50 protein-coding genes (2 of these 50 cut by a window edge) are annotated in these 57,671 nt (G+C 32.6%); 17 read left to right on the top strand and 33 right to left on the bottom strand.

Annotation, left to right across the window (positions count from 1 at the left end):
- The 4 genes from BM246_RS00440 to BM246_RS00430 all read right to left on the bottom strand — a co-directional run.
- Positions 1 to 166: the start of a DUF2452 domain-containing protein gene (locus BM246_RS00440; protein WP_042498573.1), read on the bottom strand. 236 nt of this gene lie to the left of the window's left edge; the window shows 166 of its 402 coding nt (coding positions 1-166); the start codon lies at positions 164 to 166; its stop codon lies beyond the left edge, outside the window.
- A gap of 3 nt (positions 167 to 169) precedes the next feature.
- Positions 170 to 334 carry a Lacal_2735 family protein gene (locus BM246_RS19805; RefSeq protein WP_042498574.1) on the bottom strand — a complete coding sequence of 55 codons (165 nt, stop codon included), beginning with the start codon at positions 332 to 334 and terminating at the stop codon, positions 170 to 172.
- Between the two features lie 216 nt (positions 335 to 550).
- Positions 551 to 1,609, bottom strand: coding sequence for a PAS domain-containing sensor histidine kinase (locus tag BM246_RS00435; RefSeq protein WP_074935351.1), 1,059 nt, complete (start codon positions 1,607 to 1,609; stop codon positions 551 to 553).
- A gap of 284 nt (positions 1,610 to 1,893) precedes the next feature.
- Entirely contained in the window at positions 1,894 to 5,991 is a 4,098-nt protein-coding gene (locus tag BM246_RS00430; protein ID WP_074935350.1) for a hybrid sensor histidine kinase/response regulator transcription factor, read from the bottom strand.
- Positions 5,992 to 6,277: 286 nt separating this feature from the next.
- On the opposite strand from BM246_RS00430, the gene BM246_RS00425 reads away from it, so the two are divergent.
- From BM246_RS00425 to BM246_RS00400, 6 genes are all read left to right on the top strand, one after another.
- On the top strand, positions 6,278 to 7,750 hold the full coding sequence (locus tag BM246_RS00425; RefSeq protein WP_042505466.1) for an arylsulfatase: 1,473 nt from the start codon (positions 6,278 to 6,280) through the stop codon (positions 7,748 to 7,750).
- 28 nt (positions 7,751 to 7,778) lie between these two features.
- Positions 7,779 to 10,379 (top strand): fibronectin type III domain-containing protein, encoded by a 2,601-nt coding sequence (locus tag BM246_RS00420; RefSeq protein WP_074935349.1) that lies wholly within the window; start codon positions 7,779 to 7,781, stop codon positions 10,377 to 10,379.
- A gap of 25 nt (positions 10,380 to 10,404) precedes the next feature.
- Complete coding sequence (locus BM246_RS00415; protein WP_074935348.1) at positions 10,405 to 13,554, top strand: beta-galactosidase, LacZ type; 3,150 nt, start codon at positions 10,405 to 10,407, stop codon at positions 13,552 to 13,554.
- Positions 13,555 to 13,612: 58 nt separating this feature from the next.
- Entirely contained in the window at positions 13,613 to 16,699 is a 3,087-nt protein-coding gene (locus BM246_RS00410) for a glycoside hydrolase family 2 TIM barrel-domain containing protein (protein WP_083415649.1), read from the top strand.
- Positions 16,700 to 17,088: 389 nt separating this feature from the next.
- A complete protein-coding gene (locus BM246_RS00405; protein ID WP_074935347.1) occupies positions 17,089 to 18,699 on the top strand; it encodes a sulfatase in 1,611 nt (536 codons plus the stop codon).
- A 295-nt stretch (positions 18,700 to 18,994) separates the two neighbouring features.
- Positions 18,995 to 20,518, top strand: a complete 1,524-nt coding sequence (locus BM246_RS00400) for a GH3 family acyl-acid amido synthetase (RefSeq protein WP_074935346.1) — start codon at positions 18,995 to 18,997, stop codon at positions 20,516 to 20,518.
- Positions 20,519 to 20,522: 4 nt separating this feature from the next.
- Here the strand turns inward: BM246_RS00400 and BM246_RS00395 are convergent, their stop codons facing one another.
- Together BM246_RS00395 and cls are read right to left on the bottom strand one after the other, a co-directional pair.
- The gene (locus BM246_RS00395) at positions 20,523 to 21,125 is read right to left on the bottom strand and encodes a hypothetical protein (RefSeq protein ID WP_042498825.1); all 603 of its coding nucleotides are present in this window, start codon (positions 21,123 to 21,125) and stop codon (positions 20,523 to 20,525) included.
- Between the two features lie 22 nt (positions 21,126 to 21,147).
- Positions 21,148 to 22,569, bottom strand: a complete 1,422-nt coding sequence (gene cls / locus BM246_RS00390) for a cardiolipin synthase (protein WP_074935345.1) — start codon at positions 22,567 to 22,569, stop codon at positions 21,148 to 21,150.
- Positions 22,570 to 22,711: 142 nt separating this feature from the next.
- Here cls and BM246_RS00385 point away from each other — a divergent pair, with 142 nt between their 5' ends.
- From BM246_RS00385 to BM246_RS00370, 4 genes are all read left to right on the top strand, one after another.
- Positions 22,712 to 23,152 (top strand): arsenate reductase family protein, encoded by a 441-nt coding sequence (locus BM246_RS00385; RefSeq protein WP_074935344.1) that lies wholly within the window; start codon positions 22,712 to 22,714, stop codon positions 23,150 to 23,152.
- A complete protein-coding gene (locus tag BM246_RS00380; protein WP_074935343.1) occupies positions 23,145 to 24,611 on the top strand; it encodes a DUF748 domain-containing protein in 1,467 nt (488 codons plus the stop codon). The genes BM246_RS00385 and BM246_RS00380 overlap by 8 nt, the downstream gene beginning before the upstream one ends.
- Positions 24,612 to 24,621: 10 nt before the next feature.
- On the top strand, positions 24,622 to 25,728 hold the full coding sequence (locus BM246_RS00375; RefSeq protein ID WP_042505451.1) for a DUF748 domain-containing protein: 1,107 nt from the start codon (positions 24,622 to 24,624) through the stop codon (positions 25,726 to 25,728).
- A 134-nt stretch (positions 25,729 to 25,862) separates the two neighbouring features.
- Positions 25,863 to 26,354: a Dps family protein gene (locus BM246_RS00370; protein ID WP_042498602.1), complete on the top strand. Its 492-nt coding sequence runs from the start codon at positions 25,863 to 25,865 to the stop codon at positions 26,352 to 26,354.
- Between the two features lie 60 nt (positions 26,355 to 26,414).
- On the opposite strand, the gene BM246_RS00365 is transcribed toward BM246_RS00370, so the two are convergent.
- The 3 genes from BM246_RS00365 to BM246_RS00355 form a co-directional block, all read right to left on the bottom strand.
- On the bottom strand, positions 26,415 to 26,876 hold the full coding sequence (locus BM246_RS00365; RefSeq protein ID WP_074935342.1) for a hypothetical protein: 462 nt from the start codon (positions 26,874 to 26,876) through the stop codon (positions 26,415 to 26,417).
- A gap of 21 nt (positions 26,877 to 26,897) precedes the next feature.
- On the bottom strand, positions 26,898 to 27,122 hold the full coding sequence (locus BM246_RS00360; protein WP_042505446.1) for a hypothetical protein: 225 nt from the start codon (positions 27,120 to 27,122) through the stop codon (positions 26,898 to 26,900).
- A 200-nt stretch (positions 27,123 to 27,322) separates the two neighbouring features.
- A complete protein-coding gene (locus BM246_RS00355; protein WP_139221812.1) occupies positions 27,323 to 28,120 on the bottom strand; it encodes a hypothetical protein in 798 nt (265 codons plus the stop codon).
- A gap of 308 nt (positions 28,121 to 28,428) precedes the next feature.
- On the opposite strand from BM246_RS00355, the gene BM246_RS00350 reads away from it, so the two are divergent.
- Entirely contained in the window at positions 28,429 to 29,028 is a 600-nt protein-coding gene (locus BM246_RS00350) for an MCP four helix bundle domain-containing protein (protein WP_074935340.1), read from the top strand.
- Positions 29,029 to 29,227: 199 nt separating this feature from the next.
- Here BM246_RS00350 and BM246_RS00345 read toward each other — a convergent pair whose 3' ends face one another.
- The 7 genes from BM246_RS00345 to BM246_RS19865 form a co-directional block, all read right to left on the bottom strand.
- Entirely contained in the window at positions 29,228 to 29,740 is a 513-nt protein-coding gene (locus BM246_RS00345) for a hypothetical protein (protein WP_074935339.1), read from the bottom strand.
- A gap of 92 nt (positions 29,741 to 29,832) precedes the next feature.
- Positions 29,833 to 30,315 (bottom strand): DUF4240 domain-containing protein, encoded by a 483-nt coding sequence (locus tag BM246_RS00340; RefSeq protein WP_074935338.1) that lies wholly within the window; start codon positions 30,313 to 30,315, stop codon positions 29,833 to 29,835.
- A 149-nt stretch (positions 30,316 to 30,464) separates the two neighbouring features.
- Positions 30,465 to 31,334 carry a carboxypeptidase-like regulatory domain-containing protein gene (locus tag BM246_RS00335; protein ID WP_074935337.1) on the bottom strand — a complete coding sequence of 290 codons (870 nt, stop codon included), beginning with the start codon at positions 31,332 to 31,334 and terminating at the stop codon, positions 30,465 to 30,467.
- A gap of 236 nt (positions 31,335 to 31,570) precedes the next feature.
- Complete coding sequence (locus tag BM246_RS00330; protein WP_074935336.1) at positions 31,571 to 32,119, bottom strand: hypothetical protein; 549 nt, start codon at positions 32,117 to 32,119, stop codon at positions 31,571 to 31,573.
- A gap of 216 nt (positions 32,120 to 32,335) precedes the next feature.
- The gene (locus tag BM246_RS00325) at positions 32,336 to 33,367 is read right to left on the bottom strand and encodes a helix-turn-helix domain-containing protein (protein WP_074935335.1); all 1,032 of its coding nucleotides are present in this window, start codon (positions 33,365 to 33,367) and stop codon (positions 32,336 to 32,338) included.
- A 26-nt stretch (positions 33,368 to 33,393) separates the two neighbouring features.
- Positions 33,394 to 33,540, bottom strand: coding sequence for a DUF5670 family protein (locus BM246_RS20230; RefSeq protein WP_227805986.1), 147 nt, complete (start codon positions 33,538 to 33,540; stop codon positions 33,394 to 33,396).
- 25 nt (positions 33,541 to 33,565) lie between these two features.
- A complete protein-coding gene (locus BM246_RS19865; RefSeq protein WP_159140036.1) occupies positions 33,566 to 33,709 on the bottom strand; it encodes a hypothetical protein in 144 nt (47 codons plus the stop codon).
- 228 nt (positions 33,710 to 33,937) lie between these two features.
- On the opposite strand from BM246_RS19865, the gene BM246_RS00320 reads away from it, so the two are divergent.
- Positions 33,938 to 34,732: a TerC family protein gene (locus BM246_RS00320; protein WP_042503372.1), complete on the top strand. Its 795-nt coding sequence runs from the start codon at positions 33,938 to 33,940 to the stop codon at positions 34,730 to 34,732.
- Between the two features lie 66 nt (positions 34,733 to 34,798).
- Here BM246_RS00320 and BM246_RS00315 read toward each other — a convergent pair whose 3' ends face one another.
- The 10 genes from BM246_RS00315 to BM246_RS00270 form a co-directional block, all read right to left on the bottom strand.
- Positions 34,799 to 37,366, bottom strand: a complete 2,568-nt coding sequence (locus tag BM246_RS00315; protein ID WP_074935334.1) for an ATP-binding protein — start codon at positions 37,364 to 37,366, stop codon at positions 34,799 to 34,801.
- Positions 37,367 to 37,535: 169 nt separating this feature from the next.
- Positions 37,536 to 37,982, bottom strand: a complete 447-nt coding sequence (locus tag BM246_RS00310) for a response regulator (RefSeq protein WP_074935333.1) — start codon at positions 37,980 to 37,982, stop codon at positions 37,536 to 37,538.
- Positions 37,983 to 37,997: 15 nt separating this feature from the next.
- A complete protein-coding gene (locus tag BM246_RS00305) occupies positions 37,998 to 38,549 on the bottom strand; it encodes a helix-turn-helix domain-containing protein (RefSeq protein WP_074935332.1) in 552 nt (183 codons plus the stop codon).
- 300 nt (positions 38,550 to 38,849) lie between these two features.
- The gene (locus BM246_RS00300; protein ID WP_042503379.1) at positions 38,850 to 39,185 is read right to left on the bottom strand and encodes a hypothetical protein; all 336 of its coding nucleotides are present in this window, start codon (positions 39,183 to 39,185) and stop codon (positions 38,850 to 38,852) included.
- 91 nt (positions 39,186 to 39,276) lie between these two features.
- On the bottom strand, positions 39,277 to 39,468 hold the full coding sequence (locus tag BM246_RS00295; RefSeq protein ID WP_042498647.1) for a hypothetical protein: 192 nt from the start codon (positions 39,466 to 39,468) through the stop codon (positions 39,277 to 39,279).
- Between the two features lie 76 nt (positions 39,469 to 39,544).
- Positions 39,545 to 39,706 (bottom strand): DUF1328 domain-containing protein, encoded by a 162-nt coding sequence (locus BM246_RS00290; protein WP_074935331.1) that lies wholly within the window; start codon positions 39,704 to 39,706, stop codon positions 39,545 to 39,547.
- 245 nt (positions 39,707 to 39,951) lie between these two features.
- The gene (locus tag BM246_RS00285) at positions 39,952 to 40,401 is read right to left on the bottom strand and encodes a ferritin-like domain-containing protein (RefSeq protein WP_074935330.1); all 450 of its coding nucleotides are present in this window, start codon (positions 40,399 to 40,401) and stop codon (positions 39,952 to 39,954) included.
- Positions 40,402 to 40,726: 325 nt separating this feature from the next.
- Positions 40,727 to 40,933, bottom strand: a complete 207-nt coding sequence (locus BM246_RS00280; protein ID WP_042498656.1) for a DUF6327 family protein — start codon at positions 40,931 to 40,933, stop codon at positions 40,727 to 40,729.
- Complete coding sequence (locus BM246_RS00275; protein WP_042503383.1) at positions 40,933 to 41,280, bottom strand: hypothetical protein; 348 nt, start codon at positions 41,278 to 41,280, stop codon at positions 40,933 to 40,935. The genes BM246_RS00280 and BM246_RS00275 overlap by 1 nt, the downstream gene beginning before the upstream one ends.
- A gap of 26 nt (positions 41,281 to 41,306) precedes the next feature.
- Positions 41,307 to 41,636, bottom strand: coding sequence for a YtxH domain-containing protein (locus BM246_RS00270; RefSeq protein WP_042498659.1), 330 nt, complete (start codon positions 41,634 to 41,636; stop codon positions 41,307 to 41,309).
- A gap of 200 nt (positions 41,637 to 41,836) precedes the next feature.
- Between BM246_RS00270 and BM246_RS00265 the strand changes: the two genes are divergently transcribed.
- Complete coding sequence (locus tag BM246_RS00265; protein WP_175489751.1) at positions 41,837 to 43,192, top strand: NAD-dependent succinate-semialdehyde dehydrogenase; 1,356 nt, start codon at positions 41,837 to 41,839, stop codon at positions 43,190 to 43,192.
- A gap of 160 nt (positions 43,193 to 43,352) precedes the next feature.
- On the opposite strand, the gene BM246_RS00260 is transcribed toward BM246_RS00265, so the two are convergent.
- The 7 genes from BM246_RS00260 to BM246_RS00230 all read right to left on the bottom strand — a co-directional run bounded on the left by BM246_RS00260 (position 43,353) and on the right by BM246_RS00230 (position 49,191).
- On the bottom strand, positions 43,353 to 44,747 hold the full coding sequence (locus BM246_RS00260) for an NAD-dependent succinate-semialdehyde dehydrogenase (RefSeq protein ID WP_074935328.1): 1,395 nt from the start codon (positions 44,745 to 44,747) through the stop codon (positions 43,353 to 43,355).
- 48 nt (positions 44,748 to 44,795) lie between these two features.
- Positions 44,796 to 45,104 carry a hypothetical protein gene (locus BM246_RS00255; RefSeq protein ID WP_074935327.1) on the bottom strand — a complete coding sequence of 103 codons (309 nt, stop codon included), beginning with the start codon at positions 45,102 to 45,104 and terminating at the stop codon, positions 44,796 to 44,798.
- A 118-nt stretch (positions 45,105 to 45,222) separates the two neighbouring features.
- Positions 45,223 to 45,522, bottom strand: coding sequence for a ribosome hibernation-promoting factor, HPF/YfiA family (gene hpf / locus BM246_RS00250; RefSeq protein WP_042498669.1), 300 nt, complete (start codon positions 45,520 to 45,522; stop codon positions 45,223 to 45,225).
- A 50-nt stretch (positions 45,523 to 45,572) separates the two neighbouring features.
- Positions 45,573 to 46,214: an NADPH-dependent F420 reductase gene (locus BM246_RS00245; RefSeq protein ID WP_074935326.1), complete on the bottom strand. Its 642-nt coding sequence runs from the start codon at positions 46,212 to 46,214 to the stop codon at positions 45,573 to 45,575.
- A gap of 183 nt (positions 46,215 to 46,397) precedes the next feature.
- Positions 46,398 to 47,408, bottom strand: a complete 1,011-nt coding sequence (locus BM246_RS00240) for an AI-2E family transporter (protein WP_074935325.1) — start codon at positions 47,406 to 47,408, stop codon at positions 46,398 to 46,400.
- Positions 47,409 to 47,517: 109 nt separating this feature from the next.
- Positions 47,518 to 48,423, bottom strand: coding sequence for a YihY/virulence factor BrkB family protein (locus tag BM246_RS00235; RefSeq protein WP_074935324.1), 906 nt, complete (start codon positions 48,421 to 48,423; stop codon positions 47,518 to 47,520).
- Between the two features lie 138 nt (positions 48,424 to 48,561).
- Positions 48,562 to 49,191: an SDR family oxidoreductase gene (locus tag BM246_RS00230; RefSeq protein WP_074935323.1), complete on the bottom strand. Its 630-nt coding sequence runs from the start codon at positions 49,189 to 49,191 to the stop codon at positions 48,562 to 48,564.
- A gap of 258 nt (positions 49,192 to 49,449) precedes the next feature.
- Between BM246_RS00230 and BM246_RS19860 the strand changes: the two genes are divergently transcribed.
- The 4 genes from BM246_RS19860 to BM246_RS00215 form a co-directional block, all read left to right on the top strand.
- On the top strand, positions 49,450 to 49,602 hold the full coding sequence (locus BM246_RS19860) for a hypothetical protein (protein ID WP_159020555.1): 153 nt from the start codon (positions 49,450 to 49,452) through the stop codon (positions 49,600 to 49,602).
- Positions 49,603 to 49,879: 277 nt separating this feature from the next.
- Positions 49,880 to 52,513 (top strand): carbohydrate-binding protein, encoded by a 2,634-nt coding sequence (locus BM246_RS00225; RefSeq protein WP_083415647.1) that lies wholly within the window; start codon positions 49,880 to 49,882, stop codon positions 52,511 to 52,513.
- Between the two features lie 145 nt (positions 52,514 to 52,658).
- Positions 52,659 to 56,807: a hybrid sensor histidine kinase/response regulator transcription factor gene (locus tag BM246_RS00220; RefSeq protein WP_074935321.1), complete on the top strand. Its 4,149-nt coding sequence runs from the start codon at positions 52,659 to 52,661 to the stop codon at positions 56,805 to 56,807.
- A gap of 289 nt (positions 56,808 to 57,096) precedes the next feature.
- A protein-coding gene (locus BM246_RS00215; protein WP_074935320.1) for a glycoside hydrolase family 88 protein crosses the window boundary here: on the top strand, positions 57,097 to 57,671 show its 5' portion. 625 nt of this gene lie beyond the right edge of the window; the window shows 575 of its 1,200 coding nt (coding positions 1-575); it begins with the start codon at positions 57,097 to 57,099; its stop codon lies beyond the right edge, outside the window.

The raw sequence follows: 57,671 nt of genomic DNA, 5'->3' as shown, positions 1-57,671 counted from the left end.
CAACCTTATGATTGATTTTTGTGATGCTTCTGTTTTTCCAAGCAATACTATCGGTTGGAGTAATTACAGGTGCACCAACAGAAGTAGCATACGGCTTAATAGAAGCATCATACCTTTTGGTTTCTGTATTGTAAACGACCTGATCTGGCTTTTTTTCTTCACTCATGTATTAATTCAACTTTTCTAGTTTTTTCATGACTTCTTCTGCTTCAAAAACTTTTTGATCACTCATTCTTCTATTTGATGTAGATAAGGCATGTGCTTCATTCATCAGTTTTTCATATTGTTTTTGTAACATTTCTTTCTCTGATTTTGTTTTAAATAGTCCAAACATTTGGTGTGCTTTTTTATGATTTATAAAAATTAACTGCTTTAAATATTTTATAAAGATACAATAATGTTTAATGTTTTCTTTAAAAAGTTAAACAAAATAATTCTAGAGTCAATAAGTGGATCTCGAAATTCTGAATATTTCAAGGGCTTTTTCTATGTAGTAGATTGAGATTTTATAATGATAATAGCGTAGTCAAAATGATGTGTATAGGAAGAACTAGCTATTAAAACTGATGGTGAATGTTGTGCCATGATTGATCTTGCTATCTACATGAATGCTTCCGCCAAGTGAGGTTACATGGTTGTAAACTAAGTATAAACCCACACCTTTGCTATCTTCATTTCCGTGAAAACGTTGATTTAATTTAAATATTAGATGTCCTACTTTTTCCATATCAAACCCGAGACCATTATCAGAATATTTAAAAGTGGGTTTACCGTATAAGTTATTAGATGTTATCGAAATGATAAGCGGAACTTCTGGTCGTGCGTATTTAATAGAGTTTGTAATAAAATTAAGAAAAATACTTTCCATATATGCCGGATTAAAAGGAACGTTTTCTAAAACCGAAAAATCTATTTCGAATTGCGCTCCAGACTTTTGGATTAGCGTACTTATGGAATGACTGACTTTGTTGAAAATGGCATTAAAGTTAACAAGGTCTAGGGTTTCGTTTGAGATATTTTTTTGTTTAAACGCTTCTACGTAAGTGTTTAGAGAATCGTTTAGACCTTCTGCAGAGACCTTTATGTAGTTTAACATTTTTAAGGTTTCGGGATCTTCAACTTTACTTAAATCAATTAAATCTACTAAAGAGATTAAATTATTTACGGGAGATCTCAGGTCGTGAGACGTTGTGTAATTAAGTTGCTTAAGTTTTTCGTTTACTTCACTAAGCTTACTTAAGTGCGATATGCGTTCGTTCTCTAGTTCTTTTTTGTGTGTAATATCTTTTGCAATGGCATAAACTAGCTTATCTTTTTCAACAGGAATTGCTGTCCAATGCAGCCAGATAATTGCGCCAGATTTGGTTACATATCTATTTTCAAAATTTATTAACGGTTTGTTTTGTTTTAAATTAGACCTGTAAGAGGCTGTACGCTTTTTGTCTTCATCATAAATAAAATCTGAAATTAATTTTGAACGTAATTCTATTTCAGAAAATCCTAAAAGTTCTACAAAAGCAGGATTGATTTTAACAAAATAGCCTTCAAAATTTGCAATACAGAGACAGTCCATCGATAGTTCAAAGAAAGGGTCTAAATAATGATCCATTGGTTTCGCTATGCTAAATTTAAAAAATTAGAGAGTCCGTTAAGAAGCAACGAAGTTAAAGCTAGTTACCTATAAAATCAATTAAAAGGGGGGGATTTGTTTCAATAATGAGATAATGTAAAAATTAGTCTGATTAAAATATAATTTTTCTGAAAAACGGCTAAAAAATAGAGAAATATGTTAATTGAATGTATCTGAAAATTAACAAAATAGGTGCAAAAAAAATCTCAGTTATATGGTATAACCGAGATTTAAAAACTTCTTATAATTTATAAAAGATAATTTTATTCGGTATTCTGTTTAATATACTCTGTAGGACTCATGCCGTATTCTTTATTAAAGCATTTACTAAAGTATTTCTGGTTGTTAAATCCCGTCATGTAAGCAACTTCAGAGATATACATTTTATCTTGTTTTAGTAACTGAGCAGCTCGTTTTAGTTTTATGGTTTTAATGAAATTTACAGGAGTATCATTCAGTATTTGCTGTACTTTTCGATATAAGTTTGCTCTGCTCATTCCAATTTCAGAAGCTAAAAATTCTACGCTTAATAAATTATTGTTCATATTATCTTCAATAATTTTGATAAGCTTTTTAATGAATTTTTCGTCGTTAGAGTCTACGTGTTTATCAACAGGCGCTGTGGTTATAAGTTTGCTATATTTTTCCTTCAGATTATGTCTCGTTTTAAATGTGTTTTTTACTTTCCATTTAAGAAATTCTAAACTAAAAGGCTTTTCTATATAGTCGTTTGCTCCAAGACTTAAGCATTCAATTTTAGACTCGTCAGAATTTTTAGCAGTAAGCATAAAAATAGGCGTATTGTTAAATTCAGCATTCTTTTTTATCTGTTTTAACATAGAAAGACCATCTTGAATAGGCATTAAAATATCGCTTATAATAAGGTCTGGTTTTTCTGCCATAGCTTGTGCGTAACCTTCTTGGCCATTTGGAGCTTCAATAATATCAAAATCATCGCTTAACTCTTCTTTTACCATTTGCCTTAAATCATCATTATCTTCAACAACAAGCACCTTAGATTTTTTAGTTTTTTGTTCTATGTTTTTTTTATTATTAAACTCGGTAGAAACTTCTTCAATGACTTGGAATTCCGAGTTTTTTATGAAATTTCGTTTTAGAGGCATACTAGTTTGCATGCGCTCTTTTTTGCTGTATTTATCTTTTGAAATAGGAATACAAAAAGTGAACTCTGTGTAAACATTCTCTTCGCTTTCTACCTTAATTGTACCATGATGACGCTCGATAAGTTTATGCACGAGTTCCATGCCAATTCCGGTTCCTGGTATTTGATTACGTTGTGATTTTGTTGCTTGGTAATAGCGATCGAAGATAAATTCTAAATCTTTTTTAGGAATTCCTAAACCGTTATCTCGAACGCTACATCTTATATATTTACCATTGAATGGGTGAGGCTCACTCTCGTTTTTATTTGGTTTTATAACATCTAGATTTACTGTTATTTTTCCGTTTTTAGCGGTGTATTTAAAGGCATTGGAAACAAGATTAAATAGAATTTTCTCCAATAAATCTACATCGTACCAACCGGATGTTTTCTTTGTATTAGACGTAAAATCATAATCGATTTCATAAATTTTAGCAAAGTCGTTAAAGGCGTTTTTTATGGTATTAATATCTTTAACAATATCATTTTTAGAGACCTTGAGTTTAAATTTTCCTTCGTCAAACTTTCTAATATCCATAATCTGGTTTATTAGGCGGTGCATTCTAAGAGTATTGTTGTAAATACGCTGACTCGTTAAAGGACTTAATGTGAATTTTTTCTCTTTAACCACTTTTTCAATAGTACCTAATATTAAGGATAGAGGTGTGCGTAACTCATGAGAGATATCGGTAAAAAATATCATTTTCATTCTGTTAAGTTCATTGTCTTTTTCTCTAGAAATGGTTTCTTTTACAAGGTTTTTCTTTAGTAAATACCAACGTCTAATTAAAATAGAACCTATGTAAATAATTAATATACCTAAAAGAACATAGGCTATAATAGCCCAAATACTTTTCCATATTGGTGGATTGATAATAAAGGAAACCTCGGCAGGTGTATCATTCCAGGCGCCATCACTGTTGGTACTTTTAACCATAAAGGTGTAAGTGCCAGGCGAGAGATCGTTATAATTTGCATTTCGGTTAGAAGCACTTGTATAAACCCAATAGTTGTTGAGTCCTTTTAATTTATAGGCGTATTGGTTTTTATTAGGTGTGGTTAAGTCTAACGAAGAAAAATTTACAGCAATGTTATTTTGATTGTACGGTAATTCTATTGGTGCACCAGAGTATGTGTAAAATTCATTGATGTTTTTAAAGCTATTCATAGCTTTGTTTTCTTGTGTTTTACCAAGAATAGCGAAACTTGTAATTACCGTAGTTGGCAATATAGTTTGCGGTGTTAATTTTGTTGTAAAAACACTATAAAAACCGTCGGTACATCCAAAATATATAATCTTCTTTTGAGTATTAACCGTACTGGAGTTAAAAAGGAATTGGTTTTCGTTAATACCATCTTCCACACCAAAAGGTATAAAACGTTGTGTTTTAATATTAAACTTTGTGATGCCATTTCTGGTACTCATCCAAATATTACCATTGTAATCCTCTTCAATAGCCGAAACTATTTTTGGTCTATAGGCGTTATTCTCTTTAAAATTATTGAACTTGTCAAGAGATGCTTCATACATATTTAATCCACCACCACGTGTTCCTACCCAAATATTATTTAAATTATCTTCATGTAAACTTAAAATAGCATTGGATGTTAAACCATTTTCTAGGGTAGGCAAATAGTGCTTTATAGTTTCATTTAACAGATCTACACAGTATAAACCTTCTCCACGTGTACCAATCCATAATTTATTGTTTTTCGCGAGTAAGAGGGTAGAGGTATGGTGATTTTCTAGTTTTTTAATTACATTTTGTTTAAATTCAGAAATGGCCTTATTGCTATTAATAATGTCAATACCACCGTTCCATAATGCTACCCAAAGTTCATTTTTATTTATAGGTACAATATCTTTAATAAGTTCTTTGTAAGATTTAATTTTAATTAAATCTAGTTTAGTATCGTTAGAGTTATAATTGTTGGTTTTATAAATGGATCTATTATCAGCAATTAAAAACTCGGTGTTTTCGTAATTTCTTGTAATGGTTTGTATAAACTTGATGTCGTTTTCAATTTTAACATAGGCTTTGGTTTTTTGATTAAAATGAAAAAGACCTTCTCGTGTACCTACTAAAATATTGGCTAAGTTCAAACTCCTTAAACTCGTAGTAATGCTATTGCTTTGTGAGAGTTTGTTGTATTCAAATAAAGAAGTTCTGCCTAAATATTTATTAATTCCTTTAAATGAACCAATCCAAAGATTGCCATAATCATCAAATATGGTAGATGAAATATGATTGTTTAATAAGTTAACCTCTTTGCTAGTGTTTGAAAAATAATTAAAATGATAAGTATTATCTATTCTATTCGCTTTAATTAACCCTTCTGATGATCCAATCCAAATGGCATTATTTTTAGCATCTATAGAGACTGTCGTTAAAAAACAAGTGGAAGATAATTCTATATTAATATTAGGGTATTGTTCTAGAATCTCTATGTTATAGTCTGCTTTATTGGTGCCTAGAATATACATGCTGGTTGCACTTACTACCATTATTTTATTATCTGCCAAAAACTTCATATCAACAATTTTTTCATTGAAGTTCGTAGCTGTAATTAAATTGTTTTCGTTGATATAAAATAGGCCATTATCGTTAGCAATCCAATGTCTATCAAAATTATCGATTAGTACAGTAGATATGGTTTTGGCAGAAGTTTTGTATATGTTATCGCTAGGGGTGTTAGTAAAAACTTCGGGTAAGTTAATTTCAGAGATATCTTCCTTAGATTGAAATTTAAGTAAGCCTTCCGTTTGGATGTTTACCCAAATATCACCTGTTTTACTACTTGTTTTTACAAACGAGCTAATATTCTTCAAAAAACCTTTAAACTGGTTTTTTTTTCTATTATAATGAATAAGATAACTTTCGCTTCCTATCCATAGGTTCTTATGGGCGTCTTCAATAATAGAATTGATATTATTATTAGGAATAGAATTGGCATCAAAAACATCATATTGATATTCTTCCAAATCGTGTCCATCATATCTATAAAGGCCAGAATTACTTCCTATCCATAAATAACCGTAGCTATCTTTAAAAAGCACGTTTACCTTCTTGTTAAAAAGTACACCGTGTATATCTAATTCATGAAAGTTTAAAGAATTAGATTGAGAGAAAGAAATGTTTAAAGTGAAAAATGTAATAATTAAACATATGTAGGTAATGGTGGTTTTAAAAATGCTCATAAAAATCAAAGGAGTAATTATGTTGTATATAAAATATTCTTGACAGCATCACAATTTACATAAGTTTTATCATTTTTTACCCTTAATTAGCTTGAGCTAGGCCTAATAATGTAAAATAATAGGGGTGATAATGTTGCATCTCCTTTAGTTTAACCATGTATTGCAGGTATCGCAACATTTGTAGGGGGATTTTAATAAAACGAAGCTTTAATTTACAAGTATATTTGAATGTATTAAAATGTTCAAAGGAAATAGATCCTAAAACTTAGAAAAGAAATTGATAAAAATGAAAAAAGGTATTCAAATTTTACTGTCGGCTATTTTAGTTGCAAGTGCGTTTTCGTGTGGAAAAGCGAAAACCAAAGAAAATGTAATTTCTGCGGAAGTTGTAAAAGAGAATAAAAAGCCGAATATCATATATATATTGGCTGACGATCTTGGCTATGGTGATTTAAGTAGTTTTGGTCAACAAAAATTTAATACACCGCATATAGATAAATTAGCAGCAGAAGGTATGTTGTTCACTCAGCATTATGCAGGTAATACAGTTTGTGCACCATCACGTTCAGCTTTATTAACGGGTATGCATACAGGGCACACTCCAGTTCGTGGTAATAAAGAAGTTATGCCAGAAGGCCAATATCCAATTCCAGACAATACGTATACTATGGCAGAAGCGCTTCAAAAAGGGGGGTATGTTACAGGTGCTTTTGGTAAATGGGGTTTAGGTTATCCAGGATCAGAAGGTGATCCAAACAAACAAGGTTTCGATGTTTTTTATGGTTACAATTGTCAACGTTTAGGGCATAATTATTATCCTTATCATTTATGGTCTAATCAAGATTCTATTGTTTTAACAGGTAATGCAGGACATAAAAAAGAACAATATGCTCCAGAATTAATTCAAGAAAAAGCCATCGAATTTTTAGAAACTTATAAGGATAGTACATTCTTTATGTATGTGCCAACTATTATTCCTCATGCCGAATTAGTAGCTCCAGAAGCTGTTTTAGCTAAATATAGAGGTAAATACGCTCCAGAGAAAGTGTTTGAAGGTACAGATGATGGGCCAGAATATAGATTAGGCTTTTATGAATCTCAAACAGAATCTCACGCTGCTTTTGTTGCCATGATTGAAATTATGGATAATCAAGTTGGTGAAATTATGGATAAAGTAAAAGAGTTAGGTCTTGAGGACAATACTATTGTTGTTTTTACTTCGGATAATGGACCTCATACTGAAGGTGGAGCCGATCCAAAATATTTTAATAGTAACGGACCTTTTAAAGGTGTTAAAAGAGATTTATATGAAGGTGGAATTCGTGTTCCAATGATGATTAAATGGCCAGGAAAAATTAAGCCAGGTAGTAAAAGTGATTTAATTTCTGCATTTTGGGACGTACTTCCAACGTTTTCTGAAGTAGCAGATGTTCCAGTTCCATCAAATTTAGATGGTATTTCATTTTTGCCAACATTATTAGATAATGCTTCGGAACAAAAACAACACGATTATTTATATTGGGAATTTCATGAAAGAGGAGGTCGCCAAGCGATTAGAAAAGGGAAGTGGAAAGCAGTAAAATATAAAGTACTTAAAAACCCGAATGCACCTATAGAATTATACGATTTATCTGTAGATGAAGGTGAGCAAAATAACGTTGCTAGCGAGCATCCAGAGGTTGTAAAAGATATGGAGCGTATTTTAAAAGAAGCAAGAACACCATCGGATGTGTTTACCTTCGATCAGGTTTCATTTTAAAAATTTAATAAGCGATTAATCTTAATTTATGGCTTTTAAAAAAGTGAAAATCATACAATTGGTTTTAGCGGTTTGCCTTGTGCAAACCGCTTCAATATATGCGCAAAATCCGGAATCTATAAATATAGATACCACAACTGGTCATGCTATTAAAAATGGTGCAAGTGGCTTCAATGTGCGTATAGCCGATAAAGTTTGGAGTTATACACATCCCGATTTTGTAGCTTCAGTAAAAGAGCTAAAACCAGGTTGGTTACGTTATTTTTCTGGCACAATGGGCGATGCTTTTAGTAGTGCAACAGGACAGTATGATTTGGATTATATTGCCATGTTCGATCACCAAAAACCTTATTTAAAAGGACATCGCTTTACGGAAGTTAAAGGTCCACATCGCGTTACCGATTTATATCATTTATTAAGTGAAATCAACGGAAAACTAGTGATTACGGTGAATGCTTTTTCTGAAACTCCAGAAATGGTGATGGAATTGGCACGCTTTTGTAAAAACAATAATATTAAAGTTGAAACTTGGCAATTTTGTAACGAACCCTATTTTTACGTGCCAAATAGAAATAGATATTGGTGGAATGATGGTTATGATTATGCGGCAAAAATGCAGCCTTATGCCGAGGCTATTCAAGAAGTGCTGCCAGATGCTAAATTAGCCTTGAATTATACTTGGGATGGTGTATGGACTTTTATGAAAGAGATTAATAAATTTCAAAAAACCAATGGTGCTTACTGGAATACGTTTTCAAAGCATTCTTACGCACCACATACCGGAAAAAAAGAAACGTTAGAGCAAGCTTATAAACGGGCAAACACCAAATTAATAGAAGCGACAAGTCCGTCGGCAATGTCGGAAATAGAAGATTATACTTGGAAAGGTGCACCCATGATTATCACCGAATTTGGTGTATGGAATAGTCCGTTAAATGGTATTTATTCGGGTATTTATAACGTGGAATATATTATGCGTCAGTTGCAACACACCAACACCACTTATGTTGCAGCGCACGAGGTTAGTAACAAGTTTTTGCCTGCGGTAAATAAAAATAATTTGTTAGAAGACGCTTTTAAAAATAATCAGCAAATAGATACCGATACCATTAATACAGGTATTCATCGTGATATAGAAGGTAAAACTTTAAAAATATATCATGAGGCTACTAATAACTCTAATTTCTTATATAAAACCGATATCTCTAAAATGGTACAAGTTCCGGGATTAAAAGGCATAGAAGCAAATGGTATGTTTGTGCAAACCTACAAAGGGAATAATGGCTTTAATTATTTAGTGATTACGAATAGAAGTGAAGAATCTAATCAGTTTCAAGTTAATATTAACGGCACACCATTAAAAGAAACTTTATTAACGAACTATATTTCTGCCGATGTTTTGAAAACGAGAAACCCAGATATTCAGGAAACTACATATAAAAACGGACTTATAACTGTAAAACCATTTAGTATTTCGGTTAGTAAATGGAAAACGAATTCCAGTGCACTTACGCAACCAACTATTTATAAAGCAAGTATTGAGAAAAATGGAATCCAGTTAAATTGGGGAGAAGTTGGTTTAGCTACAGCGTATAAAGTTTATTATGGTACAGATGCTTTAAATTTAAATAAGTCGATTACTGTAAAAAACAAAACAGCCATTTTGGTTGAAGCAGTAGAGAAAGGAAAACCGTATTATTTTAAGCTACAAGCATTAAATAAAGCTATCGAAAGTCCAATCTCAGATGTGGTTTCAGTAACATTCAATAAACCGGAACAACCTGAAATTTTTAAAGTTTCAAGACGGGATTATAGTGTTACCCTTTTTTGGAAAAGTGTTGCAAACGCCAAAGGTTATTTAATACACTATGTTGATGAAAACGGAAAAGACATAGAGATTGATACCGATAATGTTTTCGGTTACCGTATTGAAGGTTTAAAGGACCAAACAGATTATCAATTCACAGTTACAGCATACAACGGTTTAGGTAGAGGCGAAGCTTCCGATAAGGAAAACGTTACTGTATCTTCTAGAATACCGTTTAGTCCGCGCAATGTTTCAGCTGTAAAAATATCATCAAATATCATTGAGGTGAAATGGCATAGACAAGATCAAGTCTTGGAAGGCACAAGCTATAATGTGTATCGTGGTGAGAAGTTGCATGAGTTTACTAAAATTTCGACGGCTGTAAAAGACACCGTTTTTCTGGATAACAATATCGTAAATGATAAGCAATATTATTACACCGTAAAAGGGTTAACCGATGCTGGTGAAAGTAATTTTTATCCAAATATAGCCACGGCATTTTCAGCAGAAAACAATGATAAAATTACTATTCAAGTTGTTGAAACTAAAGAAGACGGTTATCTTGTAAAGGTGAAACTTAATAAACTTCAACTAAAGGAAAATGACGCTTTTGGTATCATTATCAATAATGTATCTTATTTAAATGTAGAAGATATTAAAATTGAAGGTACACGAGGACCTGAAGAAACCAAGCAATTTCAGGCCTTTATTCCTTTGTCAAAAGTGAAACAAAATTCAAATTATACCATAAAAGCATTCATTACTAAACAAGGTAAAACGTTAGAAAGTGCTCTGGTAAATCAACATATTGCAACAAAATAAAGAGAACCACTAACTTAATTATAAAATGAAAAAGTATTTAATCCTCATCATCGCTGTTATTTCATTAGTATCCTGTGATAAAACAGAAACAAGACCGGTTTATATGGCTGAAAAATGGGAAAATCCAGAATGGGAGAATCCAGAAATATTTCAAATTAATAGAGAAGAGCCAACGGCATCATTCTATAAATATACTAATGAAAATGAAGCATTAGGGAATGAATCTTGGGAGAATTCTCCGTTATATCAATCTTTAAACGGTGTTTGGAAATTTTATTACGCAGATAGTGTTCAAGCACGTCCAACCGAATTTTACAAAGAAAATTTCGATGTTAAGCAATGGGATACGCTTACTGTACCATCTAATTGGGAATTAAAAGGTCATGGTGTGCCAATTTATACAAACAGAACGTATATGTTTCCTCCAAATCCTCCATTTATTCCTCATAATTTAAACAGTAATGGTAGTTATAAAAGAGATTTTGAAGTTTCAGAAAATTGGGATGGTAAAGATGTTTATTTACATTTTGCAGGTGTTAGCGGTGCGATGTATGTATGGTTAAACGGTGAAATGGTAGGTTATAATGAAGGCAGTAAAACACCGGTAGAGTTTAAAATAACCGATTTAGTGAAGTCAAGAAAAAATAGCTTAGCTGTACAAGTTTTACGTTGGTCGGATGCTAGTTATATGGAAGATCAAGATTTTTGGAGATTAAGTGGTATCGAGCGCGATGTGTATTTATATGCTAATAATAAAGTAACGTTACGAGATTTTAGAGTAACATCAGGTTTAGAAAATAATTTTCAAGATGGTGTGTTTAAAGTAGATTTAAAAGTTGATAATAATACTTCTAAAGCAGCAGAGCAGGTTGTTAAAATTCAATTATTAGATGGAGATAAAGAAATTTATACCGATTCTAAATCGGTAGCTTTAAAAGTAGGAAGAAATGAGTTGAGTTTTGGTAAAATAATTCCGAATGTAAAAACATGGAACGCAGAGTCTCCAAACTTATACACGCTTTTGCTAACTGTTAATGGAGAGTCTACTGCCATTAAAGTTGGTTTTAGAAACATTGAAATTAAAAACAACCAGTTTCTTGTAAATGGTATGCCTATTTTATTAAAAGGTGCAAATTTACACGACCATAGCGAAACTGAAGGTCACGTAATTTCTGAAGCTTTAACCATGAAGGATTTAGAAGTTATGAAGCAAAATAACTTAAACGCTATTCGTTGTAGTCACTACCCGAAAAACCCACATTTTTATAGATTATGTGATAAATATGGTTTTTATGTTATTGATGAAGCAAATATTGAAACGCACGGTATGGGGACAACCAACCAAGGTTTAAATAATAATAAAAAAGATCAGTCTGTTCACCCTGCATATTTACCAGAATGGAAAGCCATGCATATGGATAGAACGGTACGCATGTTTGAGCGTGATAAAAACTACCCATCTATTGTAACTTGGTCTTTAGGAAATGAAGCCGGAAATGGTGAAAACTTTTTTGCAACTTACAAATGGTTAAAAGAGCAAGATAGTACAAGACCAACGCAGTATGAAGGAGCTACACAATATTCTAATACAGATATTCAAGCGCCAATGTATTGGACAATTGATCGTATGGTTAAATATGCTGAAAATAACCCAACGCGCCCTTTAATTCAATGTGAATACGCACATGCTATGGGGAATAGTGTTGGTAATTTACAAGATTATTGGAATGTTATTGAAAAATACGACATCATGCAAGGTGGTTTTATTTGGGATTGGGTAGACCAAGGTATTCTTACTGAAAATGAAGACGGCGAAGCATTTTGGGCTTACGGTGGCGATTTAGGTGCAGGACATTTACATAATGATAAAAATTTCTGTTTAAACGGTATTGTTAACCCAGATAGAACGGCGCATCCTGCTTTATTTGAAGTTAAAAAAGTGTATCAATATATTAAGTTTAAAGCTATAAATGCTAAAAAAGGAACGTTTGGAATTAAAAACATTTACGATTTCACAAATTTAAATACTTTAGATTTTTCTTATACTTTATTGAAAAATGGTGTTGAAATCGCAGATGGAAAATTACCTGTTTTAGATGTAGCGCCATACACGGCTAAAACTGTAAATATAGATTTACCAAAGTTTGATGATGCTAATGCAGAATATCATGTTAACATTTATGCAAAAACAAAAACAGCGACAGATTTAGTACCAAGCGGACATACGGTGGCTTACGAGCAATTCGAAGTTCAAAAAGGTCAATTTAATTTTGGAATAAATAAATCTTTTGATGAATTAATTGTTGGAGAAGATGCTGAAAAAATATTAATTTCTAGTAAAGATATTAAGGTTGCTTTCAACAAAGCTACAGGTGTTTTAAATGAATTAGATTACGGTAATGGTAACGTTATTTTAAAAGGTATTCAAGCCAACTTCTGGCGCCCAACAACCGATAACGATTATGGTTTTAAAATGCCTAAAAAAATGGGCGTTTGGAAAGAAGCTACCAAAAATCAAGGTTTTGTAGATATTAAGCAAGAAACAGATGCTTCTGGTAACTGCGTAGTAACGGCAAATTATAAATTAGCCGCTGTTAATGGCGCTTTACAAATGGTTTACACGATAAATTCGGAAGGAACTATTTTAGTCAACACGACTATGTCTAGTATCAATGGAGAGTTACCTGTATTGCCTAGATTTGGTAATAATTTGGTTATTAATAACGAGTTTAGTAACGTTGCTTGGTTTGGTAGAGGACCTCACGAAAATTATCAAGATAGAAATACATCGGCATTGGTTGGTTTATATAAAGCATCGGTAAGCGATTTATATTTCCCATACATTCGTCCACAAGAAAACGGTTATAAAACGGATACACGATGGATCACGTTTACAAACAAATCTGGTAACGGAATTAAAGTAACTGCGGAAGATTTAGTGTCATTTAGTGCCCACCACCAGTACAACGACGATTTTGATGCTGGAGAAGATAAAAGACAACGCCATACTACCGATATCGAAAAACGAGATTTAGTAAGCATCAATATCGATTACAAACAAATGGGTGTTGGCGGCGATACAAGTTGGGGTAGAATGCCACACAAGGAATATCAAATAGAAGCTGATAACTTAACTTATAGTTATACCATTGAAGCGGTAAAAGCCGAAAAATAGAGTTGATAGGCCTTATGGTTTTTCATTAGACGTAAAGGATAAAAATGTTAGAAATAATATGCTAAAACAAATTAAAAATATTAAAATATCGCTTGTTCTTTTCAGTTTGCTATACTTATGTCTAGTTGGTTGTAAAGAGGAAAGTAGTACGATAGAAACACGATTACGAACTAGTTTTGATGCCGATTGGAAATTTATCCAAGAGAATATTAAAGGTGCCGAAGTTGTCGGTTTTAATGATGCAAATTGGCAAACCGTAAATGTACCTCACGATTGGAGTATTGAAGGTGAATACGATGAAAGTAACCCTATGGGAGCGCAATGTGGCTACTTACCGGCAGGTTTTGGTTGGTATAGAAAAACCATTGATGTACCAAGTTCATGGAAAGGTAAACAAGTTGAAATTGCTTTCGATGGTGTGTTTATGAATAGCACGGTTTGGGCCAATGGTGTAAAATTAGGCAACCGACCTTATGGTTGGGTGTCTTTCGCTTACGATATTAGTGAAATTGCCGAAAATGCTAATAAAATTACCTTTGCAGTGCATGTGGATAACGACAAACAACCATCAGCGCGTTGGTATACCGGTAGCGGAATTTATGCTCACACTTGGATTGATGTAAAAAATAAAACAAACATTGCTCGCGATGGTATTTTTGTAACAACCAAAAGCAATCAGGTTTTTGTTGAAACGGAATTTTCTCCAGAAAACGAGCAGGTTAAAAATGCAGTTTTAGTAACATCAATACTTGATAAAAGTGGAGTAGTCGTTTCATCTTCTGATGAAAAAATTGAGAATCTTAGTGCTACAGCTAAAACAGAATTGGCTATTTCAAAGCCAAATCTTTGGTCTACCGAAACGCCTTATTTATACACTCTAAAAAGTGAATTATTGGTGAATGATAAATTAGTTGACGTTGTGGAAACTAAATTTGGTGTTCGTGATATTGAATGGATTGCCGAAACGGGTATGTGGATTAATGGTGAAAATGTCAAACTTCAAGGCGTTTGTAATCATCAAGATGCCGGGGCTTTAGGGGCTGCGGTGCCCGATAAAATTTTACGATTTAGAATTCAGCAATTAAAAGATATGGGGGTAAACGCCATTAGAACATCTCACAATCCACAAACGCCTATATTTTATGAGCTTTGTGATGAAATTGGGATGTTAGTCATGGACGAAATTTTCGATGGATGGATGAAAAAAGCCAAAAACGATTATGGTGCTCATTTTTTTGATCAGTGGTGGAAGAAAGATTTAACCGATTGGATTAAGCGTGATAGAAACCATCCATCCATAGTAATTTATAGTGTTGGTAACGAAACCCGTGGGGCTATTGCTAAAGATTTAGTAGCACAATGTAACCTCCTAGATCCAACAAGACCTGTAACATCTGGACATTCAGGTTCTGATTTTATGAATGTTTTAGGTGTAAACGGAAGTAGTGAAAAGCAAGGGTATTTAGAAAATTTAACTGAAAAGCAAAAAGGAAAAGTTTTTATAGGAACAGAAAACACGCATACTTGGCAAGTTCGCGGTTTTTACCGAACAAAAACATGGTTTAGAGATGGATATCCTAATAAAAATCAAAGACCATACGAACTTCCTGATTTAACAGAAGAAGAAGTCTTTACTCACGATTGGGTAGATGAATTAGATAGAAAAAATAGAAAACAAATATTTAATTCTAGTTATGATAATGCTACAGTGCGTGTGTCTTCTAGATTAAACATCGAACAACTTCGCGATATTCCGGCCTACGCAGGATCGTTCCGTTGGACGGGTTACGATTATATTGGCGAAGCTGGTTATGTACATGGTGGCTGGCCGTTTAAGGCGTTTATGGGTGGAGCAATTGATTTAGCTAACTTTGAAAAAGACTTATTTTACTTATATCAAAGTCAATGGACAAATGAGCCAATGGTACATGTTTTACCACACTGGACACATCCAAAAGTGGTTTTAAATACCGAAATTCCGGTTTGGGCATACTCTAATTGTGACGAAGTGGAATTGTTTTTCAATAACACATCATTAGGAAAATTAAAACCTGGCACAGCTTGGGATGAAATGCAATGCCAATGGATGGTAAAATGGCAACCAGGAACTTTAAAAGCTGTAGGTTATAAAGCAGGAAAAGTAGTTTCAGAAGAAATTGTACAAACCGCGGCACAACCTTCAAAAATACAATTATCTATAGATGGTGAACCACTTGGTAATAGCAGTCAGGATATTGTACAAGTACGTGTTTCTACAACCGATAGTTTAGGTGTTTTTTATCCTTACGGGGAAAACAGAACGTACTTTAACGTTTTGGGCGCTGGTAAAATTAAAGCGCTAGATAACGGTAGTCCGGTAGATGTAGAGCAACATGTTGGTCCTAATCACAGAACAGCATTTTACGGTTTAACACGTGCTTATATTGAGTCTACAGACCAAAATGGAGCTATTAATTTGTTAGCGAGTTGTATTTTAGGTGAGAAAAAACAAATCACTTCTAACTTGGTAAGTATTGATACAGAAATTATTAATTTAAGAGGTGATAAAGTAGACCCTAAAATTGACGTGTTTTATACTGTAAATGGCAATGTGCCAACTATAAGTTCTAGTAAATATCAAAACAGTTTTAAAATTGAAAAAGAAACTACCGTTAAAGCATTAATTGTTGTTGATGGTGTTGAAACTCAAATTTTAGAAGAACGTTTTGGTGAAAATGAAGGTTTTACTTGGAACAAAAACACAGGAGATGGAGAACAAATAGGAGAGCAAGCTGAGGAAGCCACGCTTAATAATGCTAAGATAATTACTATTGGAGCAAACTTTAAAGGCAAAGGTTTTGTTAGTATGAATAAGGCCCAAGGCGCTTCTGTATCTTGGTATCAAGAGAATGATGGCGGTGCAGGTCCTGCCGATTTGTATATGCGTTATAGTATAAAATTAAAGGAAGCTGCTGGGACTTTTATAAAAGTTACTGTAAACGGAAAAGTGGTTAACGATAAATTGTTTTTACCAAATTCTAGCAACATGGGTAAAGCATGGAGTAAAGCTAAATTACCTATTAAAATAGACCGTGGTGCTAATACGATTAAGATAGAAACAGTAGAAGATAAAGGATTGTTTATTGATGAAATTATTATTAGATAATTTTCTAATTTAAGTTATCGAGTATATTTTTCCTTTTAGGAAAATTTAAAATAGATATAAAACTAAAAAAAGCTCTATTAGCATAGTAAATCATGCTTATAGAGCTTTTTTGATTCATTTTGAACCCATATTTGAGAATTTTAAAATATTAAAACGCCTTATTTTTGATATGATGCAAGGGGAATTCACCTCTAAGGAGATTAAACCTTCTTGTTTGTTTTGTTTTAGTTTAAGTATAATTGCTGCCTTTAATTTTTGTTTGTTGAAGGCAGTTTTTTAATGGTTGTAGATTGTTTATATTTAGAGCTAGAACAGTAATTAAATTAAAATAAAAAAATAGCTTTTGGGAGCTATTTCATTGAGATAAATAAAAACAGTTATAAAAGTTTATGAAATTAAAAAAAGCATCGAAATATTTGGTACTCGCTTTAACTTTAGGGAGTACGGTTTTTACGTCTTGTAAATCTGAAAAAGCAGAAGTTGAACCTAAGAAGCCCAATGTGCTATTTGTATTGGTAGACGATTTAGGCTATCAAGATTTAAGCGTTATGGGAAGTGATTATTACGAAACGCCGAACATTGATAAAATTGCAAAATCAGGAACTATTTTTACAAATGGTTATGCCACATGTACGGTGTGTAGTCCGTCACGAGCAAGTTTGCTTACCGGACAATTTACAGCGAGACATGGTATCACGCAATACGAAGGTGCTCAATCTGGACAGGGTTGGAAAGCCAAAAACCGATATACAAAATTATTACCACCAGATTTTAAACAACATTTAGATCTCGATGCGCTTACGTTGCCAGAAGCCTTTAAAGCTGGAGGGTACAGCACATTTTTTGCTGGTAAATGGCATTTAGGAAGTAAAGAGCAACACTCTTTGCCAACCGATCATGGTTTTGATGTTAACCAAGGAGGAAACAAATCTGGAGGACCAAATGGCGGTTATTTTTCGCCGTTTAAAAACCCTAACTTAACAAACTTACCTGAAGAAAAAGGGATGACGTTATCTATGAAGCTTGCCAAAGAAACTTCAAAGTTTATAGAAAAAAATAAAGACACTACTTTTTTAGCTTATTTATCGTTTTACGCAGTTCATGCGCCTATTCAAACTTCTGAAGAAAAATGGAAAAAATATAGAGATAAGGCGGAGAAAATGGGAATTGATGAAAATGGATTTAAAATGGAACGTGTTTTACCAGCTCGAAAACATCAAGATAATCCCGTTTATGCAGGTTTGATTGAGCAGGTTGATGAGGCGCTTGGAACTGTAATGCAAACGCTTAGAGATTTAGATTTAGACAAAAACACTATTATAGTATTCACATCGGATAATGGAGGTGTGACTTCTGGTGACAATTTTTCTACAGCACAGCTAGATATTCGTGGTGGTAAAGGTTATCAATGGGAAGGTGGCGTGCGCATTCCGTATTTTGTATATGTTCCATGGATGGATCAAAAAGGTAGCAATATCGATGTACCAGTTTCTGGAACCGATTTATTTCCAACACTTTTAGATTTAGCAGGTTTACCATTAGAACCACAAGCGCATATGGATGGCGTGAGTTTAAAACCACTTTTAGAGGGTAAAACTATAGATGAAAGACCTTTGTTTTGGCATTATCCACATTATGGAAATCAAGGCGGAGAACCAAGTTCTATAATCCGAAAAGGAAATTGGAAACTTATTTATTACTGGGAAGATTTACACAGTGAATTGTACAATTTGGATAGTGATTTAATGGAACGCGATGACGTTGCAGATAGTAATAAAGAATTAACAGCATCATTAAAAACGGAGCTTTTAGAATGGTTAGAAAGCATGAATACGCAGTATGCCGAAGAGGATCCGTTATGGGATGAAGCAGCTAGAAAAAAACGTTTGGAAAACCATAGAACGCAGTTGTTACCTAGGTTAGAAAAACAACGTAAAAAGATGCTGTCTCCTGATTATAAACCAAATAAAGATTGGTGGGGAAGTCAAGTTGAGAAGTAGAATGCTTTAGTTCGAAAAGGAATAAAACAGATGTTTAACTTTTCCGCGAAAGCGATATTTAGATTAGAGTATATTTTAGATTAAGTAGTTTTAAAACCGATGAATCTCAGGGGCTCATCGGTTTTTTTGTGCTATTTTTTTCTGCTTTGGATTAATAATTATTTTGATACAGCTAAACTATTCTATGGTTTTGGCGGATTTTTGATAGATGAGTTCGTGGCGCGTTTCATATTAAATTCAAACGCAATTTACGTACGCTTAAAAACAGCTATTAACCGATAAAACCACTGTAAATATGGCCATAATAGGAAATATAATTAAAGGAATAATTCATGCATCAGAAATCATTTCTTCAGAATTTGATGCTGCAGAAGAACAACGCGAGGTTCTAAAAGATTTACTAGAAACAGCAAAAAATACAGAGTTTGGTAAAGCTTATCAATTTGAAGAGATTCTAAAATCGGATACTATGGAACGTGATTTTAGAGCTAAAGTGCCATTTCACGATTACAATCAAATTACAGAACAATGGTGGGAAAAGGTGCAAGCTGGTGAAAAGGATATTACTTGGCCAGATAGCCCAGATTATTTTGCTCTAAGTTCGGGAACTACAGGGAAAACAAATAAACGTATTCCGGTTACAGATGCCATGGTTAAAGCTATTAGAAATGCAGGAATTCAACAAGTTCTCGCCTTAAGAAATTTTGATTTACCGGCCGATTTTTATGAAAAAGAAATTATGATGTTGGGAAGTTCTACAGATCTTGAAGAACATAATGATGCGCTAGAAGGTGAAATTAGTGGTATTAGCGCCAGTAATATCCCGTTTTGGTTTCAAAATTATTATAAGCCAGGAAAAGAAATTGCTCAAATTGACGATTGGGATAAACGTGTACAACGTATTGCGGAAAACGCTGCTAATTGGGATATTGGTGCACTAAGCGGTATTCCATCTTGGATGGAGTTAATGCTGAAAAAAGTGATAGATTATCACGGTTTAAATAATATACATGAGATTTGGCCAAACTTACAAGTGTATACTTCTGGAGGTGTAGCTTTTGGTCCATATAAAAGGAGTTTTAATGCCCTTTTAGGAAAGCCGATTACGGTTATTGATACTTATTTGGCTTCGGAAGGTTTTATGGCGTTCCAAGAACGACCAGATACGGATGCTATGAAGTTAGTAACCAATAATGGCGTTTATTTTGAATTTGTACCTTTTAAGCCAGAGTACATTCAGGCCGATGGTTCGTTGGTGCAAGATGCACCGTCGTTATCTATTTCTGAGGTAGAACTTAATCAAGATTATGTTTTGGTAATTAGTACGGTTGCAGGATCGTGGCGTTATTTAATAGGTGATACTATTGAGTTTACAGATATTAAACGTGCCGAAATTAAAATTACGGGACGAACAAAATTCTTTTTAAATACTGTTGGTTCTCAGTTATCGGTTAATAAATTGAATGATGCTGTGCAACACCTAGAAAAGGAATTTGATATTGAAATACCTGAATATACCTTATGTGCCAATAGAATTAACGATGATTTTTACCACTGCTGGTATTTGGGTACAGAGTCTAACATAGAGACTGATAAATTGGTAAATGCTTTAGATGAATTTTTGAAGAATGCCAATAAAAATTATAAAGTGGCACGTTCTAAAGCTTTAGAAGGTGTAAAGGTTAACACAGTATCACCTTCTGTTTTTCACGATTGGAGTGGAAGTAACAAAAAGAAAGGCGGACAAGTAAAAATGGAGCGTGTTATGGGGCAAGATAAATTTGCCGAATGGGAAGATTTTGTAGCCTCCAAGCTGTAAGAAATTAGTTTTCTACAGCTTCTCGTTCTTTCACTAACAGTAAAATTTCATCTGGAGCTAAATAGTATTTTCTAATACGGGCTTTATATGTTTCTTCGATTTCAGCATTATTTAGAATAAAATGCTTTGTTTTTAGAATATATTCTGCCATTCCAGATGAAACCGCGTAAGAGTCTGCTGTGCGTTCTGCTTTTCTAATATGGTTATCGGAAAGTAAATATCTAATACCAAACCAAATAAGGTTAAGGCTGCTGCGGTTTTGGTAATCGCAAATATGGCCTAATTCATGGCCAAGCCATCCAATTAAAATATCGCTATCTACATCGGTAGTTTTAAATTCTTTCCCCGATATTTTAAACTTTCTACTCAATAACACCAAATACTTTCTTTTTTTACGATTTTTTAAAAGACTGCAAAATACAGGTTGCGCCAGCATGGTCGATTTTTTGATGTCGTTTTTAAAGCGAAACTCTATTTCGGTATCTTTTAATTGCGGATAGTAAGCTAGCGCAATTGTGGCTTCTTTTTTTATAATTTCGGGTATAATGTGTTGTGCTTTTGTGTATTCTACACTCATAAATATTAGTATATAAATTAAAAATTTCATTCGTTTTATTTCGATGTTTACTTTAGAGTAGCGGGCTAAAAAACTTCGCCATACCTTCTAGTAAACGTTTCCAGACCGGTCTGTTTTTAAAAGACTCGTAATCTAATGGTATGTAATTATTGCAAATAGTATCAAACTCTGTTTGTATGCTCTTGGTTAACTCAACATCATAAAGTAAAGCGTTAGTTTCAAAATTATGTTCGAAGCTTCGGTAGTCAAAATTACCCGAACCTATAGATGCAATTTCACCATCAATTAAAATCATTTTACTATGTGAGAAATCGGGTCTCAGGTATATGTTAACACCAACAGCAAGAAGCTCTTCAAAATTTGAAAACATACTTAATTTTGCCATTTTAGAATCGGATATTTTTGGAACAAGTATACTAACTTCAATACCACTCAATGCTGCAATTTTTAAAGCTTGTAGCACAGCAGTACTTGGTATAAAGTAAGGGTTGGCAATGCAAATGCATTTTTCGGCCAACATAATCATACTTATATATTGCTGCATAATGGCTGGCTGTTTAGAATCTGGTCCGGCAGCTACAATTTGTATAGTATGGTTTCCTTTTTGTTCAATTTTAGGAATATATTTTTCTTTTAGAAGTAACTCTTCATCACTAGCAAAATAATAATCTTTTATAAAAACCCTATGTAAACTCTTCACTACAGGACCTTCTAGCTTAATATGAATATCGTTCCAGATGCCAAGATCGGAAATAGGTTTTATATATTGATCGGTTACATTTACACCACCTGTAAAACCAATTTTTCCGTCAACAATAATCATTTTTCTATGATTTCTGTAATTCAATGTAAATAGAAGACTTCCAAAACGAATTGGCATCATAGGGAAAGCTTTCACCCCAAGATCACGAAAACGTTTAATGGTGTTTCCACGAAAAGAAGAACTCCCGAAAGAATCGTATATTAATCTCACCTCGACACCTTTTGCAATTTTCTCCTTAAATATGTTGTAAAAACGTTCTGAAAGTTCACCTTCAGAAAAAATATAATATTGCAAATGGATAAAATGTTCTGCTTGTTCTAAAGTTTCAAATATACTTTCGAAGGTTTCTTTACCGCCGTTTAGTACTGTTGCTTTATTACCGGCATATGCTTTAAGTAGTGTGCCGTTTTCTATAAGTTTAGAGAGTTTTTTGTTTTTTGCTGAATGGAAATCAACACTATTTTCTAGTTCATGAATGTCCTTATATTTTTCATCAAAAAGCTTTCGCTTTTCTGTTTGCTTCAACCTGAAAAATTTAAACTTTCTTCTATTAACGCCAAATAGATAATAAAGTAGTGGACCCGCAAATGGTAATAATACCACAGCCAATAACCAACTTAATGATTTTGTTGGTCGGCTGCCATGCAGTATAATACTGATGATGCTCCAAAGGGTTACAATCCCGTAAAAAGTCCATAATAGTGTGTTCATTACCTTGTTTTATTTTGTATTCACAAGATAGTTAATGTACCGTTGATAGTTGGATAGCGCGTGCTTTTGAGTTACAAAAGAATTTGATTACGCTAATTAAAAAAGTGGAATCAGGGTATCTTTCGACTTAAATTAAAACATTATGGGCGTGATATCAACAGACAACAGAAAAATTACAATTTATTATCATTCAGAGCACTCTATAGGTAAGCAAACGTATGCTTATGTAAAGTCTTCTGAGAAAAAACTACATGCAGTAGATATATCTAAAACAAATGTTACCGGAACGCAATGGGCGGAATTGGCCAGTAATTTGGGCAAAAATATATCGGATTTAATAAATAAGGATCATCCCGATTTTATTGAAGCTTATGGTAAAGATTCAGCAATTATGGAACAGCACGATTGGTTGAAAATATTAGAGAATGAACCACAATTATTAAAATATCCTATTGTGATAGATGGTGAAAACTATTTGCAAATTAAAAGTGCAGCCGAATTTAAACAATATATTGATCCGGATAGTGCAGGCTTAAACAAAGAACCTTTAGACCAACAATTTACTGAAGAAGACCATGCCTAAAACAGAATATAAAACAAAAACAATACATAAAAAATGGCCCCAAGTATTGCTTGGGGTCGCTATTATATTGTTGCTATGTTTATTAGGTTTACAGGTTTATGGAAAATACGCTTTAACAGAAGCCATAAGTGATAAAACGCCTAAAAACGTGAAGTTAACTTATGATGATTTGGATATCAATATCCTTTTAGGGTCGGTTGAATTTCATAATTTGAACTTAAAGACTTTAAATGAAATAACTGAAAAGATAGAGATTTTAGCAACTGCAGAATTTTTAAAAATTACCGATGTTGCATATTGGCCACTTTATAAAGATAAGCGATTTGAAGCCGATAATATTGAAGTGAAAAACGCAAAAATCACAACGTATAAAGAAGATACAGATGATGTACATTTTTCCGTAGATGAGTTATCCTTTAATATATCTGATGTGAAAACAGACAAGGAAATGCTTCAGAATAAAATCCCTTTTAATTATGAAACCTTAGATGCCGAGTTGCAAGAACTGTATTTAGATTTAAGTCGTTTTGAAGCATTGAAGGTGGCAAGTCTTTCATTTAAAGAAAATAATTTAAAGTTTGAAGATTTATCAATCGCTTCAAAATATGATAAAGAAGCACTTTCTAAACGATTAACTGTGGAGCGTGATTATGTCGATTTTAAAGTTCCTCAAGGAAATTTTGAAGCTTTAGAATTGGGAACAGCTAAAGATAGTTTTGCAGTTTCTGTAGAGCGTTTCAATTTAAATAATTCCGAATTACATCTTTATAGAAATAAACTAATAGCAGACGATTTTACAGTAAAAACACTTTATGGTACACGGCTTGAAAGCCTTCCTATAAAACTAAATATTGAATCTTTTTTTATTAAAAATGCTAATGTATTTTATTCTGAAAAAGTAGATTTAGATATCGACCCGGTATCTATTTCTTTTGAAGATCTCGATGCAGAAATGAACAATGTTTCTAACACTAATACTGAAAAAACTGACATTAAAGTGCAAGCAAAACTTATGGGTAAAGCACCAATATTGTTTAATTGGGATTTTAATACTAAAGATGCCGCCGATTCTTTTAATGCATCGGCTGTTTTAACCGATTTGGAAGCTGAAACAATTAATCCGTTTTTAGAATCTCAAGCTAATGTAAGAGCCTTAGGTCGCATTCATGAAATGTATTTTACCATACATGGTAACAATTTTAAATCTACGGGAGACATGAAAATGAAGTATGAAGATTTTAAATTCTCTATCTTAGATGAAGACCAATTGGGTATTAATAAAACACTTAGTGCCTTAGTTAATATTTTAACCAATGATGGCTCTAAAACTGATGCCAACGGCTATAGATATGGAGATATTGCTGTGGAACGCGATAGAACAAAGTCATTTTTCAACTATTTATGGTTAAACACTAAAGATGGGCTTAAAAATACAGTAGTTGGCAACGGAAAAAAATAAAACATAACACATGGAAAAGAAGAAAAACAGAGGCTTGAGGAAAAAACGATATACCATACCAGTGATTATTATTGGTGTTTTAATCTTGTTTAGAATATTATTACCTTTTATGGTTAAAAAGTATGTAAACAACGTACTTGCTGATATTCCTGGGTATTATGGTCAGGTTTCAGATATTGATATTTCACTTTTTCGTGGTGCTTATGTAATTCATAATTTATATTTAAATAAGATAGATGCAGGCTCTGAAGTGCCATTTATTAAGTTAGCCGAAACAGATATTTCTATAGAATGGCGCTCTTTACTTAAGGGTAGAGTAGTGAGTGAAATTATAATGACGAGTCCTCAGTTTATTTATGTTTTTGAAGATCAACAAAAAGATGAAGCCGCCGATCCAGATATTGACGATTGGACCAAAGCCTTAACAGATTTGGTGCCTATTGATATTAATAATCTTAAAATTATAGATGGTAAAGCAGCCTTTGTGCAACTTACTGCCGACCCAAATATCGATTTAAATTTAAACCAAATTCAGTTAAACGCCACCAACCTTAGAAATGTAGAACGTACTGAGCGCGAATTGCCTTCGGAAATTAATGCTACTGCCATGTCTATTGGGGAAGGTCGTTTTACCTTAAACGGAAAAATGGATTTAGTAAAGCAAATTCCAGATATGGATGTATCGTTTTCTTTGGAAGATGCTTCTGTAACGGCTTTAAACGATTTTACTAATTATTACGCAGGTATCGATTTTGCTGAGGGTAGTTTTAATGTGTTTAGCGAAATAGCCATTGCCGATGGTTTTTTAACTGGTTATGTAAAACCATTACTGAAAGATTCTAAATTAATAAGTGCCGAACAAGACAGTTTTTTAAACACGCTTTGGGAAGGTTTTGTAGGCTTTTTTAAGTTTGTTCTTAAAAATAAAGGCAATAATACCTTAGCAACAAAGGTGCCCTTGTCTGGCGATTTAAACCAAGTGAAGACCAAAGTATGGCCAAGTATTTATAACGTCTTTAAAAACGGATGGATAGAAGCTTTTAAAGGTGTTGTAGATAATGATATTAATTTTGAAGATGCCGAAAAAGCAAGCAAAAAGGAAGATAACAAAAAGTAAGTTGAGACTTAAGCCGAAAAATTTACTGTTCTAAAGGCTTAATTTTTTAGCGCTAATTATTAAATGTTTAGCGTTAATTGAAACTGCTGGTTACTAGTATCTTTATACTATAAACATAAAAAAAATAAAAGAAAATGGAAACAACAACAGCAGCCATAGGCATTAAGAAAGATAATAGAAAAGCAGTAGTAGAAATGTTAAAGCAACTACTTGCCGATGAATATGTAATGTATACTAAATACAGAAACGCGCACTGGAATGTTGAAGGAATTGATTTTCATAGTAAGCATGTGTTCTTTGAAGAAGAATATGGAAAACTAGAAAATACCATTGACGAAGTTGCAGAACGTATCCGTATGTTAGGCTTTTATTCGCCAGGAAGTATGCAACAGTTTATAGAACTTTCTGAATTGAAAGAAAACGGACCAGACACTAATGATAGTGCTAGTTTTATGAAGGTTTTATTAGAAGATCACGAAACAGTGATAAAATTTATAAGAGAAAATATTGGCGACAACGCCGAAGCACATAACGATGAAGGTACAGCCGATTTTATTACCGGTATTATGCAAATGCATGAGCAAATGGCTTGGATGTTACGTTCGTCTTTAAAAACGTTTAAATAGAAAATAAAAATTGCTAGAAAAAAAAACGGTAAGAGGAAACTCTTACCGTTTTTTTGTTTTCTAATTTTGATCTAGATAAGTTTTAAAATTTATTATTAACCGTTTATACTCATGCTGAATCACCTTTGTGAGGATTAAAAAGGCTACAGGGAAAATAAAATAAGCTGGTATAAAAATGCCTATTTGCAACCATAAATCTATTATTAGCATAAGTATGGGGAGGCAAAGTAAAAATAATAACCAATATCTACTTTTAGTCTCTAAAGATATTTTTGTTTTTAAACTAGATAATTTGGTTAAATTCCCTTTGGCTATGATGTCACTTTTGGTGTTATGATAATGTGTATCGAAAGTTAAGCTAGAGCCGAACGAGAACTTTAAACTGATAATGAAACGCGTCTCAGATTCCCATCTAAAATGAAAGGTTTCTATATCTTCATTGAGTTTCTCTTTTAAATCATCAATACTCAAATTTAAGATAATCTCTTCTTTGTGAGATTTTAATAGGGATGAGATATTCAATGTTTAAGAGATTTTCATGTATTAAAATGTTAAGACACTTGCCGATTTTAACACGAAAATTAAGGCAACCGTAAGTCCTCCACTAAAGTATAGAGCACCTTGCCAATAGAAAGTCCGTGTTTCCCATTGTTTCCACATGTTATTACCGTATTCCTTTTCGGCATAAGCACGAGTTAATCTCCAATACAGAAAAGTAATTACTACAAAAAGGCTTATTGCTAAAAGTATTATCGAAGTCTTTTCCATGGTTTAATTTTTAGTTTATAAATAGATTTTACCCGTACTTGAGTGAATAACTAATTTAATTAATTTAAATGAGATAAGCATATTAAGCCTCAGGTTTTTTATAAGTTAGGTCACAAGGTAAGCCTGTATTTAAATTTCTTTTAAAACTTCGCATAAATCACAATGCTTGGCTTTAACCATTCTGTTTCAATAACTTCTTTTTATTCAATAGCATCTAAAAAAGGCTTCATCTCTAATAATTCAATATCATCACGTTTACGTAATTCCTTTAAAAACCAACCTTTATGTCCGGCGCCATATGTAATTAGTATGCGTTTTCCTTGATAGCGGTGTTTTTCTAAAGCCTTTTCAATATTCCAATAATGTGCGATATTAATATTTTCCCAGCCACCAAGGCCAAGCTCATCATTAAACAATTTATTATACGTTTGCAGGCTTATATCTTGAATGCTATCATATTCATTTGTATGGATAAAGTATGGATTATTTACTTTACCACTAGCCAAATATAATGAATCTGAAAGTTTATTTCCTTTTACATATTCAGCCCAATCATCAGCTCTCGAAGTGTCTTGGCGAATGGCTCTTAATTTGGCCCCACGTTCGGCTGCCATATATTTTGTCCATCCAGCTGTTGGTATAATTTCAAACTTCATTTTCTTTGATAACGGAAAAATAACATCAACATATTCAGGGAAACGCATGGTACGAGGTTCCGAAATACTATCGTCTCTTTTAAACCCGTCCATGGCGGTTTTAAATGCCTTTGGAGGAATCTCGGTTAATATATAATCTGGATTTATTTCTGTTATTAACTTTTGGAGATAATCTATATTGTAAACACTATCGGTAAGGTGCCCACCGTGTATTGTGCCTAAAACTAAAACTTCATTTTTTGTTTTTTTATCAGAAGAAGCTTTTTCCTCAGGTTTATTACAACTTGTTACAGAGAAAAGTAAGATGAATAAAATGGAAAAATTGATTGTTACTTGTTGCATTAGATTTTTAGTTTTAATCATTTGTAAATGTATATAATTTGAGAATATCTACTATTATGACATTAGGTAGTCAATTTAATTTTTATTTCTTACAGTTTGTTTGTGTCCATAGTGGAAGTTTTTTTTGTAAGATGAGGATAAGCACAATAAGCGGGATCTAAGCACCAAAGTTTACAGACAAATTATAGACAGAAAATTTTAACGAAAATTTAGGAAATACACTCTTCCTGAGAGCGTATTGTGAGTCGTGATTCACACCCTTTTTTGTATATTTACAGTTAATGTTTAATCTCGAAAAGCTATAGAATATGGGGTTTTATAATAAATTAAAGTGGATACTTGGAATATTAATGGTTTTTGTTTTAATCATTGCAACTAACTTAATCGATAAGAACAATTTTGTTCGTGTTCGCGATTCTGTGGTTACAATTTACGAAGACAGATTAGTGGCGAATGATTTAATTTTTGAAATGCTAAAATCTGTTCAAGAAAAGGAATTAGCTGTAGCCATATCTGATTCTACTTTTTTTGATAATATAAACTCAAAAGTTAACCATAATATTGAAGCTTTAGTTTCTAGATTTGAGGAAACAAAATTAACCTCGCAAGAGGAGAATGTATTTACAGATTTAAAGCAGAATGTTAAGTTGTTGGTAGATGCTGAAACAAAGTTTTTACACTCTGGTTATGCTGATAATGCTCAAATTATTAAACATATTGAAAGCTTAAAAATCAACCTTAGTGATTTATCTAAAATACAGCTTACAGAAGGAAACAGGCAAATGTCTATAAGTAAACGTGCGCTTGATTCGGTAGAATTATTTACCCAAATTGAGATTTTTATATTGGTGTTCTTGGCTATTGTAATTCAGATTATCGTTATGTATAATCCTAAAACGAAGTCTTAAATACTGGTTTGTAAGCTATTGATAGAAGTTGTTGTAGCGGCTAGAATACAGTTTTTTATATCTTCAATTTTAGATAAAATTTCGGCTTTCTCAATCAGTTTATCGTCATAAAAAGTAATCCGTGATCATATTTATCTATATCGACGGTTAATCGATTTCCTTAATGTTTTTTCAAGAATAACTTGATGAGTTTTCATTTTTAATAAACTTTACAAATTCTCTCAAACATGGTGTCAAATTCATTAGAATTAAGCTTTTTTAAATTCATATGGTTGGTGTTTAAAAAATCTTTTAAATATTCCAATATGTCTTCTTGCAATAAATCTGTGGCCTCCGTTTTATATTGTTCAACTTTTTTCACTTTCGAACCTCCGAAAAATTGAACGAATTTTGAAGTCGGTACTATGTTAGATTCTTTAAATTCAACGACTAATTTTATATCATCGGGTTTTACACTTGGAGTAGGGTAAAGGTGCGGATAAATATGAAGGATATATTCTTTTTTGTACTTTTCATATTCTATTGAAAAATTCCAAGTGTTATCATTCATGATATCCGAATCATTCTGGTTTTCAGGTGTTGCTTTTTTGAGTAATTCAAACCAATTGATACTTTTATAGAGCTCTATGACTTCCTTAGTAGAAGAAACTGTAGTTTCTACACCCTTTTTTCCTGACAAAGAGTTTTCAAAAGCTATTTTATATTTTTCCATTTAGTTAATGCTTTAAATTCTAAAATTTTATTATTGGCTAGGTTCTGTTAATATCCGTAGAACTTTCAGTTTATTGAAAACGCTATTATATGCTATTCAATCCAACCTTCAGAATTTGAACAAGATTCCATAGAGTGTTTTGAGTATCTATCAAACTCTTCATTAAATAACTCCTCATATACTTGATATGCCGAGAAGCCAAAACCTTCCGCCTCTAAATCAAATTTTGCTTTAGATGGAGTTTTATCTATTAATTCATAATAGCTTTTTCCCATTCCTAAAATAAAGCATCTGCAGTATAAAAATCCATCATCAGAGCCATCTGTATACGTATGAATCTCTTTTCTGTCAATATGGTACATTCTTTCTTCAAGGATATGAATAAATTTAGTGAGTTCTTCTTTTTTTAGTTTTGATAATCGTTTGATATAGTTTTCTGTAATATCCTCTTCTAACTGATAACTTAATTGTTCTAAAGAATTCTCGTCATTATTTGCTTCATCTCTCTGTTTTTTTAGCTCTGGAGAATCTTGCCACGATTTTTCTATTATTTTCCAAAATTTTTCTTCTGTCATTTCTTTGTATGCTTTACAATGTTTTTTTTAATGATAGTTACGGTGTTGCATACGAGGGCTTAACGAATAAAATCATTTGAAGCAAACACATAACTACTTTTTTTTATCACTAAACCGTTATTATTTTCAACTGGTGTTGTAAGCAGTTTTTACTCACACATTGCGTTTAAATAAAAACTTAAATTTTGCCCTCCTTTATTCCAATTATCCATCGATTTTTCCCTGAAATAAGCTGTATGTGTTGGTGAGGTTGCAGTTGAAATTGCAAAATATTTACTCTTTTCATTTGCTTTTACGCTTTCAAGCCATTGAATTGTTACCGCAACCTCTTCGATTTCTTTGTTGAAAAAAATTTCATAAGGTTCTAAATCGACTTTAAACCAACCAAGAAAGTTGTCTTTTATTTCGAATACGATATTCTTTTTAACTATAAAATCTGATGGGAAACCGTCTTTAATTTTATAAAAATTCACTCTAAATTTTAAAGATTTGAAGTCATTTGAAGTTATATTAAAATTCAAATCTTTGATATGACAATTTCGTCTCATTTTAAACTTCATACCTCTTTCTTTACTCAAACGGTCATCGATATCCTTTTCATAATATGAGTAAAAATTCGAGTGCATCAATCCTAGACCTTTTGACGTTCTTCCAATTTTTTTAGATTTTATTTTTATCTTTTTTGAACTCACAACTACTTCATCTAATTCCATATTTTTTGGTTGAAGTAAAATCGGTTTTTTTATTTTATTTAGTTCCGAAACCAAATATTTTTCGGTTTTAAAACCAATGTATGAAAAAATAATAGTGTCTTTTGAAGATACTTTGTCATTTAATGAAAGTTTGAATAAACCATTATTATTAGAAACTGTTCCGACGGTTTTGTTTTTAATTCCAATATTAACATAGGAGAGAGGTTCATTATTTTCAAAATTCCATACTTCTCCAATTATTGTTTTTTCTTGAGAGTGAAGAATTATACTTATAAAAATTGATGTTATTGCGAAGAGAATTTTCATGAAAGTCGTTGATTTATGGTTAGTTGCAATGTTAAAAAATCAAAAATCATTTTTAGTTAAGAATTTTATAATTGGCGAAATCTTAAGATTCAGATACCGAATTTGTCGATTTCGAGGCAGTTCTTAAATTACTTACAACAAGTATATAAAAACAATCCCAAATAAAAAGGTGGGAGTTATTTCTATTCAGTTTATTTATAAAATTCAAAACTTCTTTAAAACACAGCTATTTTTTTTCATGTTAGATACTCGCTCATTATTAATGGATATATAAACTTCTCAGGAGCTAACTTTGTTTTTTCATATTCATTAATTACGTCAATATCTATTGCTCTTCGAAAATCTTCAATTATGTCTTTAAATTTTCTTATGTTCGATAAGTTCTCGTTTAGATACCCTCCATCTTTAAGGTAAATAAATTTTCTTAGTCTAACTAGATACTCTAGGTTTATTGCATGTGAATAAGAATTTATATATGTTTCGTTGTAGTTATATTTTATAAGTTTATTTACAAGATGCGTTTTTGCGCATATTTCTTGTTTGTCAATAGTATCACTATCGATTATACCTTTACTAATTTTTTGCCTTCTATCAATTTCTTTGTTAGCATAATATTCTTTTTTTTGATTATGTACTTTAATAATTATTTTGTCAAAACCTTCGCTTTTTGAAAAGTTAATATTACCTAAATAATATTCATGGAGTAATTCTATTTCATTTTTGCTAAGTGCTGATAAGTCTAAAATCCACTCATCTTTTATATTTTTAATCTCTTTCTTTTCCATATCTCATTTTTAAATATAATGTTTGTTTAAATTATCTACACAAAAATATAGAAACCATTGGACATAATTCAAAATACTGATTAGCAGATGTTAACTAGTTCTTAACGATTTGGTTGTTAATAACTATCCAAACCTTCCCAAAAACAAAAAATCCGCTAAGCTAGCGGATTTTTTCATTGTTATTTCGGGAGTATATCCCAAAAATTTGTTTATTAATTAGGCTGTTACAGCTACCGAATATTGATTTTCTTGGTAATACTTTGGGCTACAGTTATATTTTTCTTTAAAAATTTTAGAAAAATAACTTCTACTTGTCAATCCAACGGTGTAAACAATTTCAGAGATATTTAAGTCCGTTGTTTTCAATAGGTTTTCAGCTGTTTCTACACGGGTATTTCTAATAAAGTCCGATACCGTACGGTTGTGCAATAATTTAAAACCTTCTTGTAATTTTGCCGGAGACATACCACCTTTTTTACTTAAGTAAGCCAGTGTATATTTAATTTCCGGGTAGTTTTGTATAAAGTTAGATAACTCGTTAATGGTATCCATTTCGCCTCTGCTTAAAGACCCGAAGTTGGTTATGCCATTTTTAGTATCCTCGTTGTGTTGCTCAATTTCTAAAGCCAAAATCATGTGTACAATACCGTTAGTTAATAATTGTCTAACAATACCTTTTTGCTTAATAGCTTCTAATTGTTGTATTTTTTCTGAAATTCTCAAGTTATAAGATCCTATGTATGCAAAAATCTCTTTATCACCTTTAGGCATAAAGGTTTTTAAAAGTTGTGTTTGCAATAAGTTTATAGCATCGGCATCTTTAGTGCTAGATTGCGTATCGAAACTAATGTTAGAGAATTTTACTGTTTGTCCTTTTCTAAAAAAGAAACAGCTTGTTTTATGTGGATCGCTGGCAAATATTCCAGTTTGAAACTGGTTTAAAGAGCGTTGTTTACTATTTAATCCAAACCCGTGACTCATTTGCCCTTCTGAGCAATACAGAAAGTAAATAGGGTTAGTGGTTGGTGTGTTTCTAGCGATTACAGTATCGTTTTCAAACGTAATATTATATTCTAAGAAAGATATATTTTCGTTAACAGATACACCTTTAATTTCTCCCTTAGCGATGTTATTATCAATGTCTAAAGAGTATTCTTTATCTGCTGAATCTAAACGGCCACCTAGGTCTTCCTTTAGTTGGTTAAAGGTTTGTTCTAAATTATTTGTTTTAAGATCTATAACTTTCATAATAATGCTTTTTTAGGGTTAGGGTTTTATTTTTCTTTTAATACTCTTATTATTAGTACCACTGTTGCCGATACTAAAAATATGTGTGAAATAATGATAAGGTTGTACACAAAAAATCCAATGGCCCAAAGACCGAAAAGAACTATAGCGAGTACATTTAATATTTTAGACATATCATTAATTTAAAGTCAATATTTTTTAATAATTTGAATCTTGTTTAGTTCCTTCTGTAGAACTATCAGATGGGGTTGAAACATTATGTTCCGTATCGTTTAAAGTCTCTTTAGACCATCTACGTCCCACTCTCGAATTTGTTAGGTAATTTTGGCTGTTATTTTTCATAATTGGTCTGCTATTTTGTTTGATACAAAGTTCAGAAATAGACACACCTTTTTCGTTATACAATTTTGGTATTATGTTATATAATTATCGGAAAGTGCCTGTTTTAGGCCGTTAAACCATTAAATTTTGATGCAAACGAAGTATTTCTAGCAAACTGTGGTTAATTTTTTATAAATTTCATCTATATATTAAACCGTATTCAATTACACATAAAAAAGAGATTAAACCATGTTCGAAATATTTTCAAGTCCCGATGCTTGGGTAGCTTTATTAACCCTTACTTTTTTAGAAATTATATTAGGTATAGATAATATTGTGTTTATTTCCATAGCGGCCGATAAACTTCCGGAGCACCAACAGCGCAAAGCAACCAACTTAGGGCTCATGCTAGCCATGGTACAGCGTATTTTATTATTATTAGGTGTATCTTTCCTTGTAGGACTAAAAGAGCCGTTTTACACCATTACATGGTCTTGGTTAGAAGTTGGTATAAGTTGGCAAGCACTTATTTTGTTTTTCGGTGGGCTCTTTCTATTGTATAAGAGTACTTCAGAAATTCATGAAAAACTAGACGAACCAGGGCAGGAGGAGCAAGAATTAAAAGGAAAAAAGATAACCTCACTTTCTAATGCCATTGTGCAAATTGTAATTATAGATTTTATTTTTTCTATAGATTCTATACTAACAGCCGTTGGGATGACAAACGGTATTGGCGAACACCATAACGATGCCCTTATATTAATGATAATAGCTGTAGTAATATCTATATTAATAATGATGTTGTTTGCAAACCCAATACGCGAGTTTATTAGCGAGCACCCATCTATGCAATTACTAGCTTTATCTTTTTTAATACTTATTGGCTTTATGCTAATTACTGAAGCAGCGCATTTATCGCACACCGTAATATTCGGACAAACCATTGGTGCTATTCCAAAAGGATACTTATATTTTGCTATTGCATTTTCACTTTTAGTAGAATTTTTAAATATGAAGTTGAAGAAAAAAACAATCAAAAAATAAGCGCATCGTGTTTAAAGATGCGCTTTGTAATTTTGTTTTATAGGAAACATTTCGGGCTACCCAACTCTAAGCAGGCAAGTAAATACAGAATGTAGAACCTTTACCAGGTTCACTCTGCGCTACAATATGTCCTTTATGGTTTAAAACGATTTTCTTGCAAATGGCTAAGCCAATTCCGGTTCCCGAATATTCATCTTTTTGATGTAAACGCTCGAAGAGGCCGAATATTTTTTCGGCATTTTCTTGATCGAAACCAATACCATTATCCATTATAGATATGCGGTAGTAGTTTTTACGTTTCTTATCAAAAACCTCAGAGATTTTATTTCTAGATAGCTTTTTACAGTCTATAACAATTTTTGGAGGCTCTGTAGTGCTACCATATTTAATAGCATTAGAAACTAAGTTATTAAACAGTTGTTCCATTTGAAAAGGAATGGCTTTTAATGATGGTAAATTATCTATAGCAATATCAACGCCAGTTTCCTCAATACGTTCTTCCAGATCGCCCAATACTTTTTCCATAGTATCGTTAAGTGATATTTTTATAAAATCTTTTTTAGTTCGGTTAATACGCGAGTAGGCAAGCAGATACTTAATAAGCGTTTGCATACGGTTTGCAGAACTATCTATTTTTTCAAAATACATTTTTCCCTTATCGGAAAGTTTATCTAGTTCACGATCCGAAAGACGCGAAATAAACATTTGTATTTTTCGCATAGGCTCTTGTAAATCATGACTCGCCACACGGTTGAAACTTTCCAATTCGGCATTAGAACGTTTTAGCTCTTCATTCTTATTTCTTAATTTTTCTTCAGTTTTTACACGGTTGGTTATATCTTGAACCACACCAACAGATGCCGGCCTACCATCTTTAATTACTTTTTGTCCGTTTACGTAAATATGCTTTACGTTTCCTTTTTTGGTAATAACACGGTAGGTGTGTATATTGGAGTTTCCTTTTTCTACAGTTTCCTCACCTAATTGATCGTAACGCGGTAAATCGTCGGGATGCACCAGCTCTCGGTAACTATCGAAGGTGACGTCAAATTCATTAGGTGTAAATCCTAAAATTCTATAAAAATTGTCCGATATATTTGCAGCTCCTGTATCTAAATACCAAACATAACTACCAATATCTGCAACACCTTCGGCATCTTTAAAAATGGAGTTTTGTATTTCTAGTTCAGCATTTAAATCGTTTAATTTTGCAGCTCTTGTTTTTTCTAGTGTAATATCACTGGTAGTTATCGTTACGCCATCGTTAAGTTTAATGGCTGTAGCTTGAAACCATTTGGTTTCACCATCTTTTTCAAAGTTGGTTTCGTATTCAATTTGGCGTTCTTCTTCAATACAAGTTACCATTTTTTCGAATACACCATTTTCAAATATTGTTGGATAAATTTCTGAAGCTTTTTTATGCTTAACATCGGCGGGAATATCGCCAATAACGTCGCTAATAGCATCGTTAATAAACAAGGTATCGAAATCAATAATTTTACCAGCGGCATCTCTAATAGACTTAAAGTGCATAACAATATTAGACGTGCTTTTAAATATGTTACTTAAAAAAGCACGATTATCTAGCAGTAAAAGGTTTTGAGTTTGTAGTTGGTCTTTAGCCGAAATTAAGTTTTGCTTAATATCATATTCTTCTGTGGTATCGCTGGCAGTAGCCAAAACACCATCGTTTAGTTTAACCACATTGGTTTTAAAACGATATTTGATACCATTAAAGTTATTGGTTTTTTCGAAGCGTTGGGTTTCGCCAGTGTTGTAGCAGGTTACCATAGCATCAAAAACACCGTTTTCAAAATGTATTGGTAATACCTTAGAAAGTAATTGGTTTTCTAAAACAAGAGGCGATGTGCCTAATACATCTTCAATATTTTCGTTAACGTAAATAATTTTAAAATCGGTTATTTTATCGTCTTCATCTTTAATAGGCGTATAGTAACTAACTATGTTTTCAGTGTTTTTTAATACACTTTCTAGGAAGGCTGTAGTTCTATCGTTTTTTTTACGCTGTTTGTTAATTTGCCAAAACGAGATTATAAAAATAAGCAGGGCAAACATGCCTAAAAATAACGTCATTATTGGGTTTAGTCGTCTCGATTCCGAAAACTCTTCTTGGCGACGCGACAACAGAATTTCTTCGTGGCCCAACATGTTGGCCTTAATAGTTTCTATTTTTCGCATTAATGCCGAAACATCTCGTAAATGTGCGTTTTGTAGTTCTTTATCGGCTGTAGCCTCGGTATTTAACGCTTCTATACTTTTATAAAAAGAAGCTTCTAAACCTATAAGTTCTTCTAAATTCTTCTGCTGTTTAGCGTTGTCTTTAGTTAAAATATCTAAACGTTTAAATATTTTAAGTGTAGTATCTTTTTGGTTTTTTAATAAGGTTTCGCGATCGAAATTGTTTAGCAACTTGTTTTCAAAAATTCGAGACTGCATCATGGCATATTGCGAAAACAGACTGTTAATCTCGGTTTCTACACGTAAGGTGTGCATTACCATTTCGGCCGTTTTCTCTAATTCTCTAATTTGCTTGTAGCTATTACTGCCTAAATACATTAACACCGATAGGGCCAAAATAAGGAGTACAATAAATATTTTGTATGTTTTAATCACCTTCTAATTCGAATTTATATGAATGATAACCTCGCTAAAGTAAGGAAACTATTTTTTAAAAAACCGTTTCAGTTAATCCTGTAATCGATTGAGTTAAAAAAAATAGTAAATGAGCACAGAAAAGAATGTTTTCTGTGCTATACAGCTATAAACCTTGAAGAAATGCACGTTATAAGCGCAATAAAAAGTTGTCCCTATTAAGCGCAGAGGTGTGGTATTGCCAGTTTATTTTTAAAACTTTATCTATGGCTTTTTTAAGCGCAGAAAAACTGTTAGGTTTATTGATGTAAACATTTGCACCGTTAACAAAGGTGTTTTCAATATCTTCTTCAGATGAAGATGTAGAATATATAGCAACGCAAAGCTCTTTAAGTTTATCGTTAGCACGAATTTCTTTTAAGCATTGCATACCATTTTTTATAGGCATATTTAAATCCAGAAATACAATTTCTGGTAAAATGGTATCAGGTAAAACCAAATAATCCATAAGGGCTTTACCATCATTAAATAACGATAGTTTAGTTTTTACATCAATTTCCGATATAGCCTCATCGAATAATAAGCGATCATCTTCATCATCGTCGGCCAAAACAATATTCATAACAGTTAACGGCATAGCTCTATAGTTTTATTATTCAATTTCTTGTCGTTTTTTAATAATGCGCTGAAAAGCAGAAGGCGTAAGGCCTGTTGTTTTTTTAAACTGCGCAGATAAATGGGCAACACTACTGTAATTTAGTTGGTGTGCAATTTCTGTTAAGGTAAAGTCTTCGTGAATAATAAGATGCTTGGCAAGGTCAATTTTTTTCAGAATAATGAAATTCTCAATTGAAGAATAGGTTATTTCTGAAAATACAGACGATAAGTGTGCATAAGAATAGTTTAACTCATCGGCCAAATAACTAGAAACATTATACTTTCTAGATTTTTCCGGATCGCTTATAAGTTCTGTTATTACGTCTTTTATGCGTTCTACTAAAACGTTTTGTGGATTGGCTAATATTTCAATGCCGTACTTATTAAAAGCTTCCTTTACGTTTTCGATTTCTAATGCAGAGAGTTTTTTCTGGAATTCAACTTCACCTAAGTTGTTAAGCTTGTACTCTAAACCGAGTGCTTCTAATTGTTCGTGTAAAACGGCTTTACAGATAAAAGTATAATCAAATTTGATATTTATTTTCATAAAACCAGACTAATATTGGATCTAAATTATTTAAAAAAAATGTACTTTTTTGAGTATAATTTTATTTCGATAAATATAGTGCTTTTATCGATATCAAAACTTTTTTTTAAAATGCTTAGAAAACAAATTAAATCTGTTAATTATTCAAAAATAATTAAAGTGATTTTGGGTGAAGTTGATATTACAGAAGTCTAAGTGTTTTGTAGTATGTTAATTGTGTTTATTTGTTTGTAATTTAAGGGTTTAGAGTAGGTTTGAAAACTCGTTTTTTAGACTGGGTTTAATAAAAAAATTAAACTATCAATTTAAAAAATTTGCTTCTTGAGATACGTTTTCCTTAGGAATCGCTTTAAAAAATTCGGCCGTACTAGTATCGCTAGATGGGCTGTAGTTTGCCAAAACGGTGCCTTTGTTACCTTCTCTTGTTTCAATGGCGTATAAAATGGACATGTCTGATGGATTACTGATGCCTTCAAAACGGTGTTCTGCAACTACTTTTATATCCATAGGGTAATACTCCTTTTTAGTTTCGGTACTCACTAGTTTATGGTTCACCATCATGAAATTGCTAGTAAAACCTTTTTCTTGGTACATTTTAATGTAATCTTTCTCGCTTTTTAAATTTTTCTTTTCCATGATTTTTTATTTTAAAGAAACAACGGGCTAGATCTTTAAGTAGAAATGCCCGTTGTTTGCTATTATATTAATTCTCTTTCTCTCAATACTATTAATTGTCGTCCGTAGCATCGTCAATTTCGTCTTCAATTTCTTCAACACCTTCTTCGATGTTGTCTCCAGCATCATCAATAGTTTCTTCAACTTTTTCTGATGTCGATTTTTCGTCTCTACAACTAGTGAAAGATGAGATTGAAATGGTGAATAATAAGGCGTATGCTAAGAATAAAAATGATTTTTTCATTGTGTATATGTTTTAATGGTTAATGTATTATTGGTGAGTTTTTTTCCTTGCCCCAATATTTGCAAGGTGAGTTTAATTATACCCTTTTATTTCCTCTAATTAAAGAGACTATAAATAGTACAATAAATATGAAGAATAATATTTTAGCGATGCTTGCCGCACCTGCTGCTATTCCTCCAAATCCGAAAACTCCGGCGATTAGTGCTAATATTATAAAAGTGACTGTCCAACGTAACATAGTAATTTGTTTTTAAGATTAATTTTTCAATTGATACTTTATCAATTTCCTTTATACAAAGATGCCATTTATGTAGCGTGTAGATTGCCGTAATCGGTTCTATTGTTAATCCATTTGCGAATTACCCTAATAAAATTGGGTGTTGCGACGTATAAAGCCGATAATGTTTTTAGTATAAATAAATTTAAAACAAAAAAAGGATGCTATTTAGCATCCCTTTTTTATTAGTAAGCATAAGTTTGATATTAACTTAAGTCTTCTAAAAATTTTATAGTGTTTAAATCAGATTTAATACTTTTCATTTGGTTGTTTAAAAGTGTTGCCGTACTTAATGGTAAAGCGGTATCTTTTAAAGCTTCTTCATATTCTGCTACTGCAGCTTTTTCTCCTCTAATAGATTCCTCTAACATAGATTCGGCATCGTTTGCAGAGAATAAGGCTTTTGTATCCATCCAGGCTCTATGTACAGTTCCTGTAACGCTACCACCTTTTTCTGGTTCTTCACCAAATTTTAAAATTTCGGCTTTCAATTCGTGTCCAAAATTGTAACGTTCTTTACTACGTTTTTTAAAGTATGGTTTTAATAAAGAGTGATCTGTGTTTTCTGCTGCTTTGGCATATCCTTTTTCAGCATCGTATGTTTTTTCTAAAATTTCGTTTAGTTTATTTCCTATTGTTTCTGTGTAAGTACTCATAGTATTTTTTTGTTTTTAATTAGTAGGCTTTTCTTTAATGATACAGCCTATTTAATATCACACTCAAATTTACTATTAATGAAAGGTTAACCTTAACGGAAACCATTCAGTTATTAGCTCTATTGATAAAGAGTTTGATTATTAGTTTGTTAAGGTGAGTTTTTACGCTGTGTTGAAAATTTGGGAAAGAGGTGTTTTTTAAACTTAGGATAATATAAGGAAGACGGTCACCCTTCATATTAAAACAAAAAAAATACAACTAAAACGTTTTAAGGTTCTAGTTGTATTTTTTTTGTTTTTGTAAAAAAATCTTGGGAATATTTTACTATTTAATAATTTTGCGTAGTAGCATTAGTACGCCGTATTTTTTAATGCCTGCTAGGGCTGTGCTTATCCAATTTGCTGGACTTAAGTCTTCTTTTAATTGATGTTTAGTCAATTTGAGTTCTTCTAAATGAATTTCGCGTTGAATACTCAATAGATGTAGTTCCGTATTAATTTCCTCTAAGGAATTATAATTTTTCTTTTTCATTAGTCAAAATAGTTTTCAGAGAGTTTTTTAATAACGTTATTTTCTATCTTTTTTCTCAGTAAATAAACAATACCGATTAAAACGAAGAATACGCCCGCTATACATAAGTAACCTAAAGCGGCACTTTCAAAATACGAACTTAAAGCGGCTGCTCCTGCAACGGCTAAAAATATAAGACCCAGCGTGCAAAGTATAGCGTAAATGGCTAACTTAATACCAGCAGTAGATAAAATAGCTAACTGCTGAAATACTTTTAATTCAAAGTAATTTTTAGAAGTTTGCACATAATCTTCTCCTGTTTTTACGGCCTTCGAGCTGGTCTCGTCTAATGCTTCAATTATTCCCATTTATGATTTCTTTTTTATAGTTCTTATTATGATTTTTGAAGTTTTTTATTCTTCGCTTTAAGGTCTGCTAATTTCGTTTCTAAGGTCGAGATAACGTCTTCTGCTTTGTGACTTGCATCTGATACAATATTGTTTAATTGCGTATCCAAGGTTTCTCTTTTAGAGGCTACCGTAGAAGCAGCTTTATCTCTAATATCTAATGTAGTTTCTGTAATGCTCTCTTTAGCAGATTCTGCTTGTTCGGCAATTCTTTTTCTTGTTGCAGATCCTTTATCAGGTGCAAAAAGAATTCCTAATGCAGCGCCTATTGCTGTTCCTGCTAATACTCCTAAAAATGTGTTTCCATTATTGTTCATGTTGTAAATGTTTTAAATTAATATTACTTCTTGTTTCTGTTACAAAGATGCAAGCTATTTACGGTTAGTATTAACGCAAACGCTTAAAATATTGACTTAGTCGGCATAGAAGGATATGAGGTAAAATGTAAATGGATTGTGTTATCTTTATTAATAATAAGTGCATACCTTGTTGAAGTATATTTAAAAATGAAATAATTATGATAACTACTAATAATCCCTTTAATAATAAGGATATAGAGACTTATAAATTACATACGGAGTCTGAAGTTCAGGAAATAATTGATAAAGGCGCTAATGCTTTTAAAGATTGGAAAATGAAAACTATTGGTGATAGAACTGATATGCTTAATAAGGTATCTCAATTGCTACTAGAAAGAAAACAGGAATACGCTGAATTAATGACGAAGGAGATGGGGAAACCTATTTCACAGAGTATAGCCGAAATAGAGAAGTGTAGTGCTGTATGTGATTTTTATGTAAAAAATGCGGCCTATTTTCTAGCAGATGAATTAATTAAAACCGATGCAAAAGAGAGTTTTATTAGTTATGATCCTTCTGGTACTATTTTAGCCATTATGCCATGGAACTATCCGTTTTGGCAAGTTATGCGCTTTGCAGCGCCAACACTTACAGCTGGTAATACAGCTATTTTAAAACATGCGTCTAACACCACAGGTTGTGCCTTGGCTATGGAACAATTGTTTATAGATGCTGGATATCCTGAAGGTTGTTTTCAAACCGTATTAATAGGGCATGAGGATATTGAAACTATTATAGCTGATGAAAGCGTCACTGGTGTTACCCTAACAGGAAGCGAAAAAGCCGGACGTAGCATTGCAGCTTTAGCCGGAAAGCATTTAAAGAAATCGGTTATGGAATTGGGCGGAAATAACGCTTGTATTATTCTAGAAGATGCAAAATTAGAAAAGCATATCGATACAATAGTAATGGCAAGAATGCAAAATGCAGGACAAAGTTGTATTGCTGCTAAACGTTTTATTGTGGTCGATGCTATTTATGATGAGTTTATAGAAGCCTTTAAAATACGTGTTGCTGAAATTAAAAAAGGAGATCCTATGGAAATGGATACCGAAATAGGTGTAATGGCTAGAAAGGATTTAGTAGAAGGTCTAGAAAAGCAAGTTGAAGACTCTATTAAAAAAGGCGCTAAAGTAACTTATGGTTATAATAACGATGGCAATTATTTTGAACCGACTATTTTAGAAGATGTAAAGCCAGGTATGCCAGCATTTGATGAAGAACTTTTTGGACCAGTAGCAGCGATTATTCGTGTAGCAGATAAGCAAGAAGCCATTGAGACTGCAACACATTCTAAATTTGGTTTAGGTACCATGATTTTTACAAAAGACTTAGAAGCCGCTAGAAGGCTTATTAGTGATATTCCTGATGGCGCATTTTTTATAAATGATATGGTAAAATCGGATCCTCAATTACCTTTTGGAGGTACAAAGGCTTCTGGTTATGGACGCGAATTGTCTCAGGAAGGTATATTAGAATTTGTGAATAAAAAAACGGTATATATCAAGAAATAGAAATCGAATAAAATAGATAGCGTTAATATAAAAAGAGCCCTATAATTAGGGCTCTTTTTACGTTTAGGGCATAAAAAAACCTCATCCTGAAATTACTTTCAAGATGAGGTTTTTGTTATTTAATTCTGTTTAATTTGAAAATCTATTCAAACTAAGCTTCTTATTTTTGTTGAGTAATGGCTTTTGCATTAGTAAACTCGCGTACACCAAAACCACCGTGTTCTCTTCCGTAACCCGAATCTTTTACGCCTCCAAAAGGCATATTAGGATATGCTAAGCCATAAGAATTAATATGTATCATTCCTGTATCAAAATGATTTTTGGCTAATTCTAAAGCTTTCTCTTCGTTTTTACTGAAAATTCCACCACCTAAACCAAATTTACTATCATTGGCAATACGCATAGCATCTTCATTATCTTTTGCTTTTATTAGAGACGCTACAGGTCCAAAAAGCTCATCGCTATATGCAGGTTGGCCTGGTTTTACATTATCTAAAACAGTAGAAGGGTAGAAGTAACCTTTTGTGTTCGGTATTTCGCCACCGCATAAAATTTTAGCACCGTTTTCAACACTTTTTGTTACTTTATCATGTAGTTCTTCTCTTAAATCTTTTCGAGCTATAGGGCCTAAATCGGTATCCGATTTTGTGGGATCACCAAGTTCCATAGCTTCCATATAGCTAACAAATTTTTCTTTAAAAGCATTGTATTCACTATCAACTATTATAAATCGTTTTGCGGCAACACAAGTTTGTCCGTTGTTATAAATTCTAGCTTTGGCACAAACTTCTGCTGCTAAATCTATATCAGCATCGTCTAAAACAACATAAGCATCATTACTACCAAGTTCTAAAACGGTTTTCTTTAATACTTCGGCAGATTTTATAGCTACGTGTTTTCCGGCTCCAGAACTACCTGTTAATGTAACACCTCTAACGGCATCGTTGGCAATAATTTCATCCGATACATCGTGATTAATTACTAGTACCTGAAATAGATCTTTTGGAAGTTCTGCTTCTTCATATATTTTCTTCAACATAATGGCCGATCCTGTTACGTTTTTTGCGTGTTTAAGTAAAACACCGTTTCCTGCCATTAAGTTGGCTATAGAATAACGAATAGGTTGATATAACGGGAAATTCCAAGGTTGAATACCATAAATCACACCTATTGGTGAATAATGTATAGTTCCTTTTCCGCCATCATAAAGTGGTCTGTGTTCATCTTGTAAATGTTTTAAACCTTCTGTAGCGGTATAGTCGCAAATGCCAATACATAATTCTATTTCTTCATAACTCTGTGAAATTAGTTTACCCATTTCCTGAGTCATAAGTTTAGCGTAAGCATCCTTATTTTTCTCTAAAGTTTTACCAATAGATTTTATAATTTTCGCACGTTCATCTAAAGATGTTAATTTCCACTTCAAAAAGGCGTTGTGGGCGTCTTTTACTTTGCTGGCAGCTTCTTTGCCGTCCATATATTTATATGCTGCTATTGTTTCTCCTGTTGCCGGATTAATAGTCTCAAAATTGGTTTTATCGTTTGTATTACTCATAATGTTTTCTTTCTTTTTCTAGTTTTTATTTATGGACTCAGGCGCGTTCTACTTTTCGCTTCTGCTTACATTGGCGCGTTCTGGAGCTTCTAAATTCTTTTTGTCTTCACCGCCTTGTCCAAAGAGGGTGTTTTCTTCGTCTGTAATAATTTGAGTGGTGTTAATACCACTTTTACTTCTTCCTGGGATATCTAAATCTTTCCCTTGAAAATCTATCGATTCTTCTCGGTCTAGTAATAATCTATCATCTTCAGAGTCTGCTCTCAGTCCTTTTTTTCCTAGGGCACTAATATCATCTTCTGTTATGTTAGAATTATAAGTTGCATCTGTATTATTTATATTTTCTGAAGTTTTCATTGTATTAAGTTTTAAGGGTTAATGTTAAAATGGGATGGCTTTAAAAGAAATAGGCCTCAACATCCAAAAGTTTGTCAAGACCATTTCCAACCACCTATAGTTATCTTTAATTAAGCGTTTATCTAGCTCCCATTTTATCTTTTGTCTTGTTTAGCTGAATTTCTAAATCTCTAATAGTTTCAGCTATAGCGGCTTCGAATGTTTCTGCATGTGTAGATGCAAAAATTCGCGGGCCAGGTAAGCTTAAGCGTATGTCACAAATTTGTTCTTTATCGTCTGTGCGATTTTGTACTTTAAAAAATACATCGGCGCGATGGACAAAATTGAATTTTTTCTGTAAGCTTTCGAGTTTGTCTTTTGCGATGGCCTCTAAGCTACTGCTAGCAGACACATCGTGATATTCATATATAATTTGCATGTGCTTTAGTTTTAATTAATTTCTTTTAAATATGTAAAGAAATTAAGGTGTTAAAATGATTTTTGAGAATGAATGGTATCTAAAAGTTCTGATTTAGAAACCGACATACCGTAAATTTCTTGATCGGGATCCATAATTTTAGAATCACTTAAGTTCCCAACGTAAACAGCATCGAAACCAATATCTTCTATAAGTTCTTTTACCACGTTTTTACTACTTTCATCTTGCGCGGCAAAAGGAACAGAGAGTTTATCTTGCATTCTAAAAGCACGATTTTTTAAGTGATCGGCTTGTATGGTATTAAATGCTTTGGCTGTTTTTGCCGTACCAAATTTCATGGCTGTATATTCTGAAGCATTATAATTAGCGTCTCTTACATTTTGTGCCATGTCGCCATCTCGAGATGGGTATGGGTTGGTAGCGTCTAAAATGATACTATTTGCATATTCGCCTGCGTAATGTTCTGCGATTTCATCAATGGCTTTAAACGGCATGGCTAATACATATACATCAGCTTTAGCTTCAAAAGTTTCTGTTACAGTTAAGGCTTTGGCATTAGCTCCAGCTTCTTTAACAAGACTTCCTAATTCTTCTGGGTGTCTCGAGCTAAATAGCACGTTATGGCCTGCTTGTGCCCAATGTTTTCCTAAATTTCCTCCAATTTTTCCGCTTCCTATTATTCCTATGTTCATAATTGTATGTTTTTATATTCTGAATTGCTTCAGAAAGGTTTATTATTCTTACTACTTCAATATTACAACTCAATGACGGTGTGGGTTGACTTGTTCCCGTTCTTTTTTGATGCTATCCATTATTCCGGATAAAATCCTTATAAATTAAATGGTATTGAACGTGTAAGTTGTTTCTATTACTATTTATTGAGTTTCTCCGTATTGTTTTTTGTAAATGCGAAGTACAATAAGGAATAGACTAACTAATAAAGGCCCGAAGATTAATCCGATAAAACCGAATAGTGGTACCCCAACCAAAACGCCCACTAAGGTTATTAAAGGGTGTACGTCGTCGAGCCTTTTTAAAATATATAGTCTAAACACATTATCTGTGGCCCCAATAGCCACAATACCGTAAATTAATATTCCCCAAGCCTGAAAAGTATCGCCATTAGATAGCGCTAGTAAAAACACAGGAATAGTACCCAATGCACTACCTACAAACGGAATCATAGAGCCAACAGTAACAATGGCTGCCCAAAAAAACGGGTCGGAAACTCCAAAGATTAGAAAGCCAATTAAGCTTACAATACCTTGACCAATAGCTACCAAAGGAATACCAAGGGCGTTTGCTTTTACATTGGCATTAGTTTCCTTGCCTATGGTTTTTAGGTTTTCATCTTTTATGGGGATATATTCAAATAATGATTCTTTTAATTTTTTTCTATTGGTAAGCATAAAAAACAAAAGGAAGTACATTAAAGTTATGGATATAACCATATTGAATGTGCCACCTGCAAAATTTTGTAATTTATCTGATAACCATGAGGTAATTGCTCCTGTGTCTATATCGGATGCCATATTTATATTGAAATATGATTCTACCCGTTCTAACTGACCTTTACCAGCATTAATTACTTTCTGAGAGTTATCTACTGCGTATTGAATTTTACTTCCCATCATAACACCTAAACCAGCTATAGGAACCATAATACATAAGAAAGAAAGTATCATTAAAACTATAGCCGCTAAATTGGGATACCAACCTTTATCGGTTAGTTTTTTCATAGGTTTTTTTAGAATAACGTAAATTGTTATTGCACCAAGAACACCACTTAAATAAGGTAGAATTTCCTGAAATATAAGTACGCCCATAAGTATTATAAGCAGTAATACAAAAACTTGTCTAATAATGTTTGGGTTAATTTGTTTCATAAGTGTTGGTGATTATAATGGTTTGTTTTCCATTACATCAAAATTCAGGATTTAAGATGAAATCAATTAATGGTATCGATTAAAAAGTTAACTCGTATAGAACTGTGAGTTATTCTGTTATAATACCAATCGTCTTCGGTTCTATGCCTTTGCCATAGCGTTTTGCATAAACATAAGTGAATTCGGCTCCAAAAAATAAAATAAGTGAGGAGTAAGAAACCCATAAGAGAATTAGAACAATACTACCCGCTGCTCCATAGGTGGAACCTGGATCGGCTTGACCAAAATATATGCCCAGTAATAATTTACCGACTACAAAGAGTATGGCGGTAAGTATAGCACCAATCCATACGGTTCGCCATTTAATTTTAGCATCGGGTAAGTACTTAAACATTAAAGCAAAAAGCACAGAAATAATACCAACAGATAACGTAAAATCTAGAACGTAAGCGATATATAGCAGAACATCTGGCAAGGCGTCACGTATATAACTGTTTAATGCGCTAATGGCTGCAGTAACTATAAAACTCACTAAAAGTAAAAAGCCAATAACTAATATAAAAGCAAAGCTTAAAGCACGATCGGTAATAATTTTCCAAATTTTAGCATTCGGGTTGGTTTTGATCTTCCAGATTTCGTTAAGCGATATTTTTAGCTGATAGAACACACCAGTTGCACCAAAAAGTAGTGTACCAATACCGATAACGGTAGACAAGAAATTACTTTCTGAATTTTGAGTTTCACTAATAATATTCTCTATAGCACTTGCGGCGTCTTTACCTAATGCGGCCGAAATTTCATCGGTCACTTGTCCTTGTACAATCTCAACACCCCAAATGGCACCAATTACATTTATTATAATCACCAATAAAGCGGGTAGAGCCAATACAGTATAGTAGGCCACAATGGCGCTAAGCCTAAACGGATCGTCGGCCATCCAAGAGGTGTATGTTTCTTTTATTAAAGAAGGAAGTTCTTTAAGGCTAAATTGGTGTGTTGTTTGTAATTCTTCCATAATACAGCGCAGTTTTAATGAAGTTTAAAAAGCGGATTGATTAAAAATGAGTGCATGCTTTTTATTAAAAAAGGTGTGCCTTTTTTATTCTTAAAATAAAAAGACACACCTAATAGTCTTGAAGTATAAATTTTTTAATTAAGACAGCGTGTCTAAAGCTTTCCCGATAAGAGTATTACCTTCTATAATTTCAAAAGTTTGGTTAATTGCGGCATCATCATGAAGTGATCTCACCAAAGTTTGCGCAACATCGGCTCTACTAATAGAACCACTTTTATTTAAGCTTTTTTCTAGTTCAATATGGTCTGTGGCGTTATTATTGGTTAAACTTCCTGGTCTAACAATAGCGTAGGTTAAATCACTTAGTTTTAAATATTCATCAGCATTATGTTTAGCCATTAAATAGTTTTTTAAGTCGCTTGCTTTTTCTGGGTTTTCTGCTCCCATAGAACTTAGCATAACAAATTTCTTAACATTGGCTTTTTTTGAAGCATCTACTAATTTTTTTGCACCTTCTTGATCTACATCAATAACGTTTTTTCCTCCAGAACCAGCTGCAAATATTACTTTATCTATACCTTTTACAGTATGCGAGATGTCTTGTTCTAAATCTCCTAAAACGGTTTCTATACCGTCTTTTTTAAACTGTTCTTCTTGTTCGGCTTTACGAACCATAGCGACAGGTTTAAAATATTGAGATGCATTTAATAAGTTTACTATTTTTTTTCCGGTGGTACCATTGGCACCAGCTACTAATATATTTTCCATAATTTGTTTTTTTCAAAGGTGCCGCTATTTCCTGCTTTGTATTAATTCAAAAACGTTTATTGTTAACCCAATTGAATTCTGTGTAGGTATAAAGTTGTTCGAATTACTCAATTAATGCATTGCGTTAAAAATTAACAGTATTCCGTTAATCGGTTAAGGCTTTAATAAATACATTTGAAGAACTACTCAAAGAGACATGTTTTAGTATGAAGAAGTAATACATGTCTAGATATTAATTCAACATAAAATATAAAAGATATGAAACAAGGAGAAGAAGATTTTAAATTTGTAAAAGAGAAAAATGAAGATAAAGGAAATTATATTTTTCAGAAAGATAAATTAACCAGATATGGTTTCTATTTTGTAGGAACGGTATTAGCTATTATTGGTATAGTGCTTTTTGTAGTTTAATGCGGAAGGTATATACATTTATATAAAATTAAAAAGCCCTGAACTTATGTTTGGGGCTTTTTTGTTTCACCATGTCTTGTAAATGGGTGATAGTTTCTAATCTAGGGGTAATAATATCGTTTATTAATTTGTTTTAAATTTTAGATTTACAATACCACTCATCTTTAAATTTAGATGAATTTACTGAATTAAATTAGTGTCTATTTTTTACAATAATAGGCTTCTTTTTTAACGAAGTAAATAACCGAAACTAAACTAAAATTGTAAAAATTAAGACATGAAGAAAACTACTTTCAGGGTAATCAACCCCCTTTCAATTTCAAAAAAAACACTTGTATTGCTATGCTTCATTTTGGGGTATTTCGGTAGCATAAATGCTCAATTTGTACACCCAGGTTTATCTCATAAACAATCGGATTTAGAACGTATGAAATATATGGTTGAAGCAGAGATAGATCCTTGGTTTAGTTCTTATCAACATATGGTTTCCGATTCTAAAGCAAGTTATAATTATGCTGTTCAAGGAAATACATCGATGACGGTTTTGTATCGAGATTCACCTAAAACAAACCTCTCAGCTTTTGAAAGTGATAGCAGAGCAGCCTATTACAATGCTTTGCAATGGAGTATTACTGGAGATAGTCGATATGCCGATAAAGCAGTAGAAATTTTTAACGCATGGACCGGCTTAACTTATCTACAACATACAGGTACTAGAGCGTTAACGAGCTGCTTAATATATCAAATGGTAGAAGCTGCTGAGATTATAAAAAGTACTTACTCTGGCTGGGCAGCCAACGATATTCAAGCTTTTAAAGATATGCTGGTGTATCCTGGGTATTCTAATACAACTGTACCAGCAGATTTAACTACACAAGGCACATGGTATTGGCGAGCTTATTTGTTTGATTATGTACGTGCAGGAAATCAAGAATTAAGTGCTATACGAGCGTGTTTGGCAATGGGGGTGTTTTTAGATAACGAAATTATGTACGATAGAGCACTTAGATATACCATGGGATTACCACATCGTACGGATGATTTACCATATCAGGCTGGTCCGCATATAAGAGGTAGTATAAAAAGTACAACAGAATATCAGGTAGATTATAATTATACCATAGGCAATACAACGCCAGATTACGGTTTTAATGGAGTTTTAACTAATTATATCTATGTTAATGGACAGTCACAAGAAAGTTCTAGAGATCAAGTGCATACTATGTGGGGAGAATCTTTATTATGTTCGGTTGGCGAGATTGCATGGAATCAAGGAACCGATTTTTGGGGCGCTTCAGATTCTCGTATTCTATTAGGTTTAGAGTATAACATGAAATATAGTGTCTCTTATATAGCTTCATATCCAGATCAACCAACAGAATGGACTCCAACAGTAGAATCTGGTGAATTTATAGAAGGTATGGACAGAACAAACCGAACAAAGTCTTTAGCTATGTCTCCAATATATGGAACCGATGCAACTAGAATATTACGTGGTACCTTCCATACAGTTGCTGCTTGGGAATTACCAACCGCGCATTATGTAGGTAGAGGACTAAAAACTGAAGATGATGCGAAATGGACTTTAAGAGCACGAGAAAAATCTATAGATATTAACGGAACATACGAAACAGCACCTTCAAATGGAGCATATCTTGGTTATGGCGGATTAACCTTCCGTAGGCCAAACGAATGTTTTGGAGATCCTATTTCTGGTTTCGATGGAAATAATTTACCTATTTATAATATGAATGGTTTACCTATGACGGTAGAAGCAGAGAATTTTGATTATTCAACAGTAAGTGGTGAAAATCGTATATATCATGATATATCTATCGGGAATTCTGGAAATAACTACCGTACTGATGAAAATGTAGATCTAAAAGAATGCTCGGAAGGTGGATATAATGTAACAGATATTGCATCGGGCGAATGGCTTACGTATACGGTAAACATTCCTAATAATGGAACTTATGATATTTTAATAAGATATGCATCAGTTAATGCCAATGGTACTATAAAATTTAATATTGGAGGAGTAGATGTAACAACCGATGTTGTTGTTCCTTTTGGAGGGGCTCATTCTATAGGATTAAACGATTGGAAGGATTTTACCGTAGCAAGTAATGTAACCTTAACAAAAGGTGTACAAGCTCTAAAAATTTATTTTAATGGTGTAGATAATGCTTTTGAATTAAATAATTTTACAGTAAACTTAATTAGTAATCAAGATGAGGTTGATGCGTGTGGTACTATAGTTGCAAATTCTCAAATAAATGCAGAAGATTATTGTGATAGCCAAGGCGTTGAGATTAAATCAGCATCAGAAGGAGGTTCTTATGTTGGAGGTATTCAAAAGGGGGATTTTTTAAATTATGGAGTTTTCAATTTTGATGAAAATAGTATTAATGAGGCTGAGGTTGCAATTGGGAAATCTTCAACTAAAGATACGTTTGTAGAAATTAGACTCGATAGTGATAATGGTACTTTAATTGGCACTATAGATGTTAGCGAAACAACAGGGGGTTCGCAAAATTGGAAAGCAAGTTCGGCTACTTTAGAGCATGTTTCTGGGACTCATGAGGTATTTTTGGTTTTTAATGGTCAGGCCAACACAACTTTAGCAAACTTTAATTGGTTTAGACTTTACAATAATATTTCTCTATCTGTAGAAGAGGGAAATAATGCTTTAATGTCTATGTATCCAAATCCAGTGATTGATGTATTTACTGTAACAAATAGCCAGGGCAGTGTTTTAGAAATTCATGATATGCTTGGTAAATTATTACTTCAAACTAAAGTTGAGAATAATAATAAATCATTCGATGTTACTTATTTAAATCGAGGTGTTTATTTTGTTTCTCTTAAAAATAATGGCGTTGTTATAACCGAGAAGATAGTTAAAAATTAAATAGATTACATTTTATATTGGCTACTAAATAATGCAAACGAGACTTAGTAGCCAGTTTAAACTATCATCTTTAAAAAACCGGTTAATTTATTTAAGTTTGTATCATAAATTAAACAAACCAAAAGCATCAAACCAAATAAAATAAATGAATTTGAGATTATATTTTGCATTAGTTTCTCTTTTTATTTCATTTTCAGCTCTAGCTCAATTCAATAATTTAAAATTTGAGAATTTAGATAAGATAGATGGACTTTCTAGTAGCACATGTTCCGAGATATTTCAGGATCAAGATGGTTATCTGTGGTTTGGTACTATTGATGGTTTAAATAAATATAACGGATATGGTTTTGAGGTCTTTAGACCAAATCTTAACGATTCTACTTCTATTAGCAACATCAGGATTAATACCATTACAGAAGATAAAAGTGGTAATTTATGGATTGGTACCAATAACGGACTCAATATTTTAAACAAAAACACTCAGCAATTTTCTCGCGTTAATATTTTTGAAAGTGAATCTTTAACCTCAAACACCAATGAGGTTATAAATAAATTATTGTTTGATGATGTTAAAAACACCATTTGGGTAGCGACCAATAAAGGCGCGGTAAAAATTGACTTAAAAGATAATGATGTTAACGCATCTAACTTAAAAATTAATACGTTTCAACATAACGAAGACAACAAGAATTCTATAGATAATAACTACGTTAACGTGGTTTTAAAAGATAAGAATAACAACATTTGGCTGAGTACAAATGGGTCTTATTTAAATAAATATAATAAGGTTAAAAATAATTTTGAAAGGGTTTTAATAGAAAACAAACGCTTTTATGAGCTAAACCATATCTCTAAACGAGTTTTTATAGATAAAGATGGCGATTTTTGGATTGGTAATGATGTTTCTAATTTAATACTTTGGAATCCTAGAAGTAATAGTTTTAATCACATTTCTATTGTTAAAAACAAAGCGCCAATACAAGATTTTTATCAAGATGAAAACGGAATTATTTGGATTTCTACGGATGGGCATGGTTTGTTGTTATACAATAAACAAGAAGGAAAACTAGAGCAAAGCATAGTTAACAATCCGTTCGATCCGTTTTCATTACCGAACAATCAGCCTTCAAAAATATTTCAAGATTATAATGGCGTTTTCTGGATTGGTAGCTACGATAAAGGTGTGAGTAAATTGGATCCGTCTAAAAACTCTTTTGGGCATCACTATTATCAACCTAATAACCCAAAGGGGCTGAGTGAAAAAATTGTACAATCGGTTTTACAAGATTCTAAAGAAAGAATTTGGTTAGGGGTTTACAATGGAGGTTTAGATTTATACAATCCAAAAACTAATACTTTCAAAAACTTTGCACAAAATCCTAAAGCTAATAATGCATTAAGTTCAAACAAAATATTATACACTTTTGAAGATTCTAATCAAGATATTTGGGTTTGTACTTTCGATGGTGGTTTAAATAAGTTTAACACTGAAAATTACGAGTTTGAAAGGTTTCTACATGATGAAAACGATAGCTTAACTATTGGACAAAATTCAGTATGGACTGGGATTGAAGATGCTGATCAGCGTATTTGGTTAGGGCTAAAAAGTGAAGGTCTAAATATTTATAACCCGAAAAATAAAACGTTTCATAGTTATAAAAATAACTTAGCGAGTAATAACATTTATACACTATTTATTGATTCTAAAAACAGATTACTTATCGGAACCAATTTAGGTTTGAATATTCTAGACTTAAATGCTCTCAGCGAGTTTATACCAAAGATGCTAGACGTTTTCGAAGTAAAAGAAAAAGGTGTTGCAGGGCAGAAAATAAATTATATCACCGAAGATGTTTTACACAACATTTGGTTAGGTACGGACAATGGTGTTTTTAAATTAGATAGCAATTTAAAAGTTGTAAAAGCATATGCATCGGCAAACGGACTGCCTAATAATTTTGTTGTTGGTTTGGCGGAGGATAATGATGGGAATTTGTGGGCAACTACAAAAAATGGTCTGTCATTTATTAACACTAAAACAGATCAAATTAAAAACTTCAATACGCACGATGGTATACAAGGCGCAGAGTTTCAAAGTAAGTCTATAGATAAAACTACGGATGGTAAACTAATAGCGGGAGGCATTAATGGTTTTAATATTTTTAATCCTAAAAGCATCAATTTAAAGTCTGCAGAAGTTTTAAAGCCAAAAATAACAGGGTTTCGTTTAAATAATAAACAGATAAATTATGGCGATTCTGTAAATGGTAGAGTGCTTTTAACTAAAGACATTTCTCAAACAAAATATATAGAGCTAAAGCATGACGAGAATTATATTTCGTTTGAGTTTGAAGCGCTTTTTTATAATAATCCAGATCATGTTAGGTATGCCTACAAAATGCATGGCATAGATGATAATTTTGTAACTGTTGAGAGTTCACGCGTGGTTAATCAGGCTAATTTATTACCGGGTAGTTACACATTTGAAGTTTTAGCGTCTGTAGATCGTGCATGGGAAAAAAGCGAATCGGCATTAATACGCATAGACATTTTACCTCCTTTATGGAAAACATGGTGGGCTTATCTTATTTATTTAGTGCTAATAACTGGACTTATTTTGTTCTTTATGAGGCTTTATAGTGCCCGTATTCAAGAATCTCAGGAGCGAAATCTCGACGCCATGAAACTTCAGTTTTTTATAAATGTATCGCATGAGTTTAGAACACCGCTTACTTTGATCTTAAATCCGCTAGAAAAAATATTGGTTAATTTAAATGAGTCTGCCGTTGTAAAATCTTCTGCTTTATCAGCACAGCGTAGTGCTAGACGCCTTTTACACTTGGTAAATCAGCTTTTAGATTACCGAAAAATGGATGCAGGAATGGCGCCTTTACAATTAGAAAAAGGCGATATCGTAAAGTTTAGTGAATCTATCTTTGATTTATTTAAGGGTTTAGCTGAAAAAAAACAGATAGACTATCAGTTTGTATCTTCTTCCGAAGAAATAATATCTCTTTTTGATTTCGATAAACTCGAAAAAATAATAACCAATTTAATTTCTAATGCCATTAAATTTACCGATCGTGGCGGGAGTATAAGCGTTAATATAGCAAGTTTAACTCAAGAAAATCGTGTTTCAGGTGTGTTTAAAAAACAGAAACAACGCGGCGATTTTGTAGAGATTGTGATTAAAGATAGCGGTGTTGGTATGGATAAGGAGCAACAAGAGCAAGTGTTTTCACGCTTTTCTAGTTTAGATGCTACTAAGTCGGGTACTGGTATTGGATTAAACTTTACTAAAGCATTAGTTGAAATGCATGAGGGTACTATTACTGTAAAAAGTAAACTTAAAAAAGGCTCTAAATTTATAGTTGCTATTCCTTTAGATATAAATGGTAGAGAAGAAGTGGTTGAAAATGTTAAGAACGAATTTTTAATAAACTCAATGAAGGCTGTAGAGTACGATATGCTTACTTCCGATATAACATTACCAACCGAAAAATTACAACCTGAAACTCTGAATGCTAAAAAGCAAACCATATTAATTGTAGAAGATAATAGTGAGCTGAGGGCACATTTAAAAGATGATTTAAGCGATCATTACATTGTAAAAGAAGCCGTTAACGGAAAAAAAGGTTTAGAAATGGTTTTGAAGCATTATCCAGACATTATTATTAGTGATGTAATGATGCCAAAAATGGATGGTTTTGAAATGTGTAAAACATTAAAAACGGAGTTTGAAACATGCCATATTCCTATAATTTTATTAACTGCGAGAAGCAGGGAAGAAGATTTAATATCTGGTTTTAATCAAGGCGCAGATGCTTATGTATCAAAACCTTTTAGAATTACAGTGCTAAAAGCTAGAATAAAAAATCTTTTAGATACTAAAGAAAGGTTAAAACAAAAATTCTCTAAACTTGGTGCTATACTGCCTTCAAAAGAATTGACAACAAATTCTTTAGATGAAGCTTTTATCGAGAAGGCCACAAAAATTGTATTAGAAAATATAAGTAATCCCGATTTTAAAATTGCTGATATTTTAAAAGAAATAGGTCTTGGTAAGTCTCAGTTTTTTAGAAAAATTCAATCTATAACCGGCCAAAATCCTAGCGGCTTTATTAGAGTAATCCGCTTGAAGTATGCTGCGGAATTATTACTTCAGGGTAGCTTTACAGTTAAGGAAATTGCATACAAAGCTGGTTTTAATTCTTCAACCTATTTCGGTAAAAGTTTTAAAGCAGAATTTAAAGTAACTCCAAAAGAATATATTGATAACCACGAAAATAAATAACATTTTGTTATTTAAAAAGTTGTCTAATTACTCGTGTTTATAGCTTGTTTATATGTTTTTTACTACATTAATTAGCTGTTACATATACTCTAAGGCCTTGTAATTGTTAGATTTTGGCTATTTGGGTAATAATTACTATCATTAGAGCAATAATTTATATTCTTCAATATTAAATCTCTTTACTATTGTAAAGCACACATGCAATATGCTTTGTGTTTCTTCCGGAAAGGGTATTCAAAAAATACATTCTTAAAAGGAAGTTTTAAACAAGAATTTTAAATTAATGTATATGAAATTTTTTAAAGTGAACATTTTCATTTTAGGCTTTACAATGCTAATCGTAAGTTGTTCTTCAGTAAAAAAAGAGAAAGATGTTAAACATATTGATGAGATATTAAATTCTAATACAATAAAAGTAAAAGAGGCTTTAAAAGATCTAAAAACATTCGATAGTTTTCCTCGTAGTATTTCTAAAAATCACTCCAAATGGGAGCAAGTAGGCGTTAAAGATTGGTGCAGTGGTTTTTGGCCTGGCGTGCTTTGGTATGCTTACGAGTTTTCTGGAGATGAAGATTTAAAGCTGGCAGCCCAAAATTTCACGGCATCACTAAAAACTATTGCCTATAGTAAGGCTTTGGATCATGATATTGGTTTTCAAATTTATAACAGCTACGGTAATGGCTATAGGCTTACGGGTAACCCAGAATATAAAAAAGTAATGTTAGCTGCTGCCGATACTTTAGCAACTTTGTACAACCCGATTGTTGGCTCTATACACTCTTGGCCAATGAAACCACAATACCCTCACAATACCATTATTGATAATATGATTAATTTAGAGTTACTGTTTTGGGCGGCTAGAAA

The organism is Algibacter lectus (genome assembly GCF_900112395.1).
Taxonomy (GTDB): domain Bacteria; phylum Bacteroidota; class Bacteroidia; order Flavobacteriales; family Flavobacteriaceae; genus Algibacter; species Algibacter lectus.
The sequence above is the reverse complement of the archived record's forward strand: the minus strand, read 5'-3'. Positions and strand labels throughout refer to the sequence as shown.

Coding starts and splice junctions, on each gene's coding strand:
- BM246_RS19805 (WP_042498574.1), bottom strand. CDS start 334: ATGTTTGGACTATTTAAAACAAAATCAGAGAAAGAAATGTTACAAAAA.
- BM246_RS00435 (WP_074935351.1), bottom strand. CDS start 1,609: ATGGATCATTATTTAGACCCTTTCTTTGAACTATCGATGGACTGTCTC.
- BM246_RS00430 (WP_074935350.1), bottom strand. CDS start 5,991: ATGAGCATTTTTAAAACCACCATTACCTACATATGTTTAATTATTACA.
- BM246_RS00425 (WP_042505466.1), top strand. CDS start 6,278: ATGAAAAAAGGTATTCAAATTTTACTGTCGGCTATTTTAGTTGCAAGT.
- BM246_RS00420 (WP_074935349.1), top strand. CDS start 7,779: ATGGCTTTTAAAAAAGTGAAAATCATACAATTGGTTTTAGCGGTTTGC.
- BM246_RS00415 (WP_074935348.1), top strand. CDS start 10,405: ATGAAAAAGTATTTAATCCTCATCATCGCTGTTATTTCATTAGTATCC.
- BM246_RS00410 (WP_083415649.1), top strand. CDS start 13,613: ATGCTAAAACAAATTAAAAATATTAAAATATCGCTTGTTCTTTTCAGT.
- BM246_RS00405 (WP_074935347.1), top strand. CDS start 17,089: ATGAAATTAAAAAAAGCATCGAAATATTTGGTACTCGCTTTAACTTTA.
- BM246_RS00400 (WP_074935346.1), top strand. CDS start 18,995: ATGGCCATAATAGGAAATATAATTAAAGGAATAATTCATGCATCAGAA.
- BM246_RS00395 (WP_042498825.1), bottom strand. CDS start 21,125: ATGAAATTTTTAATTTATATACTAATATTTATGAGTGTAGAATACACA.
- cls (WP_074935345.1), bottom strand. CDS start 22,569: ATGAACACACTATTATGGACTTTTTACGGGATTGTAACCCTTTGGAGC.
- BM246_RS00385 (WP_074935344.1), top strand. CDS start 22,712: ATGGGCGTGATATCAACAGACAACAGAAAAATTACAATTTATTATCAT.
- BM246_RS00380 (WP_074935343.1), top strand. CDS start 23,145: ATGCCTAAAACAGAATATAAAACAAAAACAATACATAAAAAATGGCCC.
- BM246_RS00375 (WP_042505451.1), top strand. CDS start 24,622: ATGGAAAAGAAGAAAAACAGAGGCTTGAGGAAAAAACGATATACCATA.
- BM246_RS00370 (WP_042498602.1), top strand. CDS start 25,863: ATGGAAACAACAACAGCAGCCATAGGCATTAAGAAAGATAATAGAAAA.
- BM246_RS00360 (WP_042505446.1), bottom strand. CDS start 27,122: ATGGAAAAGACTTCGATAATACTTTTAGCAATAAGCCTTTTTGTAGTA.
- BM246_RS00355 (WP_139221812.1), bottom strand. CDS start 28,120: ATGCAACAAGTAACAATCAATTTTTCCATTTTATTCATCTTACTTTTC.
- BM246_RS00350 (WP_074935340.1), top strand. CDS start 28,429: ATGGGGTTTTATAATAAATTAAAGTGGATACTTGGAATATTAATGGTT.
- BM246_RS00345 (WP_074935339.1), bottom strand. CDS start 29,740: ATGGAAAAATATAAAATAGCTTTTGAAAACTCTTTGTCAGGAAAAAAG.
- BM246_RS00340 (WP_074935338.1), bottom strand. CDS start 30,315: ATGACAGAAGAAAAATTTTGGAAAATAATAGAAAAATCGTGGCAAGAT.
- BM246_RS00335 (WP_074935337.1), bottom strand. CDS start 31,334: ATGAAAATTCTCTTCGCAATAACATCAATTTTTATAAGTATAATTCTT.
- BM246_RS00330 (WP_074935336.1), bottom strand. CDS start 32,119: ATGGAAAAGAAAGAGATTAAAAATATAAAAGATGAGTGGATTTTAGAC.
- BM246_RS00325 (WP_074935335.1), bottom strand. CDS start 33,367: ATGAAAGTTATAGATCTTAAAACAAATAATTTAGAACAAACCTTTAAC.
- BM246_RS20230 (WP_227805986.1), bottom strand. CDS start 33,540: ATGTCTAAAATATTAAATGTACTCGCTATAGTTCTTTTCGGTCTTTGG.
- BM246_RS19865 (WP_159140036.1), bottom strand. CDS start 33,709: ATGAAAAATAACAGCCAAAATTACCTAACAAATTCGAGAGTGGGACGT.
- BM246_RS00320 (WP_042503372.1), top strand. CDS start 33,938: ATGTTCGAAATATTTTCAAGTCCCGATGCTTGGGTAGCTTTATTAACC.
- BM246_RS00310 (WP_074935333.1), bottom strand. CDS start 37,982: ATGCCGTTAACTGTTATGAATATTGTTTTGGCCGACGATGATGAAGAT.
- BM246_RS00305 (WP_074935332.1), bottom strand. CDS start 38,549: ATGAAAATAAATATCAAATTTGATTATACTTTTATCTGTAAAGCCGTT.
- BM246_RS00300 (WP_042503379.1), bottom strand. CDS start 39,185: ATGGAAAAGAAAAATTTAAAAAGCGAGAAAGATTACATTAAAATGTAC.
- BM246_RS00295 (WP_042498647.1), bottom strand. CDS start 39,468: ATGAAAAAATCATTTTTATTCTTAGCATACGCCTTATTATTCACCATT.
- BM246_RS00290 (WP_074935331.1), bottom strand. CDS start 39,706: ATGTTACGTTGGACAGTCACTTTTATAATATTAGCACTAATCGCCGGA.
- BM246_RS00285 (WP_074935330.1), bottom strand. CDS start 40,401: ATGAGTACTTACACAGAAACAATAGGAAATAAACTAAACGAAATTTTA.
- BM246_RS00280 (WP_042498656.1), bottom strand. CDS start 40,933: ATGAAAAAGAAAAATTATAATTCCTTAGAGGAAATTAATACGGAACTA.
- BM246_RS00275 (WP_042503383.1), bottom strand. CDS start 41,280: ATGGGAATAATTGAAGCATTAGACGAGACCAGCTCGAAGGCCGTAAAA.
- BM246_RS00270 (WP_042498659.1), bottom strand. CDS start 41,636: ATGAACAATAATGGAAACACATTTTTAGGAGTATTAGCAGGAACAGCA.
- BM246_RS00265 (WP_175489751.1), top strand. CDS start 41,837: ATGATAACTACTAATAATCCCTTTAATAATAAGGATATAGAGACTTAT.
- BM246_RS00260 (WP_074935328.1), bottom strand. CDS start 44,747: ATGAGTAATACAAACGATAAAACCAATTTTGAGACTATTAATCCGGCA.
- BM246_RS00255 (WP_074935327.1), bottom strand. CDS start 45,104: ATGAAAACTTCAGAAAATATAAATAATACAGATGCAACTTATAATTCT.
- hpf (WP_042498669.1), bottom strand. CDS start 45,522: ATGCAAATTATATATGAATATCACGATGTGTCTGCTAGCAGTAGCTTA.
- BM246_RS00245 (WP_074935326.1), bottom strand. CDS start 46,214: ATGAACATAGGAATAATAGGAAGCGGAAAAATTGGAGGAAATTTAGGA.
- BM246_RS00240 (WP_074935325.1), bottom strand. CDS start 47,408: ATGAAACAAATTAACCCAAACATTATTAGACAAGTTTTTGTATTACTG.
- BM246_RS00235 (WP_074935324.1), bottom strand. CDS start 48,423: ATGGAAGAATTACAAACAACACACCAATTTAGCCTTAAAGAACTTCCT.
- BM246_RS00230 (WP_074935323.1), bottom strand. CDS start 49,191: ATGGAAAATATATTAGTAGCTGGTGCCAATGGTACCACCGGAAAAAAA.
- BM246_RS19860 (WP_159020555.1), top strand. CDS start 49,450: ATGAAACAAGGAGAAGAAGATTTTAAATTTGTAAAAGAGAAAAATGAA.
- BM246_RS00225 (WP_083415647.1), top strand. CDS start 49,880: ATGAAGAAAACTACTTTCAGGGTAATCAACCCCCTTTCAATTTCAAAA.
- BM246_RS00220 (WP_074935321.1), top strand. CDS start 52,659: ATGAATTTGAGATTATATTTTGCATTAGTTTCTCTTTTTATTTCATTT.